This is a genomic window from Lysinibacillus sp. HST-98 (assembly GCF_016757845.1).
Taxonomy (GTDB): domain Bacteria; phylum Bacillota; class Bacilli; order Bacillales_A; family Planococcaceae; genus Lysinibacillus; species Lysinibacillus capsici.
This window is the reverse complement of sequence record NZ_JAENHX010000001.1, coordinates 114273-171943: the sequence shown is the minus strand read 5'-3', so window position 1 is coordinate 171943 and position 57671 is coordinate 114273. Positions and strand designations below refer to the sequence as shown.

General features: G+C 35.8%; 62 protein-coding genes (2 of these 62 cut by a window edge). 35 read left to right on the top strand and 27 right to left on the bottom strand.

The window, feature by feature from the left end; translation table 11 throughout:
* The 3 genes from JIN86_RS00920 to JIN86_RS00910 form a co-directional block, all read left to right on the top strand.
* Positions 1-98, top strand: partial view of a histidine phosphatase family protein gene (locus JIN86_RS00920; protein ID WP_202341050.1) — the 3' end only. Its footprint begins 520 nt before the window's first position; only the last 98 of its 618 coding nucleotides appear in the window; its start codon lies off the left edge, out of view; it ends in the stop codon at positions 96-98.
* A gap of 78 nt (positions 99-176) precedes the next feature.
* The gene (locus tag JIN86_RS00915) at positions 177-1013 is read left to right on the top strand and encodes a D-alanyl-D-alanine carboxypeptidase family protein (protein WP_202341049.1); all 837 of its coding nucleotides are present in this window, start codon (positions 177-179) and stop codon (positions 1011-1013) included.
* Between the two features lie 467 nt (positions 1014-1480).
* Positions 1481-2743 (top strand): polysaccharide deacetylase family protein, encoded by a 1263-nt coding sequence (locus JIN86_RS00910; protein WP_004225069.1) that lies wholly within the window; start codon positions 1481-1483, stop codon positions 2741-2743.
* Positions 2744-2791: 48 nt separating this feature from the next.
* On the opposite strand, the gene gltS is transcribed toward JIN86_RS00910, so the two are convergent.
* Both gltS and hutG read right to left on the bottom strand, forming a co-directional pair.
* Positions 2792-3976, bottom strand: a complete 1185-nt coding sequence (gene gltS / locus JIN86_RS00905) for a sodium/glutamate symporter (RefSeq protein WP_202341048.1) — start codon at positions 3974-3976, stop codon at positions 2792-2794.
* Positions 3973-4938, bottom strand: a complete 966-nt coding sequence (gene hutG / locus JIN86_RS00900; RefSeq protein ID WP_202341047.1) for a formimidoylglutamase — start codon at positions 4936-4938, stop codon at positions 3973-3975. Before hutG ends, gltS begins: the two co-directional genes overlap by 4 nt.
* Positions 4939-5078: 140 nt before the next feature.
* Here hutG and JIN86_RS00895 point away from each other — a divergent pair, with 140 nt between their 5' ends.
* The 5 genes from JIN86_RS00895 to JIN86_RS00875 all read left to right on the top strand — a co-directional run bounded on the left by JIN86_RS00895 (position 5079) and on the right by JIN86_RS00875 (position 9691).
* Positions 5079-5966, top strand: coding sequence for a LysR family transcriptional regulator (locus tag JIN86_RS00895; protein WP_202341046.1), 888 nt, complete (start codon positions 5079-5081; stop codon positions 5964-5966).
* A gap of 150 nt (positions 5967-6116) precedes the next feature.
* Positions 6117-7352: an acyl-CoA dehydrogenase family protein gene (locus JIN86_RS00890; protein WP_202341045.1), complete on the top strand. Its 1236-nt coding sequence runs from the start codon at positions 6117-6119 to the stop codon at positions 7350-7352.
* On the top strand, positions 7349-8125 hold the full coding sequence (locus tag JIN86_RS00885) for an SDR family oxidoreductase (protein WP_202341044.1): 777 nt from the start codon (positions 7349-7351) through the stop codon (positions 8123-8125). The genes JIN86_RS00890 and JIN86_RS00885 overlap by 4 nt, the downstream gene beginning before the upstream one ends.
* 13 nt (positions 8126-8138) lie before the next feature.
* A complete protein-coding gene (locus tag JIN86_RS00880; protein WP_202341043.1) occupies positions 8139-9182 on the top strand; it encodes a phosphotransferase family protein in 1044 nt (347 codons plus the stop codon).
* A gap of 290 nt (positions 9183-9472) precedes the next feature.
* Positions 9473-9691 carry a DUF3955 domain-containing protein gene (locus JIN86_RS00875; protein WP_237497089.1) on the top strand — a complete coding sequence of 73 codons (219 nt, stop codon included), beginning with the start codon at positions 9473-9475 and terminating at the stop codon, positions 9689-9691.
* Positions 9692-9726: 35 nt separating this feature from the next.
* On the opposite strand, the gene JIN86_RS00870 is transcribed toward JIN86_RS00875, so the two are convergent.
* Both JIN86_RS00870 and JIN86_RS00865 read right to left on the bottom strand, forming a co-directional pair.
* Entirely contained in the window at positions 9727-10212 is a 486-nt protein-coding gene (locus tag JIN86_RS00870; RefSeq protein WP_004225081.1) for a tetratricopeptide repeat protein, read from the bottom strand.
* A gap of 77 nt (positions 10213-10289) precedes the next feature.
* Entirely contained in the window at positions 10290-10685 is a 396-nt protein-coding gene (locus tag JIN86_RS00865) for an SMI1/KNR4 family protein (RefSeq protein ID WP_009370371.1), read from the bottom strand.
* A gap of 185 nt (positions 10686-10870) precedes the next feature.
* On the opposite strand from JIN86_RS00865, the gene JIN86_RS00860 reads away from it, so the two are divergent.
* Positions 10871-11713 carry an alpha/beta fold hydrolase gene (locus JIN86_RS00860; RefSeq protein WP_202341041.1) on the top strand — a complete coding sequence of 281 codons (843 nt, stop codon included), beginning with the start codon at positions 10871-10873 and terminating at the stop codon, positions 11711-11713.
* Positions 11714-11784: 71 nt separating this feature from the next.
* On the opposite strand, the gene JIN86_RS00855 is transcribed toward JIN86_RS00860, so the two are convergent.
* The 3 genes from JIN86_RS00855 to JIN86_RS00845 form a co-directional block, all read right to left on the bottom strand.
* Complete coding sequence (locus JIN86_RS00855) at positions 11785-12216, bottom strand: hypothetical protein (protein WP_202341040.1); 432 nt, start codon at positions 12214-12216, stop codon at positions 11785-11787.
* A 142-nt stretch (positions 12217-12358) separates the two neighbouring features.
* Positions 12359-12934, bottom strand: a complete 576-nt coding sequence (locus JIN86_RS00850; RefSeq protein WP_202341039.1) for a GNAT family N-acetyltransferase — start codon at positions 12932-12934, stop codon at positions 12359-12361.
* A 16-nt stretch (positions 12935-12950) separates the two neighbouring features.
* The gene (locus JIN86_RS00845) at positions 12951-13817 is read right to left on the bottom strand and encodes an AraC family transcriptional regulator (RefSeq protein WP_202341038.1); all 867 of its coding nucleotides are present in this window, start codon (positions 13815-13817) and stop codon (positions 12951-12953) included.
* Between the two features lie 267 nt (positions 13818-14084).
* Here JIN86_RS00845 and JIN86_RS00840 point away from each other — a divergent pair, with 267 nt between their 5' ends.
* Positions 14085-14840, top strand: a complete 756-nt coding sequence (locus tag JIN86_RS00840; protein ID WP_004225091.1) for a class I SAM-dependent methyltransferase — start codon at positions 14085-14087, stop codon at positions 14838-14840.
* Positions 14841-14887: 47 nt separating this feature from the next.
* On the opposite strand, the gene JIN86_RS00835 is transcribed toward JIN86_RS00840, so the two are convergent.
* Positions 14888-16081 carry a Ger(x)C family spore germination protein gene (locus JIN86_RS00835; protein ID WP_202341037.1) on the bottom strand — a complete coding sequence of 398 codons (1194 nt, stop codon included), beginning with the start codon at positions 16079-16081 and terminating at the stop codon, positions 14888-14890.
* 142 nt (positions 16082-16223) lie between these two features.
* Between JIN86_RS00835 and JIN86_RS00830 the strand changes: the two genes are divergently transcribed.
* On the top strand, positions 16224-16607 hold the full coding sequence (locus tag JIN86_RS00830) for a VOC family protein (protein WP_202341036.1): 384 nt from the start codon (positions 16224-16226) through the stop codon (positions 16605-16607).
* A 161-nt stretch (positions 16608-16768) separates the two neighbouring features.
* Here the strand turns inward: JIN86_RS00830 and JIN86_RS00825 are convergent, their stop codons facing one another.
* Positions 16769-17683 (bottom strand): class I SAM-dependent methyltransferase, encoded by a 915-nt coding sequence (locus JIN86_RS00825; RefSeq protein ID WP_202341035.1) that lies wholly within the window; start codon positions 17681-17683, stop codon positions 16769-16771.
* A gap of 134 nt (positions 17684-17817) precedes the next feature.
* On the opposite strand from JIN86_RS00825, the gene JIN86_RS00820 reads away from it, so the two are divergent.
* Positions 17818-18252 carry a hypothetical protein gene (locus tag JIN86_RS00820; protein ID WP_202341034.1) on the top strand — a complete coding sequence of 145 codons (435 nt, stop codon included), beginning with the start codon at positions 17818-17820 and terminating at the stop codon, positions 18250-18252.
* Between the two features lie 1706 nt (positions 18253-19958).
* On the opposite strand, the gene JIN86_RS00815 is transcribed toward JIN86_RS00820, so the two are convergent.
* The gene (locus JIN86_RS00815; RefSeq protein ID WP_202341033.1) at positions 19959-21383 is read right to left on the bottom strand and encodes a VanZ family protein; all 1425 of its coding nucleotides are present in this window, start codon (positions 21381-21383) and stop codon (positions 19959-19961) included.
* Between the two features lie 412 nt (positions 21384-21795).
* Between JIN86_RS00815 and JIN86_RS00810 the strand changes: the two genes are divergently transcribed.
* Positions 21796-21957, top strand: coding sequence for a hypothetical protein (locus tag JIN86_RS00810; protein ID WP_004225101.1), 162 nt, complete (start codon positions 21796-21798; stop codon positions 21955-21957).
* Between the two features lie 465 nt (positions 21958-22422).
* On the opposite strand, the gene JIN86_RS00805 is transcribed toward JIN86_RS00810, so the two are convergent.
* Positions 22423-22884, bottom strand: coding sequence for a DinB family protein (locus JIN86_RS00805; protein ID WP_004225103.1), 462 nt, complete (start codon positions 22882-22884; stop codon positions 22423-22425).
* A 162-nt stretch (positions 22885-23046) separates the two neighbouring features.
* Complete coding sequence (locus JIN86_RS00800) at positions 23047-23250, bottom strand: hypothetical protein (protein ID WP_004225104.1); 204 nt, start codon at positions 23248-23250, stop codon at positions 23047-23049.
* A 233-nt stretch (positions 23251-23483) separates the two neighbouring features.
* Between JIN86_RS00800 and JIN86_RS00795 the strand changes: the two genes are divergently transcribed.
* Both JIN86_RS00795 and JIN86_RS00790 read left to right on the top strand, forming a co-directional pair.
* Entirely contained in the window at positions 23484-23993 is a 510-nt protein-coding gene (locus tag JIN86_RS00795; protein ID WP_004225105.1) for a ClbS/DfsB family four-helix bundle protein, read from the top strand.
* An 822-nt stretch (positions 23994-24815) separates the two neighbouring features.
* Positions 24816-28943, top strand: coding sequence for a chitobiase/beta-hexosaminidase C-terminal domain-containing protein (locus JIN86_RS00790; protein WP_202341032.1), 4128 nt, complete (start codon positions 24816-24818; stop codon positions 28941-28943).
* A gap of 124 nt (positions 28944-29067) precedes the next feature.
* On the opposite strand, the gene JIN86_RS00785 is transcribed toward JIN86_RS00790, so the two are convergent.
* Positions 29068-29250 carry a hypothetical protein gene (locus tag JIN86_RS00785; RefSeq protein WP_202341031.1) on the bottom strand — a complete coding sequence of 61 codons (183 nt, stop codon included), beginning with the start codon at positions 29248-29250 and terminating at the stop codon, positions 29068-29070.
* A gap of 1003 nt (positions 29251-30253) precedes the next feature.
* On the opposite strand from JIN86_RS00785, the gene JIN86_RS00780 reads away from it, so the two are divergent.
* Positions 30254-30955 carry a TraR/DksA C4-type zinc finger protein gene (locus tag JIN86_RS00780; protein WP_202341030.1) on the top strand — a complete coding sequence of 234 codons (702 nt, stop codon included), beginning with the start codon at positions 30254-30256 and terminating at the stop codon, positions 30953-30955.
* Between the two features lie 955 nt (positions 30956-31910).
* On the opposite strand, the gene JIN86_RS00775 is transcribed toward JIN86_RS00780, so the two are convergent.
* Positions 31911-32111 (bottom strand): hypothetical protein, encoded by a 201-nt coding sequence (locus tag JIN86_RS00775; RefSeq protein WP_004225113.1) that lies wholly within the window; start codon positions 32109-32111, stop codon positions 31911-31913.
* Positions 32112-32382: 271 nt separating this feature from the next.
* On the opposite strand from JIN86_RS00775, the gene JIN86_RS23700 reads away from it, so the two are divergent.
* Entirely contained in the window at positions 32383-32511 is a 129-nt protein-coding gene (locus JIN86_RS23700) for a hypothetical protein (protein WP_255538101.1), read from the top strand.
* Between the two features lie 406 nt (positions 32512-32917).
* On the opposite strand, the gene JIN86_RS00765 is transcribed toward JIN86_RS23700, so the two are convergent.
* Together JIN86_RS00765 and JIN86_RS00760 are read right to left on the bottom strand one after the other, a co-directional pair.
* Positions 32918-33364, bottom strand: a complete 447-nt coding sequence (locus tag JIN86_RS00765; RefSeq protein WP_202341029.1) for a GNAT family N-acetyltransferase — start codon at positions 33362-33364, stop codon at positions 32918-32920.
* 233 nt (positions 33365-33597) lie between these two features.
* On the bottom strand, positions 33598-34359 hold the full coding sequence (locus tag JIN86_RS00760; protein ID WP_202341028.1) for a glycosyltransferase: 762 nt from the start codon (positions 34357-34359) through the stop codon (positions 33598-33600).
* A 588-nt stretch (positions 34360-34947) separates the two neighbouring features.
* On the opposite strand from JIN86_RS00760, the gene JIN86_RS00755 reads away from it, so the two are divergent.
* From JIN86_RS00755 to JIN86_RS00740, 4 genes are all read left to right on the top strand, one after another.
* Positions 34948-35532: a DUF3986 family protein gene (locus tag JIN86_RS00755; RefSeq protein ID WP_202341027.1), complete on the top strand. Its 585-nt coding sequence runs from the start codon at positions 34948-34950 to the stop codon at positions 35530-35532.
* Positions 35533-36326: 794 nt separating this feature from the next.
* Positions 36327-37685 (top strand): (R)-1-hydroxy-2-aminoethylphosphonate ammonia-lyase, encoded by a 1359-nt coding sequence (gene pbfA / locus JIN86_RS00750; RefSeq protein ID WP_202341026.1) that lies wholly within the window; start codon positions 36327-36329, stop codon positions 37683-37685.
* Positions 37686-37894: 209 nt separating this feature from the next.
* Positions 37895-38083: a hypothetical protein gene (locus JIN86_RS00745; protein ID WP_004225125.1), complete on the top strand. Its 189-nt coding sequence runs from the start codon at positions 37895-37897 to the stop codon at positions 38081-38083.
* A gap of 209 nt (positions 38084-38292) precedes the next feature.
* Positions 38293-38421: an IS3 family transposase gene (locus JIN86_RS00740; RefSeq protein WP_202341025.1), complete on the top strand. Its 129-nt coding sequence runs from the start codon at positions 38293-38295 to the stop codon at positions 38419-38421.
* Positions 38422-38440: 19 nt separating this feature from the next.
* On the opposite strand, the gene JIN86_RS00735 is transcribed toward JIN86_RS00740, so the two are convergent.
* Positions 38441-38644, bottom strand: a complete 204-nt coding sequence (locus tag JIN86_RS00735; protein ID WP_009370395.1) for a hypothetical protein — start codon at positions 38642-38644, stop codon at positions 38441-38443.
* Between the two features lie 234 nt (positions 38645-38878).
* Positions 38879-39034, bottom strand: a complete 156-nt coding sequence (locus tag JIN86_RS00730; protein ID WP_202341024.1) for a hypothetical protein — start codon at positions 39032-39034, stop codon at positions 38879-38881.
* Positions 39035-39314: 280 nt separating this feature from the next.
* Here JIN86_RS00730 and JIN86_RS23395 point away from each other — a divergent pair, with 280 nt between their 5' ends.
* The gene (locus JIN86_RS23395) at positions 39315-39575 is read left to right on the top strand and encodes a hypothetical protein (protein ID WP_237497088.1); all 261 of its coding nucleotides are present in this window, start codon (positions 39315-39317) and stop codon (positions 39573-39575) included.
* A gap of 122 nt (positions 39576-39697) precedes the next feature.
* Here the strand turns inward: JIN86_RS23395 and JIN86_RS00720 are convergent, their stop codons facing one another.
* From JIN86_RS00720 to JIN86_RS00710, 3 genes are all read right to left on the bottom strand, one after another.
* Complete coding sequence (locus JIN86_RS00720; protein WP_202341023.1) at positions 39698-39880, bottom strand: hypothetical protein; 183 nt, start codon at positions 39878-39880, stop codon at positions 39698-39700.
* A 75-nt stretch (positions 39881-39955) separates the two neighbouring features.
* Positions 39956-40168 (bottom strand): hypothetical protein, encoded by a 213-nt coding sequence (locus tag JIN86_RS00715; RefSeq protein WP_202341022.1) that lies wholly within the window; start codon positions 40166-40168, stop codon positions 39956-39958.
* 49 nt (positions 40169-40217) lie between these two features.
* Positions 40218-40400 (bottom strand): hypothetical protein, encoded by a 183-nt coding sequence (locus JIN86_RS00710; protein WP_202341021.1) that lies wholly within the window; start codon positions 40398-40400, stop codon positions 40218-40220.
* A gap of 403 nt (positions 40401-40803) precedes the next feature.
* Between JIN86_RS00710 and JIN86_RS00705 the strand changes: the two genes are divergently transcribed.
* The 9 genes from JIN86_RS00705 to JIN86_RS00665 all read left to right on the top strand — a co-directional run bounded on the left by JIN86_RS00705 (position 40804) and on the right by JIN86_RS00665 (position 48597).
* Complete coding sequence (locus JIN86_RS00705) at positions 40804-41229, top strand: acyl-CoA thioesterase (protein WP_004225136.1); 426 nt, start codon at positions 40804-40806, stop codon at positions 41227-41229.
* Between the two features lie 11 nt (positions 41230-41240).
* On the top strand, positions 41241-41615 hold the full coding sequence (locus tag JIN86_RS00700) for a DUF423 domain-containing protein (protein ID WP_202341020.1): 375 nt from the start codon (positions 41241-41243) through the stop codon (positions 41613-41615).
* Positions 41616-41777: 162 nt separating this feature from the next.
* Positions 41778-43109, top strand: a complete 1332-nt coding sequence (locus JIN86_RS00695; protein WP_202341019.1) for an SPFH domain-containing protein — start codon at positions 41778-41780, stop codon at positions 43107-43109.
* 14 nt (positions 43110-43123) lie between these two features.
* Positions 43124-44227, top strand: coding sequence for a TFIIB-type zinc ribbon-containing protein (locus tag JIN86_RS00690; protein WP_009370398.1), 1104 nt, complete (start codon positions 43124-43126; stop codon positions 44225-44227).
* A 454-nt stretch (positions 44228-44681) separates the two neighbouring features.
* Positions 44682-45887: an EAL-associated domain-containing protein gene (locus tag JIN86_RS00685; protein WP_004225145.1), complete on the top strand. Its 1206-nt coding sequence runs from the start codon at positions 44682-44684 to the stop codon at positions 45885-45887.
* Between the two features lie 310 nt (positions 45888-46197).
* Positions 46198-46842 carry a copper amine oxidase N-terminal domain-containing protein gene (locus JIN86_RS00680; protein ID WP_202341018.1) on the top strand — a complete coding sequence of 215 codons (645 nt, stop codon included), beginning with the start codon at positions 46198-46200 and terminating at the stop codon, positions 46840-46842.
* Between the two features lie 16 nt (positions 46843-46858).
* Positions 46859-47119, top strand: a complete 261-nt coding sequence (locus JIN86_RS00675; protein WP_004225151.1) for a hypothetical protein — start codon at positions 46859-46861, stop codon at positions 47117-47119.
* Between the two features lie 28 nt (positions 47120-47147).
* Positions 47148-48053, top strand: a complete 906-nt coding sequence (locus tag JIN86_RS00670; RefSeq protein WP_202341017.1) for an FAD:protein FMN transferase — start codon at positions 47148-47150, stop codon at positions 48051-48053.
* Entirely contained in the window at positions 48043-48597 is a 555-nt protein-coding gene (locus tag JIN86_RS00665; protein WP_202341016.1) for a ferric reductase-like transmembrane domain-containing protein, read from the top strand. Before JIN86_RS00670 ends, JIN86_RS00665 begins: the two co-directional genes overlap by 11 nt.
* Before the next feature lie 141 nt (positions 48598-48738).
* On the opposite strand, the gene JIN86_RS00660 is transcribed toward JIN86_RS00665, so the two are convergent.
* Both JIN86_RS00660 and JIN86_RS00655 read right to left on the bottom strand, forming a co-directional pair.
* Entirely contained in the window at positions 48739-49986 is a 1248-nt protein-coding gene (locus JIN86_RS00660) for a sensor histidine kinase (protein WP_202341015.1), read from the bottom strand.
* A 1-nt stretch (position 49987) separates the two neighbouring features.
* On the bottom strand, positions 49988-50653 hold the full coding sequence (locus tag JIN86_RS00655) for a response regulator transcription factor (protein ID WP_004225159.1): 666 nt from the start codon (positions 50651-50653) through the stop codon (positions 49988-49990).
* A 216-nt stretch (positions 50654-50869) separates the two neighbouring features.
* On the opposite strand from JIN86_RS00655, the gene JIN86_RS00650 reads away from it, so the two are divergent.
* On the top strand, positions 50870-51421 hold the full coding sequence (locus tag JIN86_RS00650) for a hypothetical protein (protein WP_004225161.1): 552 nt from the start codon (positions 50870-50872) through the stop codon (positions 51419-51421).
* 685 nt (positions 51422-52106) lie between these two features.
* A complete protein-coding gene (locus tag JIN86_RS00645; RefSeq protein ID WP_004225163.1) occupies positions 52107-52499 on the top strand; it encodes a RidA family protein in 393 nt (130 codons plus the stop codon).
* 52 nt (positions 52500-52551) lie between these two features.
* Here the strand turns inward: JIN86_RS00645 and JIN86_RS00640 are convergent, their stop codons facing one another.
* Entirely contained in the window at positions 52552-52788 is a 237-nt protein-coding gene (locus JIN86_RS00640; RefSeq protein WP_202341014.1) for a hypothetical protein, read from the bottom strand.
* A gap of 427 nt (positions 52789-53215) precedes the next feature.
* Between JIN86_RS00640 and JIN86_RS00635 the strand changes: the two genes are divergently transcribed.
* Positions 53216-54070 carry a malate synthase gene (locus JIN86_RS00635; protein WP_202341013.1) on the top strand — a complete coding sequence of 285 codons (855 nt, stop codon included), beginning with the start codon at positions 53216-53218 and terminating at the stop codon, positions 54068-54070.
* Between the two features lie 359 nt (positions 54071-54429).
* On the opposite strand, the gene JIN86_RS00630 is transcribed toward JIN86_RS00635, so the two are convergent.
* Together JIN86_RS00630 and JIN86_RS00625 are read right to left on the bottom strand one after the other, a co-directional pair.
* Positions 54430-55476 carry a DUF418 domain-containing protein gene (locus JIN86_RS00630; protein ID WP_004225170.1) on the bottom strand — a complete coding sequence of 349 codons (1047 nt, stop codon included), beginning with the start codon at positions 55474-55476 and terminating at the stop codon, positions 54430-54432.
* Positions 55477-55566: 90 nt separating this feature from the next.
* Entirely contained in the window at positions 55567-56520 is a 954-nt protein-coding gene (locus tag JIN86_RS00625) for a helix-turn-helix transcriptional regulator (protein WP_202341012.1), read from the bottom strand.
* 100 nt (positions 56521-56620) lie between these two features.
* Between JIN86_RS00625 and JIN86_RS00620 the strand changes: the two genes are divergently transcribed.
* On the top strand, positions 56621-57151 hold the full coding sequence (locus tag JIN86_RS00620) for a dihydrofolate reductase family protein (RefSeq protein WP_202341011.1): 531 nt from the start codon (positions 56621-56623) through the stop codon (positions 57149-57151).
* A gap of 14 nt (positions 57152-57165) precedes the next feature.
* Here the strand turns inward: JIN86_RS00620 and JIN86_RS00615 are convergent, their stop codons facing one another.
* On the bottom strand, positions 57166-57671 hold the 3' portion of the coding sequence (locus tag JIN86_RS00615) for a serine hydrolase domain-containing protein (protein ID WP_202341010.1). It continues 502 nt past the right edge of the window; 506 of the gene's 1008 nt are visible here — the last part of the coding sequence; its start codon lies off the right edge, out of view; its stop codon occupies positions 57166-57168.

The window sequence follows — 57671 nt, the reverse complement described above, 5'->3', positions numbered from 1 at the left end:
CACTCAAGTTAGAGGTTTCTCAAGATGTAATGTTCAAATTAACAAATAAAGAGATGACAAGAATTAGTTCAAATTTCGATGATGATTTTTACCTGTGAAAATATTTGAGCGCATCCCATTTTTCTCAAGGAATATTCAGAAATGCCGCCTCTTATAATGTGTAGGAGGCGTTTTTTATGAAAAAATGGATGTTATTAGGCTGTATTTGTATTATGGTTTTCTTATTTTATTATACAAGCAAAACATATGAATTCACACATCTAGAACTGCCATCATTACATAGTCAAAATGCTTTGTTACTCAATGAACAGGGCGAAGTATTATACGAAAAAAATGCGGATGCTATTATTTATCCTGCATCTTTAACAAAGATCATGACAGCCATCGTTGCCATAGAGATGACAGATAATTTACAAACACAAACCATTGTAGAGCCCCAAACGATTGCGAACTATACGGCACAAAATGCTTCGATGGCAGGCTTTCAGGCAGGAGATTTTGTCACGACGGAGGATTTATTGTATGGTACACTCCTTGCCTCAGGTGCCGATGCAACAGGAACACTTGCAGATGCTGTCGCTGGCAGTGAGGGCAAATTTGTCACGTTGATGAATAACAAGGCGCAAGAATTAGGCATGCATGACACATATTTTGTTAATACCAGTGGCCTACATGATGAGGCACATGTATCCAGCGTGCGGGATATCAGCAAGCTTCTGCGGTATGCATTAGAAAATCCTACCTTTTATCAAATATTTACCTCAAAAAGCTACACAACTTATGTACCCAATCAATTAATCATCACAAACTCATTATTTACAAAATTACCGGGTCTAGACAGTCCGATAATAGGTGGAAAAACAGGCTATACCCCAGAAGCAGGACTGTGTCTGGCGACCATAATCGAGAAAGAAGGGAAATCTTTTTTATTCATTACAACCAATGCTCCTAGCTATATATGGACCCCACCCCCACATATTGAAGATGCCCTAACGGCCTTCGAAGCTTTATAGCAGGAAAATTAATGAAAAGACCTCAACTTTTTCATGGTTCCTAACGTCTTAATAAAAAGGGGGATTATATAGCTGAGGTTCGGTGGTGGATAACCAGCTTTTTATAGGAACCATCAAATACGGGGAGAGCTGCTGCTCAAAGAGGTGAGAGCCCTCTCCCAGTAAGGAGAAGGTCACTCACCTAAGTCCGTAGGCCGTTTAGCAGCATGAGAAAAAGGAGCTAACAAAAAATCTACAAAATAAGCCACCATCATTTAATTATCATAACCTATGCATAGTTTCTCAGTAAAAAGGGAAGGAGGAATGTATAAGTATTTACTAAAATACGAATTTTAGTAGCATCGTAAAAGGGAATCTAGTTGATTATTACTATTTTATGGCAGGGTTGTTTACTCTATAATGAAAGTTAAATCTTAGCAATTTTTTAGCAAACAGACATGGAAGACATCTAAGGGCGGTGTAGAACAATGAAAAAATTTTTACCCTTTGCCATCGTTTTGACGTTTATGATGTGCATCTTGGCAGGGCAACTTTCAGTAAATGCTGAAGGGTCAGTGGTGATTCACAAGGTAGTCAAAGATACGGTTATTTTTGAAGAAGCTTCTACGAATAGTGCGGAGATCGGGGAGCTTGCGAAAGGAAGCTTTGTTTCAGTAACAAAAGTAAGTAAAGGTTGGACACATATTCAAACGCCAGAGCAGGAGGGCTATGTCACATCGGATGCTTTAGTCAAGTTGAAGTCTGAGGGATACCTAGTGATTCAAAAGGGTGGTACAACATTATTTACAGCCCCAAGTCAACATGCCCAGCATGTAGGACAGCTCTATGAAGGACGAATGATTTATGTATATGGCACAGCACCTGGTGGTTGGTCTTTCGTTCAATATGGCGAGGAGATAGGGTATGTAGCGACAAACGCATTAAAAAAACCAGCTCCAACGAAGAAAAAAATTAATGCTGTTGCTGGTGCTGAATTACGTTTAACAGCTAGTCCAAACGGAGAAGTTCTTGGTACACTTCCCAATAAAACGACTGTCCAGTATTACATAACACTTGCTGGTTGGGCTTATGTAGAAGCAGGTGACCAAAAAGGGTATGTCAAAGCTTCTGAGCTAGCCGATATTCAGTTAATAGATAATAAAATTTATAATAAAGGTGTGCCAGTAGCAAAAGGCGCAAAAAAACGGGTAGCCTTAACATTTGATGATGGGCCAGATGCTAAGGTCACACCACAAATTTTGGCAACGTTAAAGAAATACGATGCCAAGGCTACATTCTTTATGGTAGGTAAAAACGTGTCAAGAAATGCTACAATCGTTAAACAAGTCTATGAAGCAGGACATGAAATCGGCAACCATACCTTGAGCCATAAAAAATTAACGACCTTATCTATAGCAGGCGTTAAACAAGAAGTCAATGGCACAAGTAACGCTATTTATGCAGCCATCGGGCAGTATCCAACTGTTTTCCGTCCACCCTATGGAGCGACCAATGACCAAGTACGTTCTGTCATGACAATCCCCTCGATTTTGTGGTCGATTGATACACTGGATTGGAAACATCACAATCCAGATAAAATTTTAGCGTATGTCAAAGCCTCTGTAAAAGATGGGAGTATTATTCTAATGCACGATATCCATCAAACGACTGCCAATGGTTTAGAAAATGTTATTCTTTATTTACAAAAACAAGGCTATGAATTTGTTACAGTAAGTGAGATATTACAATAATAGAAAAGCTTTGCAATCGTCTACTCAGGACGAATGCAAAGCTCTTTTTTATTTAAATAAATTGATAGTTGTAATAATAATAGGAATTCCAAATACGTCAATTAAAAATGCGCCAACAATCGGTACGACAAGAAAGGCTTTTTTAGAAGGCCCGAAGCGTTGCACAACGGCTGACATATTGGCCATGGCATTTGGTGTTGCGCCTAGACCATGTCCTGCAAAACCTGCTACCATAACAGCAGCATCGTAGTTTTTGCCAAGTAATTTAAATAACACAAAAATACTAAATACAACAATAAAGAATACTTGCGCAAAAACAATGATGAATAATGGTAGTGCCAAATCAGCAATTTCCCATAATTTAATACTCATGAGTGCCATGGAAAGGAATACACCTAATGTGACATCTCCAATTAATGAGATGCTTTTCATATTAATGGCTTCAGGTTTGAATTTATCCATAATATTGCGCACTAATACAGCCACAAACATTGCTCCTACATAGCCGGGTAGAACGAAACCTGTTGCTTCAGAGAATAGTGTGCCGACATACGTACCAACAGCCATACAGAAAGTAATTAATAAGACTTGTGTAAAGAACGAATCCGATGTAATTTGCTCATGTTTATTTTCATATTGGACTTCTTCTGATTCTTGTTCATCTGGTGTTAAATTATATTTACCTATTAAATATTTGACAATTGGTCCACCAATTAAGCCACCAGCAACTAGACCACATGTTGCGGCTGCAGCACCAATTGTCATAGCTGAAGAAATCCCTAAATCTTCTAAGGTTTGGCCAAATGCAGCTGCAGCGCCATGACCACCCTCCATAGAAACGGTACCCGCCATCATACCGATTAACGGATGAATCCCCATAAGTGAGGCCAGGGATACCCCAATGACATTTTGCATTAACGCTAGGAAGCCACATGCTAGCCAGTAAATAATCAGTAATTTACCCCCGAGCTTTACAAGTTTAAAGCTTGCACCTAAGCCAATTGTCGTAAAGAAAGTAATCATAAATAAGCTTTGTAAAGAAGTATCAAGTGATATTTCTACAATACCCGTTGTTTTTAAGATGGTAGCAAGAGCAGCGAACAATAAACCCCCAACCACTGGTGCTGGGATACAGAATCGCTTTAAAAGGCCTATTTTATTGATAAGAAAGCTTCCTAATGCAAAGAGTGCAACAGCTAGGAATACCGTTGTAATTTGATTAATTTCGATCATGAACCTTGCCCCCTAAGTAAGTTGTTCAGTGCCTCATACACAAAATAGGCCCCTAATTTCACTGTACATCCGTTTTCATCTAATAACGGATTGACCTCACATATATCAAATGAATGGGTGTGAGGGTGGGAAGTGACTTGTTGCAAAATTGAGCGCACAGTCGATGGGTCAAGCCCAAACGGTGATGGAGCACTTACACCTGGAGCAAATGCTGCGTTCAATACATCCATACATAATGTTAAAAGAATATAATCATGCTTATCCATAAAATGGTGTAATGCATCCGTTAATTGTTGTTGGTAGGCTACTGTCATTTGATCCTCATAAACATACTTCACGTTTAATTCATCAGCTTTTTCGAAAAGTTCTCTTGTATTGCCGTAGCGTTGAATACCTACAACAAAATAGTCAGCATGTGGATCCTGCTCTAAAATTTGACGGAACATCGTACCTGACGAAGGTTGTTCATCATATGGTCGTAAATCAAAGTGAGCATCTATATTGATGATGCCGATTTTAGCTTCCTTTGGTAGAGCAGAACGAACGCCTAAATAATGGCCATACAGCGTTTCATGCCCGCCACCTAGCACCACACATGATAAGTTTTTTTGTAGGATTGCTGCTACGACTTCACCAAGCTCACGTTGGGCCTCCTCTAAAGCATGGTTTAGACAAACGATATTGCCAACATCAATAATTTGCTGATCATCTTCAAATGTCCACGGTAAACTGGCTAAGCCTTCTCGTAGGGCGTTTGGACCATTTGCTGCCCCTACACGGCCTTGATTTCGACGTACCCCTTCATCGCAGATAAAACCAACAATAGCAGCACTTTTCTTATCTGAAGCGCTTACATCATTAATCGCAACTCTTTTTACTTGTTGATGTAAACGAAAGCTGCTTGTATTTGTCGTTGAATCTATTCGACCTTTCCATTGTTTTTGATCTGTCATTGTGTACATAAATTTATCAACCCCATTGTGAATATTATTGTAGAAAAAGTATTGTTGTAATTCATTATATATTCACATAATTATAATTACTAATATATAATTAATATTAATCTATAGCTTTTAACTATAAATCTGGGAGGTATCTATAGGTGGACATTAAACAATTGCACTATTTTATCGCTGTTTCAGAACAGATGAATTTCTCAAAAGCCGCAGAAAGACTGCATATTTCGCAGCCTTCGTTAAGTAATGCGATCAAAAAATTAGAACAAGAGATTGGCTCCCCCTTATTAGAGAGAAATACTAGAAATCTGCAATTAACAGAAGCTGGAGAGTTACTTTTTGAACGAGCAAAAATTATTGTAAAAAATATGGAAGTGCTAAAAATCGAAATGGATGAAGTGATTGTTCATGGCACGAGGGACATCACCATTGGTGTCATGGAATCTATTAAGTATTGGCTGCCAAAGGTAATCGCCAACTATAAAAAAGACTATCCTCACATGAAAATTCACTTAGTCGATATTTTAGGTAGTAAGCGAGTGAAAAAATCCTTGAAAAGCTATAAAACTCATTTAATCATCACCAATCAGCTAATGGATGATCCAGAGTTGGAAGTTCAAACTTTATATGAAGAACGGTTGGTCGCAGTATTACCTTTACATCATCCGTTAGCCCAAAAGGATACTTTAACCATCTCAGATATTTGTGAAGAACCATTTATTATTAGTACCGAGGGCTTTCAAACAAGACGAGATATCTTAACGTCATTTGAACAGGCTGGTAAAAACATCAATATCCAATTTGAAATTGAGCGTTTTGAAACCGCTGTATCGCTTGTACGAGAACATTTAGGAGTGACCATATTACCTGAAAATTACTTGCAAGGACCGACTGCCAAAACGATTGTAAAAAAAGAAATAGAGGGTCTGAATTTAAGTCGCAATGTCTATCTAGTGTACTTAAAAAACCGTCATTTACCATTAGCCATCCGACAATTACTGAAGGATATTGTACAGTTTTTTGAAAATAAATGATGTCAGTTCATAGTAATGAATTTTCTCTTTTGTTAGAAAATTCAAAAATAGAACATTGCTTTACTAGAAAAATAGCGGTAACATTTATTGTAAGAATGAAAATGAACATTCATTCATTTTGCGAAGTTCAAGCAAAGGGGGTATCTTCTAATGAATTTTTCCTATAGTGAAAAAGTTGAGAAGTTACAGGTCAAGCTGAAGAATTTTATGGCGCAATACATTTATCCAAGTGAAGCCGTTTATGCTGCACAGGTTGAGGCAATGGAGGATCGTTGGGGAGCGATTCCACCGATTATGGAGGAGCTGAAGCAGAAGGCACAACAGGCAGGTTTGTGGAATTTATTTTTACCAGATAGTGAATATGGGGCAGGTTTAACCAACTTAGAATATGCACCTTTATGTGAAATCATGGGCCGCTCACTTCTGGCCCCCGAAGTGTTTAACTGTAATGCACCTGACACAGGCAATATGGAAGTACTTGTACGCTATGGATCGGCACAGCAAAAAAAACAGTGGCTTGAACCATTATTACGAGGCGAAATACGGTCCTGCTTTGCGATGACGGAGCCAGCCGTTGCATCCAGTGATGCTACAAATATTGAGGCAAGCATTGAACGCGATGGAGATGAATACATTTTAAATGGCCATAAATGGTGGACAACTGGTGCTGGGGATCCTCGCTGTAGGGTGGCTATTTTTATGGGCAAGCATAAAGATGCAACGGCCCCTATCCACGAGCAACAGTCTATGATTCTCGTACCGATGGACACACCAGGGGTAAAAGTAGAGCGTATGCTAACGGCTTTTGGCTACGATCATGCACCAGAGGGACATGGTGAGGTTACATTTACCAATGTGCGTGTACCGGTGGAAAATATTTTATGGGGTGAAGGAAAAGGCTTTGCCATTGCGCAAGGCAGACTAGGGCCAGGGAGAATTCATCACTGTATGCGTCTTATTGGTGCCGCAGAGCGTGCATTAGAGGAAATGTGTGTGCGTGTACAAGCACGGCAGGCATTTCATCGACCACTAGCAGATCAAGGGGTAATGCGGGAGCGCATTGCGGAATCTCGGATGGATATTGAGCAAGCAAGACTTTTAACATTGAAGGCTGCTTATATGATGGACACGGTAGGCAACAAAGAGGCAAAGGCTGAAATTGCCATGATAAAGGTAGTTGCTCCAAATATGGCACTCAGAGTCATTGATCGAGCTATCCAAGCATTTGGTGCTGCTGGGGTAGGGCCAGATACAACGCTTGCTGCACAATGGGCTAATTCTCGTACATTACGTTTAGCGGATGGACCGGATGAGGTGCATCGTAATACCATTGCTAAACTAGAATTGAAAAAGCATGCCAACAAACAAGAGGAGCTGGTGAAATGACGGTCCTAGAGTTATTTAGCTTAAAAGGTAAAACAGCGATTGTGACTGGTGGCGGACGTGGACTCGGCGCACAAATTGCACAAGGATTTGCAGAGGCAGGAGCCAATGTGGTCTTATGCTCACGAAAGGTGGAGGCGTGTGAGGAGGTTGCCGCAGGACTTGAAAAGCTTGGTGTTCAAACATTAGCCCTAGCCTGTGATGTCACAAAGCCTGAGGATATTGCCAATGTGGTGGCCCAAACGATTACAACATTTGGTAGAATTGATATTTTAGTCAATAACAGTGGCGCATCATGGGGAACACCTGCCATTGATATGCCCTACGAAGCCTGGCAAAAAGTATTTGATGTCAATGTCAACGGAACATTTTTATTCAGCCAAGCCGTTGGCAAAATTATGTTAGAGCAGAAAAGTGGCAAAATCATTAATATTGCTTCTATTGCTGGACTAGGTGGTACGCTACCAGCCTTTATGGATACGATTGCCTATAACGCGAGTAAAGGGGCTGTCATTACTTTAACGAAGGATTTAGCTGTCAAATGGGGGCCACAGGGAGTCAATGTCAACGCCATTGCACCAGGTTTTTTCCCTACAAAAATGTCCAATGCCTTAATCGAACGTGGACAAGACTATTTGATGGGTGTTACACCGTTGAAACGATTAGGCTCCGAAAATGATTTAAAGGGCGTAGCTTTATTTTTAGCAGCACCAGCTTCGGACTATGTAACAGGGGATGTCATGGTAGTAGATGGGGGCATGAGCTCCATTATTTAAGGAGGGAAATAGAATGGATACGATGCAAGTAAGGTCAAGTGAACGTTTAGATATGGATAAACTACATGCCTTTTTAGAGAGTTATTTCACTGAGCTTCCACAGGGGAAGCTTGAAATAGCACAATTTAGTGCAGGGCATTCCAATTTGACGTATTGTTTAAAAATAGCTGACTTTGAAGCTGTTCTACGTCGTCCTCCGCTTGGACCAGTTGCCAAAAAAGCGCATGATATGAAGCGGGAATATACGATTTTATCGGCACTGCATCCATTTTTACCATCGGTTCCAAAACCATATGTCTATGTGGAGGATCGAGACATTATCGGTAGTGATTTCTTTTTAATGGAGCGCAAAAAAGGTATCGTCCTTGATACACATTTTCCAAAAGGCACAGAGCCAACAGAGGAGCTAGCATGTCATTTGTCTGAAATGATGGTTGATTCTTTAGTTGCATTACATGCTATTCCTTATCAGGACACACCATTAAAGGATATTGTGAAGCCTGACGGATTTCTTGAAAGACAGGTGCATGGCTGGATTGAGCGGTATGAAAATGCGAAAACAGCAGAACATGCAGAAGTAGCGATGTTAACAGAGTGGTTAAAAAACAATCTTCCATCCAATCATGAGGCAACCATTATTCATTATGATTATAAATTGAATAATGCAATGTTCTCCGAGGACTATACCGAAATGATTGGCCTTTTTGATTGGGAGATGGCAACAGTAGGGGACCCACTTGCTGATGTTGGTGTAGCAATGAGTTATTGGATGCAAGCGGATGACCCGAAAATGCTATTATATGCACTTGGTGAACCACCAGTAACTGTATTACCAGGCTTTTATACCCGACAGCAATTTATTGATCGTTATGCGGAGAAGAGTGGGCGAGATGTGTCAGCTATTCATTATTACTGCACATTGGCTTATTTTAAATTAGCCGTTATTTGTCAGCAAATCTATTATCGCTATGTTAAAGGGCAAACGCAGGATGATCGCTTTGCTCAGATGGATAAAATGGTCGCTGCCCTCATACAACAAGCTTCTAAATCAATATGATTTTATGGAAAAACGGTTACTTTTAACAAAGTAGCTGTTTTTTATCGCTCAGTATAACAGATTATCCGACATTAATTAATGTAATTATTTATGCCAACTCGCACAAAATTTACTCAAAAAACATAATAAATCACGTACAAGAAATTAAAAGATGGGGAACGTTTGTTCTTTTGGTCAGGAGTGTTAATCAATAATAATTTGTTGTTTTTCGATAAAAAATAATTGACTTATAATAAAAATAACGCTATCATCAATACCCACAAGGATTTAATAATATGGAGGAAGAAATATTGAAAAAATATTTACTTGCCACAATTCCGATGATCATGGGGATTGTATGTTTATTTATAAAAGGCCTTTTAGGAGATGAGATACTAGCAGATGGGACGATAGTAGAGAAGAACTTCTTTTTAATACCATTGAGCTATTTATTTATCTTTAGCGGCATACTTACATTCTTGATTATGGCGTTATCTTCTACATTCAAAAAGCAAACTTCCGTATCATAATGCTAAAAACAGGCCCTGAATAGGAGCCTGTTTTTTTATAACCATGTTTGATCTAGCTTATCACTGTAGTAGTGAATAGCTTTTTTATAATCTTGAATGCCTTGATGATTGGCTGTGCGTAATATCGTGTTCAATAATGTTTCCATTGATTTTGCATGTTCACCAAGATTATAGAGTGTCATGGCATAGAAGACCTTGATATGCTCAGCCTTGGGGAACTCGTGAATGGCTTGTTCAAAGATCCGTTTTGCTTGCTCGTATTGTCCTATAGTCCGATAGGTGCTCCCTAAACCAAGGTAGGCATCCACTAAAACTTCTGGTTCTAGCCCCAACTTTATCGCTTCTTCATAATGCGGAACTGCCTCTTTTTCCTGCCCTAAAGAATCAAATGTCCAAGCACATTGAAATTGATAATAAGCATTTTGAGGCTGTTCCTTGACCAGTGCCACCATACATTGATTTGCTTCCTCAAGCTGTCCGTTTTTTCTTAATGTAAGTACGTGTTCTAATTGTTTGTCCATTATATGTAACCTCATCTTTACTTAAGTAACTTACCATTCATAAAAACAATCTTCTATCAGCAACTTAAATCAATCAGCTATTCGCTTAATTCTCCACAATCATAATCGCAAATAAAAACATGGCCTGATGGCTCGATGAAAATGGGATTACCCCCAGCATCCATTGAATTAACATAGCTAGTTTCTAAAATATTTGGAGATAGGAACTCTTTATATTGTTGACGAAAATCCATTGTTAAATCGACAACGGTTTCGTTTCCTAGACTTGAGCCATTAGAAAAAGCATAGATTGCTATACCTGCATATGTCCCACCAAACGTTTCAATGAACGCTACATAATCGCTGTGAAACTGTACATGAAGTTGTTGCTGTGCCTCTATTATTTCTCTTTGACTTGCAGGTTTACCCACTAACGTTTGATGCTTCTCATTAAATAAAAATGACCGCGAACGCTTTATTAGATCTTCCTTCATAGACATTCTCCTTTTATTCAGTATACACGATCCTTCATTGCTAGGAATCTTTGGGAATGATATTGTTAATGTAAATAATAACATTTACTGGGGTGATAGAATGCTAGAGCGTTCAATGGAAAAAACACGGGGAAACCAAAAGGGAAGGGAGTGAAGATACAAAAATAGAAAAGAGGATGAAGATAATGAAATATCAAAAACTTATGTGTGATGGATTTGAATTAAACTATTGTATAAAGGGGCAAGGCCAACCAATTTTAGTGGTGGGGAGTAGTGTTTATTATCCACGTCTGTTCTCAGAAGGCTTTTACCAACATTTCCAGGTAATTTTTTTAGATCATCGAGGTTTTGGTAAGCCAGCTCAAGCATTTACGCAAGAAGATTATACATTGGACAAAATAGTGAAGGATATGGAGTATGCAAGGCAAATCCTACAGCTAGATGATTTGATTGTTTTAGGACATTCAGGCCATGCATTTATGGCAATGGCGTATGCCAAAGCTTATCCCCAGCATGTTCAAAAACTCGTACTATTAAATACAGCAACATCGAATAGTCAAGAAAGACAGCAGCAAAGCTTGTCTTATTTTGAGGCACATGCAAGTATGGAGCGTAAACATCAATTTGCGCACGATATAGCCTTATTGGAGCAGGATCTAAAGAAGGAGCCTGAACGACGCTTTGTTCATATGTGTATTCGTATGGGGGCACATAGCTTTTATGATTTTATGTTCAATGCTACCTCTATGTGGGATAACGTTCATCCGAATATGGAAATTATTGATTATCTATGGGGAGTAGCTTTTGCGGAGCAGAACCTTTTACAACAAATGCTACAAGTTAACAAGCCAATTTTTGTAGGTCTAGGCAAGTATGATTATTTAGTAGCCCCTATCTCATTATGGGATGCAGTAGATCATATTCCCCATGTAAAGAAAGTCATTTTTGAAAAAAGTGGTCATAATCCTATGTTTGAAGAACCTGTATGTTTTAATGAACAGCTAATTCAATGGATAAACGAAGGGTAGTCGAATGGCTGGTTATGCTGTATAGCAATTAACCAGCCTATTTTAATAATGAAAAGAGAAAAGCCAGAGTATCAACTACCTAAACAAGTTTTACGTATTGCATCAATGTTTTGACAGTCCATAATGACAGGCCGTGCCCTATCATCGATTTGAAGGAAGTACCCGCAGCAGCTTTGCGGAAGAAGATAAATAAAGTATAGTCCTAGAAATTGGCTGCCATCTGAGAGGTATACATCTACTAAAGTCCCTGGTTCAAAACATTCTAAGTGACTACAAATACAGCTTTGACAATGCTTTTTAACTTGATTTTGTTTCTGATATTTTTTTTCAAATTGGGGACTATTATAATATTTTATTTTATAAGAATCTTCCTCAATAATAGGATGATCTACGCTGGGAGAGTGACCAAAGTAAACATTCTTTGATTCACAATAGCATTTAGAAAATTTATGATAATTGTTAAATTCCCAATTCATTCGTGTTAAATATCTGTTTCCATCCATTTCTAAAACGCTCCTTTATGATTACAATGTCATGCTAGCATGAGTCATCTATTTCTAGTCTATGTGAAAGAGCCCTTTAGGAGATGGTAAAATGTCCATTTATCTGTACAATATAAGAAAAGGCTAAACTCATTAGTAGAGTTTAGTCTTTCAAGTTGTAATCGCCATTCAATAAGCCATATATCTCTAAATCAACAACACCCTTGCCAGACCATAATGAAGCTTGTCTCAAAAGACCTTCTTTTAAAAATCCATTTTTTAATAGAACCTTTTTCGAGGCTTCATTTAAAGGCATGACTTCTGCCTGTATTCGATTAACGTTTACCTCTTCCAATAAAAATTCTACGATTGTTGCAACTGTCTCTGATGCAATGCCTTTTCCCCAGGATGCTTCAGCTAAATAGTAACCAATTGTTACCATATTTACTTTTTGATTAAAGTCCATCGCTTCGATAATCCCTACTAGTTTTTCACTTTGTGATTTTTCGAAGATCCCCCATTTAATCCTGCTTTTCTTTGTATAATCACGTTCAAAATGGCCAATCATTTTTTGAACGGTTTGAAGATTGTGTTTTGGGATGATGCCACAATACTCAAATACCTTGTCATTATCATAAATAGCAAATAGCTCTTGTATATGTGATTCTTCTATTTTTTTTAATTGTAAATTAGCTGAATGTAAGGTTGGGAATTGCTTAAATACTTTCTCAATATTCATCGACCTTGCTCCTTTATTATTCTTTAATGGGAATGTAGATTTTCATTTTCATCTCATGTGGATAAATAGATTGCATGACATCGGTTATTTCAAAATCAGGACCCGTATCGCGCTCATAATTTGAATTTGGCAACCATACGCCGTAAATGAAACGTCTTGTATTTTGAATTCCTTCCGCAGTGCCATTCAATGTAAACTCTGCATATTTACCAGCAGGAATTTCTAGGTGGGTGAAGCCTTTCTCTAATTGCTCCTCAAAGATTTCGACTTCCTCTCCTACAATAAAGGAAAACCGGCCATCCTCCTGAAAGTTTGTAGAAATGCCATACGCCATATTAGGGGCTACCTTATATGAGATTCGCTCATAGTATTGCTGCTGACCAAAATCCAAATAAAAGCCTGGGATTTCTGCATAGAACTGTTCGTCTTGTAAGGACGTTTTGTATTCATAGCCTGTAATACGTTTTTTAGATAAGTGAAGTATTTCTGGTCGTTGCATAGGGAGTTCTCCTTCCAGTTTATAATCCAAAAAGTTTATTTTGGTTTGAAATGGTATGGAGTTCGCTCCTTTTCGGTATTTAGCAGGTGTGACACCAAAATACTGAACAAATGCCCGTGTAAATGCCTCCTGAGAACCATATTGAAAGTTGATTGCAATATCAAGTATATTCTGCGTTGTTGTTGCTAATAAGGAAGCTGCTTCAGAAAGTCTCCTGTTGCGAATATACTGCTGCACAGAAAAACCTGTAATGGCTTGGAAAAGTCGTTGGAAATGAAATGCTGAAAAGTAAGACTGAGAAGAAATATCTGTAATCGTTAACTTTTCATGTAGGTTTTTCTCAATAAACTCTATGGCGTTTTGAATTCTTTCAAAATAATCCATACCATCATCCTTTCTTAACTCAATGGTACCGTTGAATAGGAAGGGTTTTTTGATAATTTGTGCTAATTTGTACATTAAATTGTACTATATAGGAAATCAATAGAAAACTTGATTAAAACAATAAATAAATGTATAATTTAACTAAATTTACAAGAAAGTGAGTGATAGATAATGATAGTCAGCTCTGTTTTCCCATTGAATATAATAAAGGTGCGGGAGAATAAATAGATTAGTTGATTTCTTCCGCAAACAATCGGAGGAGAAAATATGTACAAAAATTACGGACCGTTAAGCACAGCACTTTATGATTTTACAAAACCAGTTGGATACTCGCTTGGTGGAGATATTGAATATTATCTAGAACGTCTGCAAGGTGTAAAGGGGAAGATTTTAGAAGCAGGGGTTGGTTCTGGACGTTTCTATATTCCTTTCATGGAAAAAGGCTTTGATATAGAAGGAATTGATCATTCCCCAGAAATGCTAGCATCCTGTCGAAAAAGATGCCAAGAACGAGGATTGACGCCAGCACTGTATGAAGGAAATATTTGCCAATTTACCTTAGGTCAACAATACGAAGCCATTGTTATGCCTACAGGCTCATTTTGTTTAATTGAAAATCATCAAGAAGCACTATCAGCATTAACCTCTATGTATCAGCATCTTGTCCCTGGTGGGAGACTCCTAGTAGATTTATTACTTCCTACAGACTGGAAAACAGGAGAAATTACGACATCTTACCATCAAATTTCACAAGATGAAGGAATTGCCCTTGAAAGAAAATCGATTGCCATGAATTGGGTGGAGCAATATACGTTGATGGTTTTAAAATATGAGAAGTGGCAACAAGGTACATTAAGTGATACGGAACTGCAAAAGTTTTTATTACGCTGGTATGGGCTTGAGGAATTTAAGCTCCTATTACAAAGTGTTGGCTTCTCTGCAATAACTTGTTCTGCGCATTATAAGTTCCTTCAACAACCAACTGAAGAAACGTCACTCATAACGTTTGAAGCGGTACGTTAATTAAAATGACCAGTACTCCTTAAAAGAGTACTGGTCATTTTTACGAATTAGTCAAGCTTTAATTTTGTTGCAGTTCCTATTCCTTTTGTATGCACATCGACTTCAATTTGAACTTCAAGATCAGGATAGAGGGTTAGCCAGTTCTTTTTAATTCGATTCCATGCTTGATAGTCCTCTCGGTGTAGTACATTGCTAAATTTTAATAAATCGGCTTGATAGGTTTGTTGAATCGTTTGAAGTGTACGTTCTAACCGTTCCTTGATTTGTCTGCTCGTTTCTTTATTTAAAGCATCGATGGTTTTTGATTTTGTTAAATCCAATGGGCAACTTATCTCTGCAACGTTTTGCTCAATCTCGAGTTTGATGGAAATCGAAGGTATACCATTTTGAAAATGACCTGTCACTTTAGTAGAAGAATTAATAATTTCTGTTGAGATTTTCCCTTCTTCAGGACAAGCAATAATTTCAAATGTACTTTTTATATTATTATTTAAAAAATTATAGTCTCTGCTTTCTTGTTCTGTTAAATAGCCGATGAGTTTATAATTTTTAAAAATAGCCAGTCCACCATATTTTAATTGTGCAGGGCTATCAATTTTTTCTATATTCGAGCTAAAATCTCCAGCATCCGCATCACCATGTATATGAATAGAGGGTAAGACGGCACTATGATCAATACTGCCTAAAGATTGGATTAAATCATCAAGAATAACAGATTCTGTTGTCCCCCATACTGCTTCAGAAACCTTTAATGATTTAAACATTTTGCTAGCAGGCACATCCTCTAAAGGGGTTAAAACACTTAATATTTCTTGTGCAGTAAAATCATGAGAAACAATAAAGTTAAAATCACTTCGTCCTTCTGGGTCTCTTTGAAATAAATCTAAAACGCTATTCATACCTTCCTTAGCCATTTCTTCACCAATAATAATAATTTGGGCATGCGCATAATAAGGCTTTCTAGGTGTTAGCGCTGTTAATTTTCGAATGGCATCAAATAAAGATTTCCCTTTAGCATGGTAGGTAAAAACAGGGACTTGAATGCCAGTTGCTTTGTTCGAAGCCACTTGACTTGGATTAACAATCTGAACAGAAATTTCGAATAGCTCGTCCGATTTATCCACTCCAACAGCCGTAACAATAGCTAGTTCGTTTAACTCCCGCTTATTCCAGCATCCACCTAATAAAAGAAGTACTGACAGCAATAGGATGAATGATACCTTGTGTTTGATGGTGGACACCTCCTCTAGGTAAAGAAGACATTTCCGATACTATTAAGGATAAGCAAAAGACAGACAAAATAATCAATAATAGAAATCTCAATGTATCTTTTTAAAGGAGAATAAAATGAAGAACACAAACTGTGAAAGGGAGGTAAGAAAAATGAAGCAATCTTTATTTAAAGGTGTAGAGGCCATTTTTATTCCAATAAAAGATCCCAAATTATCGGCTAAATGGTATGAGGAAATACTTGGATTTAAGCTTCTATATATAGAAGCGGGCGCAGCAGTTATGAAGATTACTGAACAATCTCCGACGGTCATTTGCTTAGTAAAAGCTAAGGAGCATCAGCCATGTCATTTTCCAGACAATCACTTTGGTGTGGGGAAATATGTGAATTTCCTCTCTCAAAATATTGAAGAGACTTATTTATTTCTAGTGGAACATCATATTCAAGTCGAGGCTTTAGAAGGAGAAGCAGACACCAAATTTTTTACCTTCTATGACCCTGATGGGAATCCTTTAGGTGTTTGTCAATCATTATAAGCGGGTCACTGCGTTAGCAGTGACCCTAGTAACAAATCTAGGAGGTGTAAGGCTAATTAGCTTTACACTACTATAGTATACTAATTCTCTATATTGAAATAGTTAATTGCCTGGGTAATAAAAAGAAAATTTAGAATTTTGGAAAATCGAATAGGATGGACCTATTTTTTAACAATATGCATGTAATGGATAGTTTCAAAAGCACACAAGTAATCTGTTCGATTTTGAAAATACAGCTCTTGAATTGCTGTAGGAGATAGATGTTCATATATAAGCAAATCTAATCGATCTAGCATCCTCTCCATGTCCTCATAAGCATAGCATGATTTCATTGGTTCACCACCAAGTGCGGCCATTTTGACCATGTTTTCTACTCTATTGGAGAGTCCTTTTTCCGTGAAGAGAGATTCATCAGCATAATCCAAAACAATGGAACTACCTGCTGGAACTAAGGCAAATAGATGATTGAGTAAACTTGCTAATTCATCTTTTGTTAAATAATAAGAAACACCTAATAGACTAAAAAATGTTTTTTTTGATTGGAAGCCTTGCTCTGAAAATAATTGAGATTGAAATTGCTTTGTAAAATCCATCGGTACAAAATGCAAATGATTCAAGAGGGGGAGAGAAGCTTCCTGTAATCTTCTCATTTTCGATGCCTGCGTAATGGGATAATCCACCTCAAAAATTTCTAGCCTGGTTTGTCCTTGTTGCTGACGATACGGAAAAGTATCAAAACCAGCACCTAAGATGACATATTGCTCGACACCAAGCTGTATTTCGCTATGCAAAACTCTTTCACAATAAGCAGCACGTGCCAAAGGAGTTGGTGAGAGTTGAACTTGTGTAATCCATTTTATTAATTCCTTTGAATTGTCTTTAAACTTTGTAGCGATATCTTTATTAAAAAATTCAACGCCTTGTATCATAGTAGCTTGAATATTTTCATATTCTTCTTGTGAAATCAATTCTTTGGCTATATTATCATCAACAATTTTTGGTGTATCAAATTGGCTATGGTAGGCTCTACTAAAGGCAGCCACTAATGAAGTGATACTAGACTCCTGTTGATTCATACCAACACTCCTTAACAAAAAATAGGATTCCCCTGGCCAGGAGAATCCTATTATATATAATATTTATTTAAATGTAAATTTTAGCATAAAAACATTTTTTTGTCAAGCTTTAGATACTGAGAAAGAGGAGTAATATGAAAAAATTTAAAATAAGCTTATCTTTACTCTTAGCAGTAATTGTTAGTGGTATGCTCATTACATGGAAAGATCAAAGCTATTCTGCTATTGATCTATTAGAAAATGCTAATTTTCATGTGGAAAATTCCACTGTTACGCTACATCGTATAGATACAGATACAGAAGATATCTTTTCTGAAATGAAAATATCAAAAGAAACACAGCGAGAATTGATACAGTCTTTTCAACAGGCAACATTCAAAAAAACAGCCATAAAAACTATTGATTACGATTACCGAATGACAATTTCACTCAATACAAGCTACCCGATGTTCATTGATTCTAAAAAAAAAATATTGGTTCTCCTTAACACAAATGAAAGCTTTGAACTGATAAAAGATCACGCTTTTTTTAGTCTTTTAGAAAAAGCAACGGAAGATTCACAGAATTAGTTAGTATCCAACACAAGCTAAATAAGTAGGGATACAGCATAGATATTCCCTGTGAATGATGAGATGAACCAACTGGGAATGGTGAATTTCACACCTCCTTTTGTAGTGACCATTCTGATGAAGAACTCGGTATCTGATATGATGTGAAAATAAAGGCACACAACAATTTAACTGGAGTGACACGGGTTCGGAGGGGAAAATATGGGCTAAAGGTATAGTAGTTGCTGAAGAACAAATATCTTTACAGGAAAAAGAAGCCTATACGAGTCAGAGGGAGCGTGTGCTATGTCAATTAGTATGGTAGATGGAGCTGACGGCGTGTTTGATTTTGCCATTTAATTAGTAACGTAAAAAATTTTTAAGAATGTGTAACTTTTTAAAACATCAGCCGTCTAACTCATCAGTAGAATACAAAGAACTAAAGCAAACTAGTAACATTCACTTTTCACAAAAGGGCCAGGATTCACATTTTTTCGTGTTTCCTGGTCTTTTTGTGGTGGTGGTCCTATATTTTAACGAAAAAATAAAGAATTTATGAAACCTTTAGCCTGTTCATTCGTATTGTAATTTGAATCTAAAGCTAGACAAGATTTAGTAAGATTCACTTTCACTTAAAAGACTAGAGCTTACATCCTTATGTGAGAATCTAGTCTTTTTTGTATGGTTGTTCAGATATTGTTCAGTATAATATGTTAATCTATGAAAGAAGATTTTTCATAGTCTTCAACCTAAACGCAAAATGACCAGTTCTCTTTAAAAGAGTGACTGGTCTTTTTGTTTAATGTTCCTTTAGCAGACCGTGATTTTTCAGCATGTTTTATTAATAGCACGAAAAAGTTATGAAAGGGGAAATTAATTTAGGTATAGAGCTTCATCTATCATAGTTAAAGCCATAGAGACCTGTATGGTTGTAAGAGCGCATGTCTTGCTTTCCAATCATCATGCGAGAATGATGAAGTAAATTCCATTAATTATTCAGTTAGAGCAGAGGAGAGCATTATTTTCAATTTTAGTTTGTAGAAATACAATTTAAATTATGTGAAAATAGCAAACAGTCATCCACCTATACAGTGGGGCAGTCATTGGTAAATGACCATGTGTCATTAGCAAAGGTTAGTCATTTATGAGATTTCATTATTTCTTTTTTAATGAAAGTAAGAAAACTATAAAATTTGATAGAATGATTTATTTTCTCGAAAAAGCATTAATTTCCCCTAAAATCCTATTGGAAAATATTTTAACTTGTTCAGCGCCTCAAGTTGTCGTAGTATTATAACGAATCAAAACTAAGTAAGTTAGTAAGATTCACTTTCACAATAAAACCAGATGCTCTCTTTTGGGGAGCACCTGGTTTTTTGTTTATATGTGATATTAGCGATACCCAATACATAAGCACACAGTGATTATTTTTTCTCTGCTGCAATGATTAAAAACATAGGTATCCGTAGTTCCTCCTACATGTCTGGAATATTTTTAGCATTTCCTCTGAAGGCAAAGGTTCCTTCACCGCACTTATCGTAAGCCAGCTTGTATTAAGACATTCATATTAGTAGACAGTGTGCGATGGTATTTAATAACATTTTCGGTAAGGAAGGTTGTTTCCCGAATGCCTTCTGTCTGATAGTGATCAACTGCCCAATGCAGGGGGTTGCCATTCTCATCGTAGTATCAAGTCAGGCTTTCCTTAGTAAACAGTATCAAAAAAGCTATTTTCTCGCCTGAATCAATGTGAACCAACTTTTTCCATTGAGTGTGCCAGAAACTCTGTATATGGGTTGATAGAAATCTTTTGTATCGTACATATACGAGAGCTCTATTAAATCGACAGTAAGTTGATCGCCTTTTTTTATCAACAGTTCTTCTTCTGTTACAAGTGCATTATATTTTATCTGTGGAAATTTTCCATTCTTAATTCGCTCATACACCTCTGCAGGTGACAAAATATTGACTTCACGGATCAATTGATGCTCATGAATATTATACGATAATGAATACAAACTACCATCTGGTTTCAAACCGAGCTCTACTTCACCAAACCAATAATCTTGGTTCAATTCAGCTTGGTCAGGAAGCGTCCATTCAAATATGCCATTATCTAAAGCTGTAAACGCTCCATCTTTAGGAAGGAGTGAAAGCTCATCCATCATGCTCTTTGCCTTCTTCATGAGTGTTTCTTGCACAGCTAAAGAAGGTTGCACTGGCGTATAAAGATCGTCTGTTAGCGACCAATTTCCCTCTGAATTAATAAATAACGTATAGGAGTTCTCTGCTTTATCTTTTAATAAGAGCTCCCGATCACCACGAATATCCTGCTGACTTAACTCTGCTAAATCAAATTTCTTTTGCAAAAAAGTCTCAACTTCATCTGTATGATTAATTTTTTTATACACGGGGGCAACGGTAGATGCTGTATGTAAATCTAATGAGGTGGTTACATCAACATCCGACATATTTGATTTTGTGTAGGCGTTAATTGCTAAATGACCAAATTCCTGTTGAGCGTAGACAATCATCATGCCAATAAAAATCAAACCCATCATGAGAGGAATGGCTAGGTTTCCGATCAAACTTTTCACTTTTATTTTTTTATGCTGAACAATAGAAGAGCCTAGTCTATATAACTGGTATCCAATAATCCCACCAAGCGAGTTGTTGATTAAGTCATCAAGCTCGAAAATCCCTGCTCCTGTAAGTGTTTGATACGTTTCAATGGATAAGGTTGCAATCACCACTACAGGAAGAAGCCATTTAAACAGTTTGAATTTAGAGAAAAGTAAAGGTAAGAAAACGCCTAGCGGTACAAACATTAAAATGTTAAAAATACAATTTTGAAGATCACGTAACGAGTATTTCTTCCATGCATCTATATAGCCACTAAATGGTTGAAGATTCATTTGCATGAAATGGGAAGAACCGCGCCCAAAAATCGTTAGTTCACACACAAAAACAATATAGCCGATAAAGAGTGCTACAAGTATCAGTTGCTTAAAGTTTATTTTTTTTCGATTTGACTGTTGGTTTTTATGATAGAGGAAATAATAAAGTCCAATAAGTAAGAACTCAGCACCAATAATAAGGATGACTGGCAACATTAAAATCCGAATGTTATTCATAATATCTGTAACGCCCAAGACAAGATGCTCCTAACTATGTTAATCTATTGTCGACTTTTCTTATTGTAAATGGTAATTATTAATAATTATTGAGAAAAATTATGAAGATTTCTTAAGATTGTACGGCATATCTAATTGAAGGAAAGTGCTTATAGTAAATATGCTTTTATTTTCCGTAAAAAGGGGGGGAACAGTTTGGGGATTATCAACAAAATTTGTGGAAATTGCACGTTTAGAGGCAAAGATAATCCTTACGGTTTCGAATTATCAGCATAATTTTATGGGCAATAAAGTATAGGTAGGCGTTTTTTATAAGACTTCCGTTGTATTGTCTTGTCAGTCCTTGTAATCAAAATTGACATAAACAATTGTCAGAAAATATCAATATACCCTATAATAAATAAAAAAGCTGAGAATAAGAGGTGAACTTATGGGGAAACCAGTAGATTACAATCTATTTCCGGGTTATCAAAACACACTTGACTCCAGACTTGATGAACGTAAGGAAGAATTTATTGAAGAACTAGAAAGAGCAAAAGTTGATGGACATATACTTGAATTTGAGAAAACACCAGAAGAATTGCCCCAATAGTAAGAGCAAAGCATCTTGAAAAAAGATGCTTTTTTCTTTTATTTGGAGCTTGTTTATATGTATGAATTGGGCATTTTACTTCAAGGACGCTTCCTTTTTAAGCGATAATAATTGAGAGAAATGTCAATAATCAAAAGGATGTAAAGTACACTGAATACATTTAAAGTTAACGAAGGCAGAGGGAGAATGACATCTCTAATCAATATTAACCAAATCGTGGTTGATATTAAAACAATCGCATCCAATACAATAACCATAGTATGTTTATGGGCTTTAAAAATAAAATTAAATACAATTAATCTTACTAAAATTGGTGTCGTGAAGAAGTAAAATGAATAGATCTGTGTAATTTCTTCTAGGCTCACATGCATCTTCCTTTGGTGGTATTTGTGTTAAATAAGCGGCGGCAAACAAAAATAGGACTATTAACAGTAGTCCTATTTTAAGAGTATAGCATATAAATGTCTATTTTTCCATTTTACGTAAATAGGCGAGCTGTCCAATATGATAGGCATTATGGGTAGCGGCATTAGATATGATAGCCCACCATTGCGCTTTCACAGGGAACCCATTTACGAGAGATAAAAGTTGCTCTTCCTCAATTAATTCTTGCCACTTAAGTAGGATATGTAATAATTTTTCTTTTAATTCATTGAAAGTTACCTCCTCTTTAACTAGAAACGTATTTGCATTATTTGTTTGCGAAGGGGCCTTCACTTGATTTTCTCGATACCGTATTTGCCAAATTTCATTCCAATAGATTAGATGTTGGACAATTTCAGCCATACTATGGCTAGAAGAATCGGGTTTCCAAAAGGCTTCTGCTTCAGATAGCCCTTCTACGACTTCAGAAAATGAGATATACCAACTTGGGTCATTTGCATTAGCTAAAAGTTGATCTAACAAAATGGTCTTAGCCTCCATCATTCACGTTTCCTTCCTAAAAGTATTTTTTGAATAGTATAACATTTTAAGTTTGAATGTACGGATAAAATACTAGTTTAGTGCAACCATAAAAAAGCTGCAGCTTATTAGAGCTACAGCAAATATAGATGAGAATTTTAACACTAGTCAGTTAAAACAGGCAAATCAGCTTCTATTTTCAGCTTTTTTCGATTCTTCTTTTTTACTTCTAAGTAGTAATGCCATGAATAAGAAACTGGCCACCCAAAAGGCAAAGAATAAATTTTCTAGCAAAGCCCAATGACCATTTTTAATATAATTCCAAATGGTTGTAAATAAAAAAATGATGATAAAGAATGCGATATATAAGCATTTTCCGAATGTAGTCACTTCAAGCACCTCTATTATTAATCATCACACATAAGAAATAAAACCCTCTGTTCATTCATTATGGGTAATACACTAAAGGTTAGTGTGTGTAAATTTTGGTTACTTATACATCCACTGAAAAGATAGAAGGTAACACTTATCAAATAACAACTTTTTAATAAAATGTAAAAATTAGTGTATTCGCATTATGGTAGACTGAACATGAAGAAATAGATGGTAGGGAGGGAAATAGAGTGAGACAGTATGCCAACAAAGAAGAATTAATTAGTACGATTGACGAAAAGTATAAAAAATATATTGCCGAATTTAATGATATACCCGAAATCTTAAAAAATAAACGGATGAAAGAAGTTGATAAAACGCCGTCTGAAAATCTTTCTTATCAACTTGGATGGATAAATCTTTTGCTTCATTGGGAGCAAAAAGAACAAAAGGGAGAAGAAGTACATACACCTGCAGAAGGCTATAAATGGAATAATCTAAGTGGATTGTATAACTCTTTTTATAAACAATACGGAGAGTACTCTTTGAAGGAACAACAGTCCATGCTGAATGAAGCTGTCAATCATTTATGTGAGTGGTTAAATACCCTTTCAGAAAAGGAGTTATTTGAAGTTGACCAAAGACGATGGGCAAAAACACAAGCTAATTGGCCTGTTTGGAAATGGGTTCATATTAACTCAGTTGCTCCATTTACAAATTTTAGAACCAAAATTCGTAAATGGAAGAAGATGAACCTTTAAAAAATTGAATGTTCCTTACTATAACAAACCAAACGAATTTACTTTAGCCTTCCACAAATGGAAGGCTTTTTATTATCCACTATGACAACAAGTGTGATGGGCTATGAGTCGTTTTACTGTATCTAGATGCTTCATAAGAAGAAGGTGGTAGGGAATGAGCAAGAAACAATCTTTCTGTATTTATGCCTGATGGAGCTGAGTAGGTACATTAGCGCTTTTATACATACGAAAATGTAATTACATAATATAAAACTACTATTCTAATGACTATTGTGAAAGATAAATATGTACTGTTTTACATAGAATTTAGAATATTCATATTAAATAACAAAGTATTTATTATTTTTCTGTTAAAATTATTATGTTAAACAATATATTGGTATTGTTTGATAATTACCAGTAATTGTGTTAATAGGATTTAAAACTTATCTTTATTAAACAGGGAGGGATTACTCTAAGTATGAGTAAATATATTGAAACGCATTAACAGCTTCAGTGGTAGTAGTAGCACCGATTACAAGGATGTACAGCGCTCGCCACAAGTTTATAAAAAGATTAATAATTTAATGATCGTTCCATGATGGTATATTTAAACCCGAAAAAACTAATCATCTGTATGTTGGAGAAGCTTTAAATATGAATTTCTTTAATGCCATCTGGTAGTACAGGTACTATTTCGGGGGATTTAATCATTTATGCGCCAAATGTACCCTCTCTTTAAATGGGTTAACCGTTGAAGGGAATACAGTAATTGAATAATAACTTCCATGTAAAACCTAAGGAAAAGATTATTTTAGATTAAAATCATAAGGAGCTAAGCGAATGAAGAAATATGAATGTAATGTCGTTACTAAAATAGCGTTATCATTTTTACTTGTAATCTCTATGATTTCACCTTACTTCACAGTTGTAAAGGCCGAAACGACAGAAGCTATTGGAGTGGGGGAAGCGGTCAATCAATTTGATCCAACCGCAGTAAAGAGTAATGTTACTGTAGAGGGATATATAGTAGGATTCGCCAAAAGCGAAACTTCTTATTCTGTGATAGCAGATAGTGACACAAATATTGCGATTGCTGGTACACCAGATGAAACAGATGTCACGAAAATGCTGTATATTCAATTACCAAGCTCCTATAGAGCCAATTTCGGATTATTTACTAACCCAAGTAATCTTGGGAAAAAAGTTAGAATAACAGGTTCACTGGAAAAATATTTTGGTAACCATGCAGGGCTAAAATCACCAACTTCAATGGAGTTTGTTGGGGACGATACTACTGAACCAAATCCTCCCGAGACAGCAACAATTGCCGAAGCTCGTGCAGCTGTTGGAACAGACAGCACAGTAAAAATTCAAGGGACGGTTACGACAACACCTGGTAGCTGGGGAGGCAAGGCCTTCTATGTACAGGATGAGACAGCAGGGGTATATGTCTTCTCTAGTTCTGCAGAAGCAGGGAGCTTAGCTGTTGGAGATATTGTCAGCATCACAGGGAAAACTAGTTTATATAGTGGAGAAGTTCAATTTAATTCACCGACAATTGAACGGATTTCTACAGGGACAGCACCTGAACCGCAAACAGTGACTCTTCCGATTGCAGATGATAGCACACAAGGTAGATTAATCACACTTGAAAATGTGAAGATTAAATATTTAGCGCCATCTGGTACGTATGGTACATTTGAATTTAAAGCAGTCGATGCAGCAAATAACGAACTGTTAATTCGCCATGATAACCGCACAGGCTATCAGTTCTCTCAGTTTGAAGCAGATGGTTTCAATAACAATGATGTCATCACAGTGACAGGGATTGCGTCAATTTTTAACGGGACCTATCAATTAAAAACGTTAAGCGCGGAAAGCTTCCAATTAGTATCAAACTATGAGCCAACACAAGTAGAGAAAGTTAAGGCTTTACCAGCAACAGGCGAAGTTTATGAAGGAACAAAAGTAACATTGTCTACAAATATCCCAAATGCAACCATCTATTACACAATCGATGGTTCTGAACCGTCAGTAGCTAGTGAGGTGTATGATGCAGCAGCAGGGATAGTTGTAAATGAAGCCATGACTATAAAAGCATTTGCTACTGCAACAGGCCTAGATGATAGTGACATTGCATCCTTTAATTATACAGTTAAAGAAGAGCCAACCGTTATATCCATTACGGAAGCTCGTAATAAAGAAATCGGGCAAATTGTTATCGTATCAGGGATCGTGACAGCCAAATTAGAAACAGCTACAGCGCACATTCAAGATGAAGATGGGGCGGCGATAGCCATTTATCCTGTGGATAGTCTTGCCGCAAATGTCGGTGATCGGGTGACGGTGCAAGGACGCGTAGATGAATATAGCGGTCTAAAGCAATTAACGAATATTTCACTTGTCGGTATGCCTGTTCCTTCGACAATACCAGAGCCACATCTTATTAAAAGTAATGAGGTCACAGAAGACAATGAATCGAAACTAGTTTCACTTAAAAATGTTACCGTTACTGGTTCGGGTCAAAACTTTACAGGTACTGATGAAGTAGGCCCATTTGCTATTTACGATAAAACAAGAGACTCTGGTTTAGTGAGTGGAAAAACGTATGGGGAAATTACAGGAATTGTTGGTCAATATACAAACCACCAATTGCTCCCACTTCGCGTTATTGAAGATGTAACAAAGGTGCAGGATATCAAAGCTTCGCACGTAGGGGGCGTAACAGCTGGCACGAAAGTCTCCCTTTCTACAATGACTGAAGGAGCTACGATTTATTACACAGTGGATGGCTCAACGCCAACAACAGCTAGTGCAAAGTATACAGAGGAAATCCTTGTTAATAAACCAATGACGCTTAAAGCGATTGCAGTGAAAGAAGGTTTAACAAACAGTGCAATTGCTACATTTGTTTATGAAATTATTGATACTAAAAATGCCAAGATTAGCGATATTCAAGGGGCAAGCCATAAATCACCATATGTCGATTTAACAGTAAATGATGTGGCGGGAATTGTAACATTCGTTTTAAATTCAACTAGCTTTATTATGCAGGAAAACGAGTCGTCATTTGATGGCGTAAAATCAACTGCTATCAAAGTAAACAAGACAGGACATAATGTAGCAGTAGGGGACGTTATTAACGTATCAGGAAATGTAGTAGAGGCTGGTGGCAACTCTCGATTGACAGATACACAAATTGCAGCAACAAATATTACAAAAACAGGTACAGCAGGAATTCCAGAAGCCCTTGTGATAGGGGAGGATCTGTTGCCACCAAATAAAATTATCGATAATGATAGTTTTGCAATTTTTGACCCACAAGAAGATGGTATCGATTTTTGGGAATCTATCGAGTATATGCTGGTATCATTCCCAGATGCGAGAGTGATAGGACCGATTTATAATAACGATTCTCCAATTGTTGTACCGAGCACGACAAATAATACATTCAATGTGAATGGCGGTTTAAATATAGCGGCCGATGATTATAACCCAGAAAAAATTATGCTTGAAGGGGTAGCAGGGAAAAACTATGATTCAGGTGATCGTTTTAATGATGCCCTTATCGGATTTGTAGAAAATTTTACAGATGGCTATCGACTGAACACAAATAAAGTCTTCCCAGAAGTGACAAAAGCGAATCTTCAGCAAGAGGTGACGCATCTTGAACCAGTAGCGGACAAGTTAAATGTCGCTTCCTATAATATCGAAAACTTTTCGAATAATCCTGCCAATACATCAAACGAAAAAGTGGCCAGAATAGCAGCGACCTTTGTGAATAATATGAAATCACCAGATATTATTACATTAGTCGAAGTTCAAGATAATGATGGACAAACTGATTCAGGAAATGCAGATGCATCGGAAAGCTATATGCGATTAATTCATTCAATTAAAGCTACGGGTGGTCCTGCGTATGATTGGATTGATGTCATGCCAATTAACAATACAGTAGGTGGTGCACCTGGCGGTAATATTCGTGTAGGCTACCTATATAATCCAAATCGTGTTTCATTAGTGTCAGGTATAAAAGGGATGGGTGACCAAACCAATACGTGGACAGCAGATGGAAGCCTTACTTTAAATCCTGGCTTTGTTGATCCATCAAAATTTGTAGATACACGAAAACCAATTGCAGCCGAATTTGAATTTCAGAAAGAACGTGTAGTGATTATCGGGGCTCACCTAAATTCTAAAGGGGGAGATGGTTCACTTTGGGGACCAACTCAGCCACCAGTGCTAGAATCAGTTAAGAAACGTATTCAACTTGCTCAAGCCATCAATGATTTTATCGATGAAGGACTTGCCATTAACCCAGATTTAAATATCATTGTAGCAGGGGACATGAATGACTTTGAATTCACACCAGCTCTTCAAACGTTAAAAGGTGATGTTTTAACGAATATGATAGATAAAGCCCAAGAGCAAGATCGTTTTACGTACTTCTTCCAAGGAAACAATCAAGTGTTGGATCATATTTTAGTTTCGAATAAGCTTGCTGACGTTACAGAAATTGACTTGATTCATATAAATGCGAACTTTACAGAAGCACAGGGCCGTGCATCAGATCATGACCCAGTATTAGTTCAAATTGATTTGAAGGCAGAGAATGAGGAAATACCTACACCAATAACACCTGAAAATGTATACAACTATGATAACTACAAAACAGGTAAATTAATAATGAATCGCCCAAGCATTTCGCTATCGTTAGGGAAAAATACGAAAATTAAAAATGGAATTGCAGTATTTAGTCAATATGCTGAATTCCATGGGGAAGGATTTGCAGATAAAACAGTAACGATTAGTCCCAAAAAAGGAAATGCGATTATTGACTTTAAAGGTACGAAAATTGGTGAAATTATTATCGAAGGAAAAAATGTAAAAGAAATACGAAATTTACCTGATGGAGCGACCATTACGTATACTAAAGGGGCTTCGGCAGAGGAAATTGAATTTAAGTAGTATCTAAAAAACAATCCAGCACTAGTCTATATTGATTTGGTGCTGGGTTGTTTGCAACTAACCTATAACACTGAAAAGTTGTTGATTAATCAAAAAATAACCAAGTGTCCATATGATTACTTGGTTATTTTTTACTTTTTATAAAGCCCATATTTGGAAAAATAAATTTTAAACCGATAATTAAAGCAAAGAACCCTGAAATCTTTAATGTTACATTTGTAAATGTCTCTCCATTTTCAGTGATATTCATTAGTAAACTGCCAAAGGCAATAAAAATAAATCCAATCAAACCAGAAATATATTTCAATCGATCATCCCCTTATTTAAATAAGCACTAATTTTTACTCCACTCCCAAAGCAGTTTCTTTTTATCAAAGATTAGCATCCAACCTTTCTTTCAATACAATTATTTCAGTTGGAGGTAAATGAGGGACGCATTGTATGTATAAGAGTAACTACTCATGCTTAATGTATAAAACTATTTATAAGTATACCCCACTTAAAAGTATTTATAGAAGTTTAGATGGTAGTGAATATCATGTTAGAAAAATCGCTATTTATTTTAACTATCAAGAAAAGCATCCCTCTATTTTTCACCGTTTCAATTTCCTTAGAGCAAAAACCCGACTAAATCATACTTTTGTGCAGATGAAAGCAGGGACTATGGCAAACGAAAAAAGCATTGCAACGAAGCAATGCTAAGTACGTGGGGTTTTTGACAACTTTACTACATTAAAAACAAAGCCTATAAATCCATAAATAAAGAAAATATAGGCTACTAGTATGGACATAGCTTCTAAGTTGCTAGTGAATATCCTATATCCACCTAAAGTAAATAAAGCCAAACTGCCAACCGAACTAAGTAATATTTTATTTTTGTCAGTCAACACACACACCTCCAAATAATGGTATGTATATAGGTTAACACAAATTGTGTTTTTAGTTAACCTATTCTCTGTTTTCATTGGTGAGTGTCATAAAAACAAAGGAATGTTACTGAACACTCTGAATAAAATGTTCAGCAAGGAAGAGAAATCTTGCTGAACATTATTTTAAATATAATGATAATAATAACTCATAAATAGCCTCCAATTATCAAATGTAATGGCATTTTATTCGAAGGCAATAACTTTTAGGACAATGTAAAAGGGCATAGAAAACATGCGGATATAATATATCCATATTCGCACGCACGCTAAACTAATTATATTTGGCATATTTATTAAAGAGTATTTTTGTCTTTAAACTTATCCTTACAAACAAATAATTCAATCAAATTCGTTCATAATAATGAAAAGGACGTGATGACAATGCTAAATGAGAAGAAGATATCAAAGCTAAAAAATATGTTAATTGAGCAAAAACACTCGCTCCAACGAAGAATGGATACAGATGATGAATATTTAGAACGAGATAGTTTACGGGATTCAGTTGATGAGTTGTCAACAATCGATAATCATCCAGCAGATCTGGGTACCGAATTATACGAGCGTGAAAAAGATATGGCGTTAAAGGTCCATGACAATGATGAGTTAGCAAAAGTAAATACGGCCTTACAAAAGATTGAGGATGGTACCTATGGCGTATGTGAAGTTTGTCAACAAGATATCCCGTATGATCGATTGGTGGCACTGCCTTATACCTCTTTTTGTATTGAACATACTGCAAAAGAAGTTCCAACAGATCGACCGGTTGAAGAGCAAGTGATGCTTCCTCCAGTAGACAATTCTTTTGCTGGCCGAGATGACAAGGATGATATTCATGATTATGAAGATATGTTTCAAGTTGTGGCGAAATATGGAACTTCTGAAACACCTTCCGATTTTGAAGGGGATTTTGAAGATTATGATGAATTATATGAAGACCCTGAAGAAATTGCCGTTAATGACGAATGGGATTCATACCATATCTCTGAAACAGATGAACTAACACGCCAAGTTTCCATTCAGGAAGTAGAACACGCGAGAAAATTTGATTATTTAGAGGATGAAATGTGGGATTCAAAAAGATAGGCGCAATTGTTATAAATGAATGCTTTAATAAAATGTTTGGAACGAATGTAAAACTTTCAGCATGTTTTGTAATAAGAAAAATATGATGTAAACGCGGAGGTAGGTCCTTTGCTATTTACAATAACCTCAATGTTAGGAAAAAACAGACCAACGACCAACCTACATCCAAAATAACGTGGTGTCGCTCTATCACGAGTTGCAAGTGAGCTCTCCACAATAGGATTACCATAATATTTAAGCTTTCATCTTAGGATGGAGGCTTTTTCTTTTGCTTTGAAAACTGCACCAAACAGCCAAAACACTATGAGTTGACAGGGCAGAGTTTGGTTAAAAGTTGAATTTTTTCGGCAATTGCCGTGAAGTCACGTGTAATTATGTTGGCTACTAGAGATCGGTTTGCACTTGCGACCCCAGTAATAAGAGAAAAAAAGTAATTGATATGGGATTAAGGCAGTGAGGGAATTTACCAGAAATGTGTGCTAGCAGCAGTCGATATGCTGTGAATATATGAAAGAAAATGTGAAGGAGTAAATCAAATTAAAAAGTGTAAGAAGTGTGGGGGAAAAAGTGGTGGTTACAGGCGATATTATTGTGCTTGCAGATGGATATGAAATTGAGGAATTTAAGTGTAAGAAATGCGAAATCACTTCGAATTAGAAAGAATTTGTGCAGCAAGAAAAAAGGTTAAATTCTTAATTACGGTAGTATTAGTCAATTTATATTCAAAAGATGCATTTGCCAGCGATGGATGATGAATTACTGAACGAAGCAATTGAAATTGTTCGTCATAGAAATGAATAATTCAAAAGTGAACATTGTTACGTTCAACGGAGTATTGACTATGTAAGTAAAGAAGAAATTGCCAGAAAAGATTGATAAAACCGTAGCAGAGATTAGTTGAAAAGAAAGAAACGAAAAAGGGTCACTAGGTTGGAAATGACCCTAAACAGAAGTTTTATATGAATTTTTTAGGATTAGCAACTTTGAGTGATGCAATCTCTCCGCAGTTTTTGCAAAAAGTCATAAGAATTGGTGAACCAAAAGCCATTTTTGAACCAATCGGTCTTATATTACCCGAACTACTATTACCACCAACTTGACCGCTTATAAAGGAATCCTTACCACAAGTCTTACAAACTAATTTATTATTTTCCATAATATCACCTCTTTATGTAATGTATGTAAATTATAGCATAAAAAACCTGATATATTTCACACGAATACAACAAACAACTGCACAATATGAACATATTACACAGTAACTAAAAAAAGCACAGTGTTATCACTCGCCACAGCTCGAATTGGTTTATGCCCTTCTAGGCTAGTCAGATAAGTCATTATAACGCAACTTAGGAGGGCAAACCTATGTTAAAAGGGCAAAAGAGAATTTACTTCAGTGGATTGAGAATTATTGATGGATGGTTGAAATGATGGAGGAAGCACGGCAGCTGGTAGCGAAGGTAGAAGAAGTAGAACGTCGTGTATATTCGCGAAATTATCGGATTAAGGAATATGAGCATAAGATTGCAGAGGTGCAGAACCGCATTCCATTGTAGAAGGGGATAGAGAGGTTGAAGTCTTTCATAGATTACAAGATGGGAATAGCATGCGTGCAATTGGAAAGCAAATGAGATTATCTAGTACGACAATTTTTAGAGTAAGAAATAATATTTTGAGTCAGAATGTTCAACAATCGGGCCAGATTGTGGAGGAATGTAAAACGTATATTAGTATATAATAATGTTACTGAATTTTGAAAGTTTATACTAAACTAGCAGGGAGTTTAAATGAAGAAGCAACATAAAAAGAACGTGTTTTGTAAAAAATTGATTAAAACACGCTCTTAATAATGAAATTGGTTCATTTTTTTATAAAAGGTTTAATCATTTCCTATTTATGTTACTCCACAATCTGCCCCTTTAATTTAATAGTCTAAATATTCATTGTGGTAAAATCAAGTGCTTACAAGGAATACTTAGCTAATTGTTCACCCCAAGATGATAATTCAGTCTCAATAAATCCTACCTTTTTATATACAAATTTTGCAGTAAGATTTTCAGGATCGTATCCAATCATTATTAAAGGAACGTTTGCAGTATTATTTCGTCTTATCTCTTCAATAACCTGATATATTGCTTGTTTACCTATACCTTTACCTTGAAATTCTTCATCAATCATAAGTCTATAAATCCAATAATTATGGTCATCAGGGTCTATTCCAAACATAGTAAATCCTATCATTTTATTATCAAGAAAAATACCTTTTGCATAGAAATTATCTAGAAATTGAACTTCTGCAATAGAATAAAGATTGGATGCAATAAATGTTTGTTGTTCTTCTTTAACAGATAATCTAATTGCTTCTTCCCAATTACTTTTATCAATAGGCTTTAAATAAATTTTCTTCAATCTGGTACTCTCCCTTTGAAGGGGAATCACGTAGTTTATGGGCTATTGAAACGTTATCCCCTTGTTTTTTCGCCCAATCAAGTATAAATAATTTCTCATCGACAACGCCTCCTTAAAAGTACAAAAAACAAGTAATTATATTCAATATCTTACTGTAATTTAGTAAGTGCTATTCAATTAATTGGCCCATAGATGTATCTGTTTTTATATAAGACAATTGAGTCTACTCATTATCATCTTGCTTGATCGTCGTAATAGGCTTCATTTGCAGCCTTATGATTATTGCCTTTTAGATAAGCTAAAATCATACTAGGTCGTTTAAGTAAAATCCAGTCCCCATAATGGTCAAAACGCCTGCAAGAAGTAATCATACCATTTTTTATTGTTCCGTATTTTTTACCATTTGTTTTACCCAATTGTTTTAATCGTTTTGCAAAATCAGCATCTTCAGCCATCAGCATCTTCTCATTAAAACCTTTTATTGCTTGAAAGTCCTTTCGATAGCACCAAAAAATCCCTACAGAAATCAATCCATATTTAAACAATAAGGGAACAATTAAGAGAAAGGTAGAAACAATGATTCCAAGCGAAATTCTTTCAAAATTTCCGTTTACGCCGCCTCCAATATATTGATTAGATGCTAGATGCTTTTCAGCTTCTGATAACAAGTGTTCAGTCATTCGAGTATCTGCATCAATTGTAATTAGAATTTCTCCTTTTGCTAGTGCTGCTCCTGCATTTCTAATTTTGGATAAATTTTTATCTTCATTAATCAATGTTATACAATTGTATGACTTTGCAATTTCCTCTGTTCTATCTGTACAACGATTAAGCACAACAATCACTTCTACTTGATCTTTATAAAGTTGTGCAGCTTTGACGATTGATTCTAGGCATCCCCCGATGTACTTTTCTTCGTTGTGAGCGGGTATTATTACGGAAAATTTCACATTATTTTCATTTATATCCTTAATAAATTGCTTGCTTTCGGACATAGCAAAATCCCTCTCCCCTATATAATTAGTACTTACAAAAACAGTATATCATTTACATATAAATTATTTTATGGCAATTTCGTAACAATATATTCAAAATATAGCTACTTCATAACAGCTAAAATCGCTAATCAAATTGTAACCAGAACCAAAAGTGGCGTGGCTAGAGCCAAAGCCATTGCAAGCTTCACTATCTGGAGAAATCGCATTCTTGAATGTTAAGAATTGCATTAATAAGTTCAACAAAAATAATCAGGCGCTCATATAAAATTGAGTTCCTAGTATTTATTGTTTACTCGTCATAGGGTTTGTATTTGCCTGATAACCCTTTTGCTTCCTCTTTATTGAAAGGTGGATTTTACTGAGTAACAATAAAGTTGTTTCTCAATCGTGCGGGATTCTGTAACAAAAAACAGCGCTCGTTTTCAATTAAGGTCCAGATTGTTGAATAACAAGCTTTTAAGAAATGTTTACCAACGACGCTTAGGGACGTTTTTGCTTCAAATAATGCAGCGTTTCAGTTGAGATTTGATCATTACAATTTTCCTAAAATAATTTATTATAAAGAAATAGAGAGGATGTGTAGCTATGGTAAATCTCGATAGATTAATTTATCCAGCTTTCATACAGCAAGATGATGAAGGAATATTTTGTGTTTATTTCCCTACTCTGTTTCTTGAAAATGGATGGGAATATCCATTAACAAGAAGAGAAACTAGACACAAAGCAATACAAGATGCCAAAAAGGATTTAGCTTACACTTTGGCTGGAATCCTTTATGACAATGAAGAGCTTCCTGAACCTTCCTATCTAAATAGAAATGACCTTTCCGAAGGGATGGAATTAGTGGAGATAGAGACATCATTTGAACCGTATGCTGAAGAAATAAAGGAGCATTTAAAAGGTCGTCATTGGCATATCACTTATTATGACGAAGAAAATGATGATTATATTGAAGCTATTGGGTATAAAAATGAACAAGGAATGTGGGACATTTATTTTGAAGATTTTTCTACGAAAGTGGAATATGATAATTTTGATTCTCCCAATCAAAAAAAACTTAAATACCCTATGGACCCTTTGCTCTTTAGTGTCAAATTTTATTCCGATGCAGAGGAGAAATTCAGCCAATATGTTGAAAATGTAATACTAAAGCAACGTGGTAATAAATGATTCCATCTACATGGTTTTCATTGAACTAATAGGTACTTAATTCAACAAGGAAAAAGAAACAAAAGGAACAAATGTAAAACATGAACGATCGTTTGTGATTTAAAATTTGTATTGTAAACTCGGAGGTAGGTTCGGTAGGAGTAAGGCTGATGTAAAGGAGTAGTGGCGGAATAGGTAGACGTAATGTAGTGGTGTAGCTAATGGCTCTTTGTATAGGGCGCTGAAGCTCCAGCAAGATCGGGCATAAACGAGATACCACGAAAATTACCATACAAGGTGCAAATCTACTTTTACTTATTCCTGTCTAAACAAGAACTATAAAAGCATTGTAATAGCTTTATGATGCTTTTTTCTTTTGCTTTGAAAACTGCGTCAAACTGCCAAAACACTTCGAGTCGAGAGGGCAGAGTTTGGTGTGGTTTTGAGAGCAAACATATACCAATGATTAAAGTTGAAGTAAATGCTCATGCAGCTTTACTTTCGCATTGGAGATTTCGACAAAATTTTTTCCATTTAAAAGTAAAACACAATTTATTGTTAGAGAAAAAATCGTTATAAACAAATTATAATCAAAACATCCTTCGTGTGGGTTGAAAAGTAAGTATCGAGCAAAGTTTCTCGCCTTTGATTCGTCAGTGTTCTATGAGCGTAGGTTATTATTATTGATTCATAACAACTACGTATAAATGTGATTAGGTGAAAAGATTTACAAGATATTAATATCTAATTAAAAAAAACATGTTATTTTGTTTAGGTAAAAGAATTAATTGCCTACAATGAGAGGAGAAGAAATAATGGAAAAAAACATTGAAGTTTTAAGAACAGAGGGGGACATTAATTTAACAAAAACTCGTTCTTTATGGCAAGAAAAACACTTAAGCAAAGAATCATTTGAGCTTTTAAACGATGATTCCAAGTATTATTTACATCAATCTCTTTCTACTCCTTGTTTAAATATTATTGAAAAAAGCTATGGTATTTACATAGAGGATATAGATGGAAGAAAGTATATGGATTTTCACGGAAATAATGTTCATCAAATAGGTTATGGTAATGAGTATGTTATTCAAGCAGTAAAAGAGCAGTTGGATATTCTTCCATTCTCACCAAGACGTTATACAAATAAAGTTGCGATCCAGTTGGCAAAAAAATTAGTTGACATTGCACCAGAAAGTTTAAATAAAGTACTATTGACTCCTGGGGGAACTTCAGCTGTTGGAATGGCTTTAAAACTTGTTAGAAAGGTAACAGGTAAATTTAAAACTATATCTATGTGGGATTCATTTCATGGTGCATCTTTAGACGCTATTTCAGTTGGAGGAGAAGCACTCTTCCGTAACGGTATGGGTCCTTTAATGCCAGGGAGTCTGCATATAGCTCCTTACAATTCATATCGTGGTTTGTTTGATGATGACAATGGTAGATTTAAATCCCTTGATTATTTAGAATATGTACTTGAAAGAGAAAATGAAATCGGTGCAATTATTTTAGAGCCTGTTCGTTGTACAGACGTGCATATCCCACCAAAAGAGTACTATCAACGTTTACGTAATATTTGTGATAGGAACAATATATTATTGATTTTTGATGAAATTCCAACAGCTTTAGGGCGAACAGGTAAAATGTTCACTTTTGAAAACTTTGGAGTTATTCCAGATATTGTTTTATTGGGAAAAGGATTGGGTGGAGGCGTATTTCCAATGGCAGCGATGCTCGTAAAAGGAGACCTTGATGTTGCCCAAGATATTGCACTCGGTCATTACACTCATGAAAAAAGTTCATTAGGTTGTGCAGCAGCATTGGCTACTCTTAATTATATCGAGGATTTTAAATTAATTGATAAGGCTAATCAATTAGGAAATTATATGAGAATACGTCTTAAAAAGATGCAAGGAAAATATGAAATTATAGGTGATGTTCGAGGAATCGGTCTTTTATACGGAGTAGAATTAGTATTAAAACGCAATTCGAAAGAAAAAGCTATATCTGAAGCAGAGCAAGTAATGTATAAATGTATGGAAAAGGGATTAAGCTTTAAAGTATCCCAAGGAAATGTGCTTACTCTCACTCCACCACTTATCATTAAGGAACATCAATTAGAACTGGCAATGGATATTTTAGAACAATCTATCCAAGAGGTTTTAGAGCAGTGATATAGATTTATGAAGAATTTATACAATTTATTAGACTGAAGCAACTAAACATCTCATATGAGGTGTTTTTATTATATAAAGAAACTTGATGTAACCATTCCAAAACAAACAAAGGTCGATGGAGGTGGGGTATTCAAGGCTGTTATTGCGATTATAAGTGAAAATAGTGTATTATAGCATTCATGTTGTAAACAAAAAGGACGGATGTAATGAAATATAATAAGACAATTATGCTAAAGCTTATAAATGAACATCGAACATTGCATGATGAATTAAAAAAGCTAAAATCTGAAATGGGTTTAGAGAAAAATTTTGCAGTAAAGGCATTGTATCATTCATTTGTTGCAGAAGATGGTCCTTATATGAAAGAATATCAGGATTTAGAGCGATTACAATAAATCGTAGTGCCACTAACAAAATTGTTGGCAAGATAAGTAATAACTTTTAGTGCAAGAATTTAAATACTAAGCTTGAGATTGAGCCATTCATTTTGAGTGGCTTTTTATTTTGTCTTTTTTCTCCCAGACGCTATAAAGAACGAGAACAAATACACTTTTGAACAGTTTAGGGATTCTTATGGATAACTAAATTGGGCAAGGAGGAAATCATGAATGAAAAGTTAAAGAAGAAAATAGAAAAGTATATGGATTACTATAATAACGATCGAATTAAACAAAGATTGGCTGGCATCGGTCCGGTAAAATACCGAGCTTATGCCAGCCGATTAGCTGCATAAATAAGGGTTCACTTCACAGCTACATGCCGTCTTGGTCTATTTTCATTTCATTTAATATTTGTTTGCGTTCTAGAATCAATTCCATAAACTCCTCTAAATCTTCCTCTAAAGCGTGGTTTTTAATAAAGCTACGCGCTCTTGATCGTGCGCTAATGTATTTTGCACGCTCTTTATTCTTCTCTTGCCAACGTTTATTAGCTTCAGTCTGAAAATTCTTCTCCATTTTAATCCTTCCTTTTTTTAAAATATACTATGATATTTAATATCACTAAGATTAAACAAAAAGAGTAAATAATAATCATAGATACATCGAAGAAGCCTGGTTGTTTCCAATTCACCATATTAATCAAAGCGTAAATAGCAAATGCAAAAGCTGCTACATATCCGATATTTTTCATAATACAATGGATATGATAAGATTATAGGGAAGGAGTGGCTAACCTCCTTCTGTAAGCTTTTAGCGACGTTTACCTTTGCGAGAGGGGCATCGCTTTTTATTTTGCTTACCTGTTCGCATGCCTTGAATATTTTTTACTGAGCCTTTCAGCAAATTAATTACAGTAGCGACTGCGACTAAATAAGCTAAAACCTTATCATAATCTACTTTGTTCACATCCTTTCTACACCCTAAAAGTACTAGTATTTAAATTCAATGTTCAATTTAATTATTTTACTTAAAATGAATATATTCCCTTGAAAAATGAGAACATTTGTTCTATTCTTAAAACAAGAACAAATGTTCTTAACGAAATTTAAATGGGGACAAGCCAACAGTTAGCTACCATACTTATGATGGAACTTGGGCAACGATTACAATTACTCAGAAAGCAAATGTGTTCAAAAATGTTGGATATGAAATTATCGGTCAACTTGAAGCTGGTGGAAAATACAAAGTGTATGGTCAAAGAGAATATGCAGCTGATGGCACTCTATACTATAATGTTGGATCTGGCTATATCCACAATGCTTATGGAACTATTGCTAATCACCATGCAACTGTTACAACTACTATTCATAAGTATAGTTCTCCTAATGGAGCATTTAAACGCCAATTAGCACCAGGGACTTATAAAGTGCATGCAGCTAAAGATAGTTGGTATAATTTAGGTGCAGAATGGGTTAAAGCTGATCAAGTATTAGTAACTAAAAACTAAACTCAAAAGATATTTTAATAAGATTAAAGACTAGCCAATCCAAGCAATTATGCAAGGATAATCTTTTTTACAGAGGTATTTCTAAAAACTAACCAGGCGCTCAAATGAGTACCTGGTTAGTTTTATTTTAAGTCCCTAATTTTTTGTTTTTTCTTATTCAAAATTATGATTCCTATAATCATCACAATACCGCCAACCATTTTCAAAATTATACTTTTTATTATGGCATCTTTTATTGTAATATTTAATAATAGGATACCAAATATTAATATAATCAATCCAATTATTCTTTTTATAAATTTCATTACTATCTCCCTAATAGCTGTTTCTTCTTTGCATCAAATCCTTCTTGCGTTAGGATAACTAAATCTAATAGCTCTTTAGTTTAATGAATTCTTCTTTAGGAATTGATGATGTCGCAGGAAGGGAAGTGACAGTTGCGTGTGTAACTCTTCCTCTTCAGCAACTATTAAAAGTGAAAGCTTTTCAAAATCTTTTTTATCGCATTTTATTACAAGTGGAATTTTTTCGCCATTAAATCTCTTTAAGAAAAGAGTTGCAATTGATTTATCTTTACCTAAATTTGCGCCCATAGCTCCAGCACCCCAAAAGCACTACCAATAACAGTCCAACTTGCAATATTTAATGTGGCAACAACAATATATAGTGAAACCCCCTTAAACCACGGCAAGCGAGTCCAACGTTTTCTACAATTTCATATTCCTCAACATGTCCTGCTAGTGTGTGTAGCTCATTCTGTAAATTTATTGCAAGATTCCTTCCTACTGGTTTTAAGTACTCAGTAATTTGTTGTTCAGCGTACATATGATTTTCCACCTTCCTTATCATCTAGGTACTACCATAAAATAAGGATTGAATGGTAATACAATGAAATTGTATCAATACTAGTAGGTATTGTCAGTACGTTATAAATAATAAATAGGTCACTCATATGAATGAAATGAGTGGCCTACTGTGTGTAAATACAGATCAGTGTAACTGCTCATGTATGCTTATTTATTAAGAATAAAGAGGTACTCCAGATAGTACCCCACTTAAAAGTGTTTATATGAGTTTATATGAATTATATTTCATATTAGAAAAACCTATATTTATTTTAGATATTCAAGAAAAGCATCCCTCTATTTTTCACCATTCCGATTTCCTTAGAGCAAAAACCCCACCAAATCAACACTTTTACGCTATAATGTAGGACGAGGTGAAGAAAATGTTTGTGAGTGAGAAACAAATTGAAATACGGTACGCAGAGACCGACCAGATGGGCGTGGTGTACCATGCGAACTACATCATTTGGATGGAAATTGGGCGTACCCAGCTTGTAAGTGATGCTGGCTTTGAGTATGCTGCATTAGAAAAAGATGGCTATGTATCGCCTGTGATGGATTTATCGATTTCGTATAAAGCAGCCATGCATTATGGACAAGTGGCGACGGTGCGCACTTGGGTAGAAAAGCATGATCGTTTACGAACTACGTATGGCTATGAAATTTTACATGAGGATGGCACGGTAGCAGCCACAGCTCAATCCGTACATATTCTTGCGCATAAGGATACATTGCGACCGGTATCATTAAGTAAGATTGACCCAGCTTGGGATGCCAAATATAAAGAAATTGCCGTCGAGGCAAAATAGGAGAACAATAGATGGAAATGTTTCTAGCTTTAGGCGCTATTTTGGCAGCTCTTGGTGTTGTTTTAGGTGCTTTTGGTGCACATGCACTCAAGGATAAGTTTGCCTCACCGCATTATGCAGCCATTTGGGAAACGGCTGTGCAATATCAGATGTACCATGCTTTAGGGATTCTAGCCCTTGGCATTCTATCCAATGATGCATTTTTAGGAAGCTCTAGTTTGCTTTCTTGGGCAGGCTACTTGATGTTTACAGGGATTGTATTCTTCTCTGGTAGTCTATATGTGCTAGCCGTGACAGGTGTGAAAAAGCTAGGTGCGATTACGCCAATTGGTGGCATGTTATTTATTATTGCGTGGGTGCTTGTTATAATAGCTGCCTTATCCTGATACAGAAAAAGTAACGAGAACGTTCTGATGATTTATATCATAGGAGCTTCTCGTTTTTTAGTTGAAAGGAAGAAAATGAAACAATTTGTCTGATTTTGCGTATTACATAATATTAAGAGATGTTAAAATAAGCTAAACATCAATGTGAAGGTGGGAATATTTATGGGTTTATTGAAAGCAGGCGTTGGGGCATTAACAGGTGTTTTAGAGGATCAATGGCGTGAGTATTTTTATTGTGAGTCATTATCCTCAGATGTTCTAGTAACTAAGGGTGTTAAACGCACTTCTAAACGAGGTTCAAATAAAGGAAATGACAACATTATTAGCAATGGCTCGATTATTGCCGTCAATGAAGGGCAATGTATGATGATTGTTGAACAGGGAAAAGTTGTAGAGTTTTCTTCAGAAGCTGGGGAATATGTCTATGATACATCAACAGAACCTTCGATTATGTACGGCTCAGATTTATCCCAAGGCATAATAGAAACATTTAAACAGATAGGCAAGCGTTTTACATTTGGTGGGGAACCTGCTAAAGATCAGCGAGTTTATTATTTTAATAAAAAGGAGATTGTTGGGAATAAATATGGCACTCCTGCACCAATTCCATTCCGAGTTATTGATCGTAATATCGGATTAGATATCGACATTGCCATTCGTTGCCATGGTGAGTATTCTTATAGAATCATTGATCCGTTATTATTCTATACAAATGTATGTGGAAATGTAGAGCGTGAATTTACGCGAGAGGCCATTGATAGCCAGTTAAAATCAGAATTAATGACAGCGTTACAGCCAGCTTTTGCACAAATTTCAGCAAGTGGCGTTCGTTATAGTGAAATACCTGCGCATACGGTTGCCTTAGCAGACGCACTCAATAAGGTATTATCAGAAAAGTGGCTTGCTACACGTGGTTTAGCTGTTGTGTCATTTGGCATTAGTACCCTGAAGGCTTCTGAGGAAGACGAAGCCATGATAAAACAACTACAACGCAATGCGGTCATGCGTGATCCAGGTATGGCTGCTGCCCATTTAACAGGCGCTCAGGCAGAAGCGATGATTGCAGCTGCTAACAATGATGGTGGCGCTATGGCAGGCTTTATGGGGATGAATATGGCTGCACAAGCAGGTGGAGTCAATGCTGGTCAGCTTTATCAAATGAATGAGCAAAATAAGCAAGCGCAAATGGCTCAGGCTGCGTTGCAAAATCAATCAGCCAAAGCACTTGGAACATGGACATGTGCATGTGGTCATGACAACACAGGGAAATTCTGTTCAAATTGCGGGGCAGCAAAACCAGTGGAAGAGGGCTGGACATGTACATGTGGAGCGGTGAATAAAGGAAAGTTTTGTAGCGAGTGTGGCTCTAAAAAAACAGCTGGTGCTTTACTCTATGCATGTGATAAATGTGGGTGGGCACCAGAGGACCCTGCCAATCCGCCTAAATTCTGTCCAGAATGCGGCGATGTTTTTGATGAAAAAGATGTCAAGTAAGGAGATGATGACCTATGTCAACGCAAGAAGTTGAAAATGTCAAACAAGTAAAACTTGACTTTGATGCAGAATGTCCGTCCTGTAGTGCATCAATTGAGTTTAATCCTGCTACAGGTAAGCTGACTTGTCCGTATTGTGGATTTGAATCAGAAATTGCAACCCCTGAACAAGAAGAGGAAAAGGTTGCTCAGGAAATGGACTTCTTAAAAGCAGAGGAACGTGGGAATTTCAATTGGGGCGTGGAGAAGAAAACAGTTATTTGTAAAGCTTGTGCGGCCGAGACAATTTATGATGCCCTGCAGGTCGCTGACAGTTGTCCTTACTGCGGCTCAAATCAGGTCATGGAAGCGAGCGCTGAAAATACGCTTGCTCCCAATGGCGTATGTGCTTTTGAAGTAACAGATAAGCAGGCTGGAGAACATTTTCAGAAATGGATCAAAGGTCGATGGTTTACACCAAAGGCTGCCAAAATAAGTGCAAAGCCTGATGCCTTTAAAGGGGTATACCTCCCGTATTGGACATTTGATTCAAAAACAAGCTCCAGATACTCCGCAAGATATGGACGACATCGAACGGTTACGGATAAAGATGGTAAAACGCATACTGAAACAGATTGGTATTCAACAAGTGGTTTTTATCAGGAATTTATAGACGATCATTTAGTGAGTGCCACAACACGCTATGATCGGGACATGATGCGAAAAATTGAACCATTTAATCTTCTTAATAATAAGGCCTATAAACCCCAATATGTAGCTGGATTTTTATCAGAGCGTTACAGTGTTGGTTTGCAGGATGGCTGGAGCCAAGCAAAAAGTGAAATTCATGATCATCTCCATGCGCAGATTACGTCCAAAATTCGTTGGGAAAATAGGGCGGATGTAGTATCCAATCTACGTTTTTCCACAAACCATGATGATATTACATACAAATATTTAATGTTACCCATTTGGTTATCCTCTTTCCGCTATAAGGAGAAGGTTTACCGCTTTATGGTGAATGGACAAACGGGTCGAGTTGGCGGCAATGCTCCTATCTCGCCGCTTCGCGTAACAATTGCTGTTATTTTATCCTTAGCAGTAATCACTCTGATTTGGTATTTCTTTATGTCTGAATAATAATAAACAGTATGCCAGTAGGAGCCTTTTGTTGTCCTTTTGGGATACTGTTTTTTCATAAAATTGTCCTTAAATACTGGGTAAATGACTGAATTAATTGGCTTATATAGGATAATCATCATCCATTATCACGGCTGTCATTGCGTCAAGTTGCATAGATTAAAGGGAGAGTAAAATATTAGAACAGCCTTGGATGGACAAAAGCATAAGGTTGCAAGATGGTGTAAAAAGCAACTTACTATGTAGGAAAATCGTTAGAATGGATAAAAATCAACTAATGCAATGGTGGTTAAAAATGAGGGCGGATTTGCCATAAATGATGAGTAGTGAAGTTGCGATTTTACTTTAAACAACTTATTATACAGTCAGAGAGCATTTTTTAAGCTAGTCATGATAAATGTAATGTTATTTTTGAATAACAACAAAAACGTTATTCATATTGGAGGTTTCGATGATGGACGCAATTGAAGTGTTAACAAATTTAGATCAAATACATGGGTATTATCAACCGATATTTAGCGCAGACGCGCATACGGTGATTGCCTACGAAATTTCCGGATATCTACAAATTCAAGGTCAGCAAATTAATTTAAAGGATTTCGTCAACAATGAAGATATTCCAGAAGAATATCGAATTGATATGGAACACAAAATTTTACATGCGGCATTAGCCAAAATTGATGAAATTGCACCAGAAATTGATATTTATATTCCAAGCAATCCAAATTTATTGATGCAAGATTTTGGTGAAAGTCATTTTAATATTATCCAACAATATCTAGAGGAAAAAGATTTACAGCGTATCGTACTTGTCGTATCAGAGCATCGTTTTATAGGGGATATTAACAAATTACATCACGCCCTACGCTATTTTACGACGTTTGGGGTGAAAATTGCCGTTCAGGAAGTAGGCGCCGAAAGTCATTTAGAGCATATTGCGCTATTGGCACCACATATCTTAAAAGTCAATACACGTGATTTAAATTACGATTCTTGGTCCGCTCAATCGGACATGATTTCTGCCATTGGTAGCCTAGCTTATAAAATTGGAGCGAATCTATTATTTGAAGAAATTGAAACGGTTTATCAACTACAATTTGCTTGGAAAAATGGTGGTAGATTTTATCAAGGGCCATACCTAGCAAATCCAGCTATGACTTTTGTTGATAAGGATATATTAAAGGAACGTTTTAAAAAAGAATGCCAGCAATTTATTACTTCCGAAAAGAAAATGCTAGAGGCGCAATATTTGCAGTTGAAAAAATTAAGGGAGGAATTAGAGGCGATTGTTCACCGTGTGAAACCAACAAGCGACAATGTCTCCCATTTAGAGTACTTAGCTGAATTATTGGATAGCTACTCCTTCCGTCTCTATATTTGTAATGAGGACGGATTCCAGTTAACGCCTAACGTTATGCGAATTGATGGGAATTGGGAGCTACAGCCGCGTGCCATCAATAAAAATTGGAGCTGGCGTCCTTATTTCCTTCAAACAATTATTAAAATGCGCAACGATCAAAGTGGGGAAATCTCTGAATTGTATCGGGATATTGAAACAGGAGAAATTACAAGAACATTCTCCATTGCGATCAACGAGCATGAATATTTGTTTGTTGACCTTTCCTATGATTATCTTTATGAGCACAAAATCTTTAGATAATATTAGTAATTTCTTTAGTGACAACATATCAGGAGTACAATTGCAATTCGATATATTTAGTGAACTAGGTATGATGGGAGAATCCTAAAAGCCTAGTAAAATACTGAAGTTGCCTTCTATTTTTGTAGAAGGCAATTTTTTTGATTTCAATCAAGAATGCTATTTAAATTCTCATAGAAAATTACCTACCTCTATCGAAACAAAAAGGGCAAGCAATACATTTGTTAAATTTGGAATGAACGATTTTGTTTTTTCAGTATTTTTTCATTTAGCTTAATTAAGATGGAAATAACAAAAAGGAGCTGAAAAAATGAGGATTATCAAAATACTTCTAATTATGATTTTAATTTGGCCATTTGTTGATGCCAAAATAGCAAATGCGGATGATGAAGAAGATTATGAAAAATACGAGGGTGATGTTCATAAAAAGCACAATGATTATGAAGATGATGATGATGACGAGGAAGATGATGATTATTATAAAGAAGAGGATGAGTACGAATATTATGACCAAAGATACCTTGAAACAAATAGTAATACATGGAATATTTGGACAAGATCGACTTATGTAAATAAAGGAGAGTTACCCTTTAAAGAAGCGAAAGAAATTCAAATAAAACTAGAAAATAATAATAATACAGTGTCACTTTACTTGATTCCTTTAGATGGTGAAATATATGTGCCAGGTAAAATTGTTGCTGAACTTTTAGGTGCAAAAGTAGTTAATTATGATAATAGTAAAATATTAGAAATTAATAAAGCTGGTACAGAACTAATTTTTCGTGCGGGGACAAATGTTGTGTACTATAACGAGATAAAATCGCCGATACCAGCTGTTACATTTTACTTGAATGATAATATATATGTTCCAATTAGTGTAATTTCAAATGGTTTGGGCTATGTGGCTGAATGGCAAGAAATGAATAACGCTGTTGTATTGAAGTTATTAAAATAAAAAAGGAGATGATTAAATGAAAGATCAAAAGAAAGCTAAATGGATATTAGGTACCTCTGGAGTAATATTATCTTCTTTACTATTAACGCAATTTAATCATGTTCCATCAGATACAAACATAGCTGATCTAAATTTGACAAATGAACAATCAAAAAAAATGTCAGACCGAGAAAGGGAACTTGTTCAATTGGATTGGACAAATTTTGAAATTGTGGGAGTGAATCAGCTACAACAACCAAATAAAATTCGGACCGATCGAACGACCAAACGATCCTAAACTTAGTTTGAAGTGGAGTTGAAATTGCTTGGATACCTTATCACTAAACACGATGAATACAAACTTTTATATTGAAATTGCTGGAACACAACAAATTGATTGGAAAGACAAAGTGGTGAAATGGTTGCAATACGTTGCAAGAGAGTGGTCAAGATTTGAGCCAAATAATGAGTTAAATCAAATTAATCAACTAAAGGTAGGAGAAATAGGCAAAATTACTCCTGCATTATACGATTGTTTAAAAGCAGCAGACAACTATTATACATTAACTAATAATATATTTTCTCCGTATTTAAAATTACATTTAGAACAACATGGGTATGATCGATCCTTTCCTTTTCACGAATCAAAGTATAAGCCAATACAAATAGAAAAAAAGGCAAATAAGCCATTTCTTTTTTTGGATCACAATGAAGTTTTAAAAACGGATAATCAATTAATTGATTTAGGTGGATTTGCCAAAGGATACGTAGTTGAAAAAATAGCTGATTGGCTTAGACAGATTTCTCCAGAGTTTGGAATTGTAGATGGTGGTGGAGATATGAAAATGTGGTCGTCAGGCAACAAGACATGGACCATTGGGATTGCTCATCCATTTCATATACACGAAGAGATCAGTACAATTAGAATTCAAAATGGAGCAATTGCCACTTCAAATCGTATATTTAGAAGTTGGAAACAGCAGGGGAAAGAAAAGCATCACTTATTAGATGGAAGAACTGGAGAGGTAATCCTTAGCCCTATACTTCAAACAACAATAATAACAAACTCATTATGTCAAGCAGAAGTAGCAACAAAACTTGCTTTTTTATTAAATGAACAAGAATTACAAGTGTGGTTTGACAAACTACAGATGTCTTGCGCTTGCTTGATAGCAAAAGATGATGGAAGTATATATTGGTTGAAAGGAGGAGAAAAGTTAGATGTTATTTAGTACTTGGGAATGGATTCGATTATTAGGGCTTTTAAGTTATTTTTACTTCAGTATGTCCATTTTGTTTGGTTTACTAAGGAAATCTTCTACTCTCAAGTCCAATAAAAACTTGTACTTTCAATTACATCAAATGAGTGGATGGATGGGATTTATAACTGTTATTGTACATTTACTTTTACTAATGATTGATCAATACGAACCCTATACTATTGCTGATATCGTATTACCTTTTAGCGCGAACTATCAGCCATTGTTGTCTGGGCTGGGAACCATAGCTTTTTATTTATTTTTAATAGTTCTTGTAACATCAGATATATGGATAAATAAAATGAACTTCTCACTTTGGAAGAAGATACATTTTCTTGTTTTACCTGCTTGGATATTATCACTTATTCATGGGCTATTCATTGGTACTGACTCTAATCAAATGTTAGTAATTTTATTTTATAGTAGTACGGTAATGGTTATAATCATCGCACTACTTGTAAGGTTGATGAGTGATGGGTTTAAGAAGAAAGATCAAAAGCAAGGGGTTAGCAAGTAAGCGGTGCTTGAATGGAGGAAAGGCAGTTTCTCCATGTTAGCTAGACTGCCAAAGTAGCTCACAAAAATAACCTAGTTGAATGGCACTACTGATTCATGTAATGCCATTCTATGGTTTATCCATCATGTAACGATAAATAGCCTACTTTTTATTATAAAGAGGAAATTGAATACAAAATGTTGTACCTTTTTCCAACTCGCTTTGAACTGTTAATGTTCCTCCGTGATCTTGAACAATAGAATCAGCTATAGCAAGTCCCAGTCCTGTTCCGTTTCGGTTTCTCACAGCATCACTCCGGAAAAATCTATCAAAAATAAAAGGGAGGTCTTCCTTAGAAATCCCAATGCCTGTATCTTCAATGTAGATATATATCATTTTATCAGTCTGTAAAAGCTTTAGATAGATGGATCCTTTTTGTGTGTACTGGGCTGCATTATCTAATAATATATAAATTAATTCAGTTATATTATTTGAATTTCCAATAAATTCAACATTAGGTTGGATTTCTGTTTCGAAAACGATTGTTTTTGGTAACGCTCTTTTAAACTTCCTACTAATCGTTATAAGCAACTCTGTTAAGGAGATTTTTTCTTTAGTTGAATGAATACGATTTTTGTCATGTCGGGCTAAAAATAATAGTTTCTCTAATAGCTCTTTCATTAACGCTGCTTCATGCTTTAAATCTTCGATTAATTCTTTACCGAAATCACTCATATTATTAGCTTCATCAGATTCTAAAATATCGAGTGAACTATAAAATACACTTAGCGGTGTTCTTAACTCATGAGAAGCATCTGAAACAAAACTTTTTTGTTTTTCAAGTGCATGTTGAATGGGGATCATGGCTTTTCCTGCCATGTAGTAACTTAAGAATCCAATTATGATTGTAAAAATTATAATTAAAACTATAAACAGTAAAATCATTTTTTGAAAAAAATGATATTGTGATGTGGTCGATTTGCCTATAACAATATATCCTAGGAATTCATCGTTAGTCTGAATGGGTTTCGATAAAATTAAAAGATGTTTATCGCGCCAATTTAAATTTTTTACAAAACGTTTAGAAGGATTTTCCGTTTGAATGATTTTTTCTAGATCTTTAAATAAACCTTGATAGTTTTCGTCACCGTGGACTAGTATCTGGTCTTTTGTGTAAACATAGTAAAAATACATACCATTTGGGTTAAATTCTAATTTCCCTTCATTATCATTTTTGTGCTCAAAAAAGTCATGATATTGTTCTTCGTAATAAGTTTCTAGTTCTTCTACTTGTTGATAATTCATTAGTTGAACTAATGAAAAATAAAGAATAATAAGAAAAGCAAAGAAAAAGCCTATAAAATAAATGGAGTTAAATAAAGTTAATTTTTTACGAGTTTTCTTAAACATGCTACCTCACTCTGTATCCTATTCCTCTAATGTTTTCAATAATGGATTTTGATCGATTATAATCGATTTTTTTACGAACTAATTTTACTAACGCATCAAGGTTGTTGTTAGTCATTTCATGATCAAATCCCCATACTTGTGTATAAATTTGTTCTCTAGTAAGAACGATGCCTTTGTTGATAAAAAGGTACTCTAACAATAAGAATTCGTTTTTAGTTAATAGTATTTCTTGATTATCTTTATAAAGTGTCCTAGAATCCAAATATAACTTTAAATCATCAATTTGAATAATTTGATGAATGGATTTATTTTTTCTTCTTAAAATGGCACGTATTCTCGCTAAGAGTTCTTCCATTTTAAATGGTTTAACAACATAATCATCAGCACCTGCATCTAATCCAAGGATGATGTCATTGCTATCATCCTTTGCTGTTAGTATTAAAATGCCACCTTCATAACCATTTCTTCTAGCTTCTTTGCACACATCAATACCGCTTAATTCTGGCATCATCCAATCTAGAATGACGAGGTCGTAAGTTTGAAACAGTATGTATTCTAATGCATGCTGACCATTATCTACAGCATCGACCTGATGAAATTCTTTTTGAATGATGTGAACAATGTTTTTCCTTAACCGATTATCATCTTCTGCTATCAGTATTTTCAACGAAGCTCCCCTACCTTTTTTATACTCAGTATAACTAATTTATAACAACATTATGAAATCCACCTGAATTTTTTATGCAACCAACCTTCTACTTATTCTAAGTCAAAAAAGAAATTTTAGTTAAATATCGTAATTTTTTCTAGTGCCGTTTTTCAGATTTTTTTCATATTGTTTGCTTAGACTAATGTTGAAACTCAATATGGAAGGAGATCTCCTATGCGATATTTAAAAATTTTTGGGATAGTATTGGTAGTTATATTTTTTATGTATGATGTAAATCCCATATATGCAGATGATATTTTTGATGGAAAAGATGAATATGATTATGAGGATAACGGTAGACAACAACACGAGGAAGGACGTTATGAGGATATTGGTGAATTAATTGGTTGGTGTACATTCATAGGAATTGGTGCAGCTGGTATGATTTTTCCTATTCGAACCTTCATGAAGTCTGTAATTCGTACATTCCCACAAGCTAAAGGGCTATATTTATCTGCAGCAAAGTTAATAGGTAGATATCATATTCTTTTTGGCATAATGGCATTGTTATTAGGTATAGGTCATGGGTTAATCATGTACTTTAATGAGGGTGAATTGGAGAATGAAGGAATTATTGGCTTGATTGCAATTATTCTTTTGTCTATTACTGCTATCGTAGGAATGAATTTTTTCAACTATAGAAAAAATCGAAGCTTACGAACAATCCATATTTCCATAGCCGCATTAAGTGTTATTGCAGGAGGGATTCATATTTTTATCTCTTAGTCATGTAAACATGACTCGGCTCATAATTACTCAGCTTAACATTTTTGTTGCCTATTGTATTCATTTCTATATATTTGTTTTATAAACAATGTTTTAGACAAAGAATTTCTAGTATTTGAGCTTAATGCAAAATGATCGCATTAGGGAAGTGTAATGTGTAATTATATTTAAGTTTATAGTTCTTGTATTGGGTATGGTATATTTCCGTATAAGAATTCTACACCTCAGAATTCATACTAGCTGTAATGGAAGTGGACAAAACTTAGCCACCGACACGACCCCAAAATAACGAAAAAACTAGGTACGCCAAAGAGGGGTACCTAGTTCTATTAGGCAAAGGGACACTTGGGATGGAGTGACCCTAGTAACAATTTCGGAGGTGTAAGGCTAGTTTAGCTTTACACTACTATATATATGTTGTGATTGCTATAGTTGAATAGTTAATTGCCTGAGAAATAATAAATGAAATGCTAAATAGTTTGGGTATTTCATTGATTGTGTAGGATAGAAATGGTAAAATGAACATAACTTTAGGGACAAGGAGGAGAATTCACATGAAAAAAAGGGCTATTCGTTTTTTAAGCATGGGTATAGGGTTCTCCACAGCTGTTTTTTTCTAAAATCAACGAACGAGGGATAAGTCTGCCCTTTTTTAGAAAAATACGATCCTAAAGGAGAAGAGAATATGAAAACAAACATTATACGTAAAACTCCAATGCAGGTACCTAGCCCTGTGGGGGAATATAGCCACATGACAATCATTCCGAAAGATGCAACATTGTTTGCATTTTCTGGACAAATTGGGGTTGATCAAGATGATCAACTGCCTACAGATCTAATTGAACAAACCACCAATACATTTAGAAATATTGAAGCGCTTTTAGCAACTGAGGGATTGGATGCATCTCATGTGGTAAAGGTGAATATATGGGCGACAGAGGAGATTGATTGGCATCATTTCGATCAGCAATGGGAAGTAATGTTTGGTCATTCCTATCCCTCTATGACTATTGCTTATGTATCAGCATTAGGGCTACCAGATATAAAAATAGAGATTGAACTTTGGGCTGCTAAATAGCCTGAAAAACGACAATATCCATGTGGTATTGTCGTTTTTGTGTAACATGGTATTAACGTAACATCCTTTTTAATTGTTTCATTTCATAATTTAATTCGTCAATTTGCTTTTGTAGTTTGTCAATATCATTGCTATTACTTTCATTTTCCTTCAACTCATTTTCTAACGCAAGACCAGCCGCAATGGTCGCTAGAGCGTCTCCACGTGTTGTGATCGCGACAGCCAGCTTAGCTGCTGGACTCACGGATTCCAATCCCTCACTATTCCGATTACCTTTATTTTGCTTCATATAATCCGCCCTACAAAAAAGGGTATTAGTTGCATTGTATGCTTAGGATAAGTAACAGGTGAAGAATTTATGGGCATCAAAGTATGTAACAAGGGACAGTTGGTTTTATAAGGCGTTTTTCAGAAGTTTATGGTCTTTTCAAAGATGATTCAAATGACATTCAGAGGATAAATGAATATTTTAACTCATGTAAAAATGAGTTGTCAATAATAAATTTGTAATTTTATTAAAAAATGTTATAATAGTATTACGATAATTTTTTATAAACGTATTTCGAATTCCGATGTCCTATTTTGCAGAAAGAATTTGGATACGTTTTTTTATTTTTAAACGGAAGAAAAATTCGAAATTGTTTAAAGAAGTTATTTGGAAAAAATTTACTATCTAATAGTAACTTAATTTTTATTCCATAAGGAGGACTAGATGAATGAATCTAATTAATAAGAAAGTTACACACAAGCGTTTTGGCATAGGTAGTATAGTTAATCAAAATGATTCAAGTATTGAAATACATTTTGCATCAGAAAATAAAAGGTTTGTTTTTCCAGATGTATTTGGAAAGCACCTAACAATACATGATAAAAGTGATGCTAAGTTACTTGAGGAAATCATACAAAAAAAGGAAATTGAACGAAAAGAAGAAGAATCGCGGATGGAAGAGGTAAAAGAACTTCAACGGAAAGAACTCTTGCTTCGCTTGGAACACGAAAAACTTATGAGTAATCATAAACTTCATCCCTCATCACAGATGGTTTTTTGGTGTGATTCAGAGGAACAGAATAGTTCTGTTTCAGAGTGGAATGTTTTTTCAGGTATATTAAAGAGTGGTAGTAACAAAGGAAAGCCAAACAAGCCGAGCCGCTTGCACCAAAATAGCGCTGTCCTTTTAACAGCAAGAGATTCCAGCCAGCCTGAAAGTGATAGACGCATCTTAGGTGTCTATATGGTGAATGAAAAATTCGTTGGCAAGCTGTGTGAAGATGGACATATTCCTGCCCATTCAAAATACAGAATTCAACTGACAGAACAGGAATCGGATCAGTTACTTTTCTGGCAATATTATATGAATGAAAAATTCCCCGAAAAAATGACATGGAAGACGGGGAAATATCGTTATTTCGAAAATTTATGGATGGCTCAAATTTTACTTGATATCATATCGTTGAAAAGTGACCCACAAGAACGGGAGTTGGCACAACAATTCTTTAAACATTTTTGTAAAATGAATCAGATAGCAGTTCAAGAAATTCCCAAACCTGATGGCGCATTAACCCGTATTTAGTACAGTGAACCAATTATCAAGATGAAGAGCTATACTTGCTTGCAAGAGAAAAATAATGGCAATGAATACAAGTCACGGGATTTAAAATCCCGTGACTTGTATGTTTATGTCCCAGTAACTTTACTAGCTTATAATACCTATTCCCCACAAAGTACCCCCCAATAATTCACTTTTTAGGTTTAATAAAAGTAAAAGAAACAGCGTTAACAATGGATTAACGCTGTTTTTAAATTAGTCACTTCGGTGACCACATAAAATGGGGATGTGTTTCTTGCTGAAGATATGAGCAAAGATGGAAAGCGAGTAGGGTACATTACCAATATATGATGTTTACCACCAAGTTGATAGGTATTTATCCTTTACGATAAATAATCTTCCTTACTTTGTCGTAGTGGAGGAATTGTCCAATATGTCCCGATTCGCCATAGCCATTCCATAGGGCCAAAGCGGAAAAAGTATAGCCATAGCTTACTAAAGAGCAATTGGCAAACATAAATACCTAAACAAATCCACAAAGATTCAAGATAGCGAAGTTGTCCGATTAAACCGAAAGCATGACCAATTAAGAGAATGAGCACTGTTTGCCCCAAGTAATTAGTCAAGGCCATGCGCCCATATGCTTTTAACGGTGCCAATAGTCGCTGGAACAAAGTATTTTGTAATAATAGGATGATTGTTCCCATGTAAAAGGCAGAAGCAAATGGGCTAAACTGTAGTCCAATTAATGAAAATTGCTCGATATTTGTAATATGAGGCTCTAGCTGATCCTTGGGCAAATGTTGGATATTAACAAGAGGCTCAGGGACATACTGCCATTGATAAAACCAGCTAGCCATGCTTATAAAGCCCATTACAATCGTCACTAACCTGATTTTATTTCGATGTAACGAGATATTTTCAAATAAATGATATTGACCAGCAGCTAGACCAAGCAAAATCAGTGGAAATGGCATTAAAATTTTTAGACCAAAATAGGCGGTGATGGCTAGTAGGATGAACCCAAGGATGAGATTGATGTCTTTGCGCATTTTATAAAAAGGTAAGGCTACAAAGCCAAAAATAGCATAGACAGTTAAGGCTTCACCGGGTTGGAAATAAAAATGCACAAGCCCCATACACAGTAAAATCAAAAGTCTACGACTAAATAAGGCATAGGCTTTTTCGCCCCTTGCCTGTGCGCGTGAAATAAAGAGATAGAATCCTATTCCAAATAAAAATGAAAAAATGATAAAAAATTTGCCCTCTACAAAAAGTGTTAGAAAGTGGCTATAGGCAATATCATTAGCCAATTCAGGTGGTTCAATCCACATTAATGAGGGGATATTGACTAAAATAATGCCCAGTAAGGCGAACCCCCTTAAATAATCTAATGTATCAATTCGTTTATTACTGTTGGTCGGTTGCAACGTATATCTCCTCCTTCAAAACTCATTATAAGGAAGATCTTTTAAAAGTAGTAACGATGAATGTTACGTGAATCTGACAAAATTGTCATCTTATAGAGGCTCTAATGGCTCAGGGTAAATCGCTAATAGCTCATGTGCATGCTGACGTATAAGCTGAATTAGTGCTTGCGGTTCTTTGACAATCGCATGTTGTCCAAGACGAAAGAATAGGGAGCTATTAAAGTGGAGCTCATGTTGATCGATGATCGTATCGATATAACCTGTTCCATCACTATGTTGAACAACCGCTTTTTCAAGATGGGGCTCACTTAAACATTGACGAACGCCCTCGCTTGATAATTCTACATATAAGCGAATAGGCTGCTGAGACTCATAGTCAGTTTCAAGCCATTGCTGCAAATTCATCGTCGTTTTACGGTTTGTTTCACTAATTTTTATGTCTTTAATTCGATCTACACGGAAGAGTAATATTCTTTCATTTGATAGCAGTAGCGCAGGCATATACCATAAGCCATCATGAGCGTACACCCCAATAGGCTGGATATGCTTAGAGGTGATGCCAGACTTCGATTCATACTGGATATGCAGTTGTGATTGGTTGATGATAGCCTCTAAAACGTCCGTTAGGAGTGGTGTTGTAATGGCTCTTTTAGGGTTCCAAAAGGCAATATAGGATTGCAGCGTATCCACCTTTTTCTTGGCTTCCTTCTGTAAGGATTCATACAGCTTTTGAGAGACAGACTTCATTTCAGTATTAAAGGGTAAATCACGATAATAGTGCAAAGACTGAAATGCAAAGAAAATGGTGACCGCCTCTTCTTCAGTAAATAATATCGGGGGGAGAATGGCATTTGATAGCACCGTATAGCCCCCATGTCTTCCTTGTTCTGCGTAAATGGGTAGCCCCATATCACTTAAATCCAAAAGATAACGATGCACCGTTCGCACGGAAATATGGAAGGTGTCGGCAATTTCCTGCGCTGTAAATTTCTTTTTCACACTGACGAATAGCAAAATATCAATTAATCGTTTAGCTTTGGTCATATTTTTTCACCTTTTTATTTAATCATGCCAATAGTTGTCATGTTTTATATTTAGTATAGAGATTGTACAAGAGATTTTCAAAAGAAGAGGAGCTGACGTAATGTCAAGGGAAATACTGGTATTTATTGCAGGGAGTTTAGATGGATTTATTGCCAAGGAAAATGATGATCTACAGTGGCTAGAGGAAACAGAGGGAGAGGGTGATAATGGCTACGCTGATATGTATCAAACTATTGATACCGTCATTATGGGAAAACGAACATATGATTATATCCTAGAACATATTAAACCGTTCCCTTATCCTGATAAAAAATGCTATGTGTTCTCAACAACTCAAACTGGGGAAAATGAGCATGTGACGTTTATCCAAGAGGATGTCATCACATTTACTCAACGTTTAAAAGAGCAAGAAGGCACAAAGATTTGGATGGTAGGGGGAGGGGAGCTTCTAGATGCTTTTTTACAGGAGCGGCTAATTGACGAATGGATTATTACGATTACACCGCATTTACTGGGCTCAGGAATACCCTTGTTTAAATCTCCACGTCCATTCGAAAACTTAAGGCTATTGGAAACAAAACGATATGGTCAAATGGTACAACTGCATTATGAGGTAAAGAAAGAGGCTTAAATCACGCCTCTTTTTTATTTGATAAAGGAACGATAGATTTCTCCTAAGAGACCTTGCATTTGATGGACGCCTGTATCGGTGTTAATCATGGCCACAAAGCCTTTGTCTAGGTGGGGGTAGGCCACTAGCATACATTGATAGCCAACACCCCAGCCAAGCGAGGATATTTCAAGCTGCTCACCAGCACCATCAAGAAATACACCAAGGCCCATCCATTCTTTACAGCCCTGAGGACGAATTAGCTCATGAATTGAAGCTAAACCAAGTGTACCCTTTCCCTTGATAGCCTGCATTACCTCTTGTAATAATTTTGCTAGATCTGACGGTGTTGTCCATAATCCACAAGCTGCATCATACGGGTAAATAGGGTATCTTTGTGCTGTTAGGGTGCCACCTTTCTGATGACCACTTGCTGTATTGGCAGTTGGGAATGCGGAAGAAAAAAAGCTATTTGTCATGGCTAGTGGTTGAAAAATCAGGTCTGTCATGAGTGTTGAAAAACTTGAGCCTGTTGTATCCT

What these genes read in the sequence shown, in the direction of transcription:
- JIN86_RS00825 (WP_202341035.1), bottom strand. Translation starts at nt 17,683, where the DNA reads ATGAATCAACAGGAGTCTAGTATCACTTCATTAGTGGCTGCCTTTAGT.
- JIN86_RS00860 (WP_202341041.1), top strand. Translation starts at nt 10,871, where the DNA reads ATGAAATATCAAAAACTTATGTGTGATGGATTTGAATTAAACTATTGT.
- JIN86_RS00665 (WP_202341016.1), top strand. Translation starts at nt 48,043, where the DNA reads ATGTTATTTAGTACTTGGGAATGGATTCGATTATTAGGGCTTTTAAGT.
- JIN86_RS00840 (WP_004225091.1), top strand. Translation starts at nt 14,085, where the DNA reads ATGTACAAAAATTACGGACCGTTAAGCACAGCACTTTATGATTTTACA.
- JIN86_RS00805 (WP_004225103.1), bottom strand. Translation starts at nt 22,884, where the DNA reads ATGATGGAGGCTAAGACCATTTTGTTAGATCAACTTTTAGCTAATGCA.
- JIN86_RS00755 (WP_202341027.1), top strand. Translation starts at nt 34,948, where the DNA reads ATGGTAAATCTCGATAGATTAATTTATCCAGCTTTCATACAGCAAGAT.
- JIN86_RS00915 (WP_202341049.1), top strand. Translation starts at nt 177, where the DNA reads ATGAAAAAATGGATGTTATTAGGCTGTATTTGTATTATGGTTTTCTTA.
- JIN86_RS00760 (WP_202341028.1), bottom strand. Translation starts at nt 34,359, where the DNA reads ATGTCCGAAAGCAAGCAATTTATTAAGGATATAAATGAAAATAATGTG.
- JIN86_RS00700 (WP_202341020.1), top strand. Translation starts at nt 41,241, where the DNA reads ATGGAAATGTTTCTAGCTTTAGGCGCTATTTTGGCAGCTCTTGGTGTT.
- JIN86_RS00790 (WP_202341032.1), top strand. Translation starts at nt 24,816, where the DNA reads ATGAAGAAATATGAATGTAATGTCGTTACTAAAATAGCGTTATCATTT.
- JIN86_RS00635 (WP_202341013.1), top strand. Translation starts at nt 53,216, where the DNA reads ATGAATCTAATTAATAAGAAAGTTACACACAAGCGTTTTGGCATAGGT.
- JIN86_RS00715 (WP_202341022.1), bottom strand. Translation starts at nt 40,168, where the DNA reads ATGGGCGCAAATTTAGGTAAAGATAAATCAATTGCAACTCTTTTCTTA.
- JIN86_RS00695 (WP_202341019.1), top strand. Translation starts at nt 41,778, where the DNA reads ATGGGTTTATTGAAAGCAGGCGTTGGGGCATTAACAGGTGTTTTAGAG.
- JIN86_RS00640 (WP_202341014.1), bottom strand. Translation starts at nt 52,788, where the DNA reads ATGAAGCAAAATAAAGGTAATCGGAATAGTGAGGGATTGGAATCCGTG.
- JIN86_RS00685 (WP_004225145.1), top strand. Translation starts at nt 44,682, where the DNA reads ATGGACGCAATTGAAGTGTTAACAAATTTAGATCAAATACATGGGTAT.
- JIN86_RS00705 (WP_004225136.1), top strand. Translation starts at nt 40,804, where the DNA reads ATGTTTGTGAGTGAGAAACAAATTGAAATACGGTACGCAGAGACCGAC.
- gltS (WP_202341048.1), bottom strand. Translation starts at nt 3,976, where the DNA reads ATGATCGAAATTAATCAAATTACAACGGTATTCCTAGCTGTTGCACTC.
- JIN86_RS00845 (WP_202341038.1), bottom strand. Translation starts at nt 13,817, where the DNA reads ATGGATTATTTTGAAAGAATTCAAAACGCCATAGAGTTTATTGAGAAA.
- JIN86_RS00720 (WP_202341023.1), bottom strand. Translation starts at nt 39,880, where the DNA reads ATGAAATTTATAAAAAGAATAATTGGATTGATTATATTAATATTTGGT.
- JIN86_RS00850 (WP_202341039.1), bottom strand. Translation starts at nt 12,934, where the DNA reads ATGAATATTGAGAAAGTATTTAAGCAATTCCCAACCTTACATTCAGCT.
- JIN86_RS00660 (WP_202341015.1), bottom strand. Translation starts at nt 49,986, where the DNA reads ATGTTTAAGAAAACTCGTAAAAAATTAACTTTATTTAACTCCATTTAT.
- JIN86_RS00740 (WP_202341025.1), top strand. Translation starts at nt 38,293, where the DNA reads ATGAATGAAAAGTTAAAGAAGAAAATAGAAAAGTATATGGATTACTAT.
- JIN86_RS00780 (WP_202341030.1), top strand. Translation starts at nt 30,254, where the DNA reads ATGCTAAATGAGAAGAAGATATCAAAGCTAAAAAATATGTTAATTGAG.
- JIN86_RS00890 (WP_202341045.1), top strand. Translation starts at nt 6,117, where the DNA reads ATGAATTTTTCCTATAGTGAAAAAGTTGAGAAGTTACAGGTCAAGCTG.
- JIN86_RS00675 (WP_004225151.1), top strand. Translation starts at nt 46,859, where the DNA reads ATGAAAGATCAAAAGAAAGCTAAATGGATATTAGGTACCTCTGGAGTA.
- JIN86_RS00870 (WP_004225081.1), bottom strand. Translation starts at nt 10,212, where the DNA reads ATGGACAAACAATTAGAACACGTACTTACATTAAGAAAAAACGGACAG.
- pbfA (WP_202341026.1), top strand. Translation starts at nt 36,327, where the DNA reads ATGGAAAAAAACATTGAAGTTTTAAGAACAGAGGGGGACATTAATTTA.
- JIN86_RS23700 (WP_255538101.1), top strand. Translation starts at nt 32,383, where the DNA reads ATGATGGAGGAAGCACGGCAGCTGGTAGCGAAGGTAGAAGAAGTAGAA.
- JIN86_RS00775 (WP_004225113.1), bottom strand. Translation starts at nt 32,111, where the DNA reads ATGGAAAATAATAAATTAGTTTGTAAGACTTGTGGTAAGGATTCCTTT.
- JIN86_RS00620 (WP_202341011.1), top strand. Translation starts at nt 56,621, where the DNA reads ATGTCAAGGGAAATACTGGTATTTATTGCAGGGAGTTTAGATGGATTT.
- JIN86_RS00650 (WP_004225161.1), top strand. Translation starts at nt 50,870, where the DNA reads ATGCGATATTTAAAAATTTTTGGGATAGTATTGGTAGTTATATTTTTT.
- JIN86_RS00865 (WP_009370371.1), bottom strand. Translation starts at nt 10,685, where the DNA reads ATGAAGGAAGATCTAATAAAGCGTTCGCGGTCATTTTTATTTAATGAG.
- JIN86_RS00810 (WP_004225101.1), top strand. Translation starts at nt 21,796, where the DNA reads ATGGGGAAACCAGTAGATTACAATCTATTTCCGGGTTATCAAAACACA.
- JIN86_RS00710 (WP_202341021.1), bottom strand. Translation starts at nt 40,400, where the DNA reads ATGTACGCTGAACAACAAATTACTGAGTACTTAAAACCAGTAGGAAGG.
- JIN86_RS00645 (WP_004225163.1), top strand. Translation starts at nt 52,107, where the DNA reads ATGAAAACAAACATTATACGTAAAACTCCAATGCAGGTACCTAGCCCT.
- JIN86_RS00885 (WP_202341044.1), top strand. Translation starts at nt 7,349, where the DNA reads ATGACGGTCCTAGAGTTATTTAGCTTAAAAGGTAAAACAGCGATTGTG.
- JIN86_RS00680 (WP_202341018.1), top strand. Translation starts at nt 46,198, where the DNA reads ATGAGGATTATCAAAATACTTCTAATTATGATTTTAATTTGGCCATTT.
- JIN86_RS00830 (WP_202341036.1), top strand. Translation starts at nt 16,224, where the DNA reads ATGAAGCAATCTTTATTTAAAGGTGTAGAGGCCATTTTTATTCCAATA.
- JIN86_RS00690 (WP_009370398.1), top strand. Translation starts at nt 43,124, where the DNA reads ATGTCAACGCAAGAAGTTGAAAATGTCAAACAAGTAAAACTTGACTTT.
- JIN86_RS00820 (WP_202341034.1), top strand. Translation starts at nt 17,818, where the DNA reads ATGAAAAAATTTAAAATAAGCTTATCTTTACTCTTAGCAGTAATTGTT.
- JIN86_RS00855 (WP_202341040.1), bottom strand. Translation starts at nt 12,216, where the DNA reads ATGGATGGAAACAGATATTTAACACGAATGAATTGGGAATTTAACAAT.
- JIN86_RS00910 (WP_004225069.1), top strand. Translation starts at nt 1,481, where the DNA reads ATGAAAAAATTTTTACCCTTTGCCATCGTTTTGACGTTTATGATGTGC.
- JIN86_RS00735 (WP_009370395.1), bottom strand. Translation starts at nt 38,644, where the DNA reads ATGGAGAAGAATTTTCAGACTGAAGCTAATAAACGTTGGCAAGAGAAG.
- JIN86_RS00880 (WP_202341043.1), top strand. Translation starts at nt 8,139, where the DNA reads ATGGATACGATGCAAGTAAGGTCAAGTGAACGTTTAGATATGGATAAA.
- JIN86_RS00625 (WP_202341012.1), bottom strand. Translation starts at nt 56,520, where the DNA reads ATGACCAAAGCTAAACGATTAATTGATATTTTGCTATTCGTCAGTGTG.
- hutG (WP_202341047.1), bottom strand. Translation starts at nt 4,938, where the DNA reads ATGTACACAATGACAGATCAAAAACAATGGAAAGGTCGAATAGATTCA.
- JIN86_RS00745 (WP_004225125.1), top strand. Translation starts at nt 37,895, where the DNA reads ATGAAATATAATAAGACAATTATGCTAAAGCTTATAAATGAACATCGA.